This window comes from Cellvibrio polysaccharolyticus (assembly GCF_015182315.1).
Lineage (GTDB): Bacteria > Pseudomonadota > Gammaproteobacteria > Pseudomonadales > Cellvibrionaceae > Cellvibrio > Cellvibrio polysaccharolyticus.
Genome location: NZ_PRDL01000001.1, coordinates 1035474 through 1093144 on the forward strand (window position 1 = coordinate 1035474; position 57671 = coordinate 1093144).

General features: G+C 52.5%; 47 protein-coding genes (2 of these 47 cut by a window edge). 19 read left to right on the forward strand and 28 right to left on the reverse strand.

What is annotated here, in order from left to right; all coding sequences use genetic code 11:
• Together C4F51_RS04415 and C4F51_RS04420 are read left to right on the forward strand one after the other, a co-directional pair.
• Positions 1-1025, forward strand: the 3' portion of a protein-coding gene (locus tag C4F51_RS04415) for a lipase family protein (protein ID WP_193907526.1). The gene continues 274 nt to the left of window position 1, outside the view; 1025 of the gene's 1299 nt are visible here — the last part of the coding sequence; its start codon lies beyond the left edge, outside the window; it ends in the stop codon at positions 1023-1025.
• Between the two features lie 32 nt (positions 1026-1057).
• The gene (locus C4F51_RS04420; RefSeq protein WP_193907528.1) at positions 1058-2386 is read left to right on the forward strand and encodes an LLM class flavin-dependent oxidoreductase; all 1329 of its coding nucleotides are present in this window, start codon (positions 1058-1060) and stop codon (positions 2384-2386) included.
• A gap of 225 nt (positions 2387-2611) precedes the next feature.
• Here C4F51_RS04420 and C4F51_RS04425 read toward each other — a convergent pair whose 3' ends face one another.
• The 7 genes from C4F51_RS04425 to C4F51_RS04455 all read right to left on the reverse strand — a co-directional run bounded on the left by C4F51_RS04425 (position 2612) and on the right by C4F51_RS04455 (position 13575).
• The gene (locus tag C4F51_RS04425; RefSeq protein WP_193907530.1) at positions 2612-5116 is read right to left on the reverse strand and encodes a TonB-dependent receptor plug domain-containing protein; all 2505 of its coding nucleotides are present in this window, start codon (positions 5114-5116) and stop codon (positions 2612-2614) included.
• A 451-nt stretch (positions 5117-5567) separates the two neighbouring features.
• On the reverse strand, positions 5568-6701 hold the full coding sequence (locus C4F51_RS04430; RefSeq protein ID WP_193907532.1) for an LLM class flavin-dependent oxidoreductase: 1134 nt from the start codon (positions 6699-6701) through the stop codon (positions 5568-5570).
• Between the two features lie 26 nt (positions 6702-6727).
• Positions 6728-7804 (reverse strand): LLM class flavin-dependent oxidoreductase, encoded by a 1077-nt coding sequence (locus C4F51_RS04435; protein WP_193907534.1) that lies wholly within the window; start codon positions 7802-7804, stop codon positions 6728-6730.
• Positions 7805-7861: 57 nt separating this feature from the next.
• Positions 7862-9727: an extracellular solute-binding protein gene (locus C4F51_RS04440; RefSeq protein WP_193907536.1), complete on the reverse strand. Its 1866-nt coding sequence runs from the start codon at positions 9725-9727 to the stop codon at positions 7862-7864.
• Between the two features lie 35 nt (positions 9728-9762).
• Entirely contained in the window at positions 9763-11343 is a 1581-nt protein-coding gene (locus C4F51_RS04445) for an ABC transporter ATP-binding protein (protein ID WP_193907538.1), read from the reverse strand.
• Positions 11340-12509 (reverse strand): ABC transporter permease, encoded by a 1170-nt coding sequence (locus C4F51_RS04450; RefSeq protein ID WP_328701310.1) that lies wholly within the window; start codon positions 12507-12509, stop codon positions 11340-11342. The genes C4F51_RS04445 and C4F51_RS04450 overlap by 4 nt, the downstream gene beginning before the upstream one ends.
• A gap of 1 nt (position 12510) precedes the next feature.
• Positions 12511-13575 (reverse strand): microcin C ABC transporter permease YejB, encoded by a 1065-nt coding sequence (locus C4F51_RS04455; RefSeq protein WP_193907540.1) that lies wholly within the window; start codon positions 13573-13575, stop codon positions 12511-12513.
• Between the two features lie 469 nt (positions 13576-14044).
• On the opposite strand from C4F51_RS04455, the gene C4F51_RS04460 reads away from it, so the two are divergent.
• Positions 14045-16402 carry a TonB-dependent receptor gene (locus tag C4F51_RS04460; RefSeq protein WP_193907542.1) on the forward strand — a complete coding sequence of 786 codons (2358 nt, stop codon included), beginning with the start codon at positions 14045-14047 and terminating at the stop codon, positions 16400-16402.
• 64 nt (positions 16403-16466) lie between these two features.
• On the opposite strand, the gene C4F51_RS04465 is transcribed toward C4F51_RS04460, so the two are convergent.
• Entirely contained in the window at positions 16467-17006 is a 540-nt protein-coding gene (locus C4F51_RS04465; protein WP_193907544.1) for a sigma-70 family RNA polymerase sigma factor, read from the reverse strand.
• A 324-nt stretch (positions 17007-17330) separates the two neighbouring features.
• On the opposite strand from C4F51_RS04465, the gene C4F51_RS04470 reads away from it, so the two are divergent.
• Entirely contained in the window at positions 17331-18017 is a 687-nt protein-coding gene (locus C4F51_RS04470) for a superoxide dismutase (RefSeq protein WP_193907546.1), read from the forward strand.
• A gap of 200 nt (positions 18018-18217) precedes the next feature.
• Positions 18218-18544, forward strand: a complete 327-nt coding sequence (locus C4F51_RS04475; RefSeq protein ID WP_193907548.1) for a DUF6172 family protein — start codon at positions 18218-18220, stop codon at positions 18542-18544.
• Between the two features lie 135 nt (positions 18545-18679).
• On the opposite strand, the gene C4F51_RS04480 is transcribed toward C4F51_RS04475, so the two are convergent.
• The 14 genes from C4F51_RS04480 to C4F51_RS04545 form a co-directional block, all read right to left on the reverse strand.
• Positions 18680-20044 (reverse strand): DEAD/DEAH box helicase, encoded by a 1365-nt coding sequence (locus C4F51_RS04480; protein ID WP_193907550.1) that lies wholly within the window; start codon positions 20042-20044, stop codon positions 18680-18682.
• A gap of 153 nt (positions 20045-20197) precedes the next feature.
• Complete coding sequence (locus C4F51_RS04485; protein ID WP_193907552.1) at positions 20198-20611, reverse strand: ExbD/TolR family protein; 414 nt, start codon at positions 20609-20611, stop codon at positions 20198-20200.
• Between the two features lies 1 nt (position 20612).
• Complete coding sequence (locus tag C4F51_RS04490) at positions 20613-21350, reverse strand: MotA/TolQ/ExbB proton channel family protein (protein ID WP_193907554.1); 738 nt, start codon at positions 21348-21350, stop codon at positions 20613-20615.
• A gap of 65 nt (positions 21351-21415) precedes the next feature.
• Positions 21416-22117 (reverse strand): energy transducer TonB, encoded by a 702-nt coding sequence (locus C4F51_RS18250; protein ID WP_193907556.1) that lies wholly within the window; start codon positions 22115-22117, stop codon positions 21416-21418.
• 549 nt (positions 22118-22666) lie between these two features.
• Positions 22667-23752, reverse strand: a complete 1086-nt coding sequence (locus C4F51_RS04500; RefSeq protein WP_193907558.1) for an ABC transporter ATP-binding protein — start codon at positions 23750-23752, stop codon at positions 22667-22669.
• A 30-nt stretch (positions 23753-23782) separates the two neighbouring features.
• A complete protein-coding gene (locus tag C4F51_RS04505) occupies positions 23783-25492 on the reverse strand; it encodes an ABC transporter permease (RefSeq protein ID WP_235992278.1) in 1710 nt (569 codons plus the stop codon).
• Entirely contained in the window at positions 25482-26510 is a 1029-nt protein-coding gene (locus C4F51_RS04510; RefSeq protein ID WP_193907560.1) for a Fe(3+) ABC transporter substrate-binding protein, read from the reverse strand. Before C4F51_RS04510 ends, C4F51_RS04505 begins: the two co-directional genes overlap by 11 nt.
• Before the next feature lie 224 nt (positions 26511-26734).
• A complete protein-coding gene (locus C4F51_RS04515; RefSeq protein WP_193907562.1) occupies positions 26735-27742 on the reverse strand; it encodes a cytochrome d ubiquinol oxidase subunit II in 1008 nt (335 codons plus the stop codon).
• A gap of 40 nt (positions 27743-27782) precedes the next feature.
• On the reverse strand, positions 27783-29153 hold the full coding sequence (locus tag C4F51_RS04520) for a cytochrome ubiquinol oxidase subunit I (RefSeq protein ID WP_235992279.1): 1371 nt from the start codon (positions 29151-29153) through the stop codon (positions 27783-27785).
• Positions 29154-29237: 84 nt separating this feature from the next.
• Positions 29238-29786: a GbsR/MarR family transcriptional regulator gene (locus C4F51_RS04525; protein ID WP_202987612.1), complete on the reverse strand. Its 549-nt coding sequence runs from the start codon at positions 29784-29786 to the stop codon at positions 29238-29240.
• Positions 29787-30054: 268 nt separating this feature from the next.
• Positions 30055-31077, reverse strand: coding sequence for an NADP-dependent oxidoreductase (locus tag C4F51_RS04530; RefSeq protein WP_202987613.1), 1023 nt, complete (start codon positions 31075-31077; stop codon positions 30055-30057).
• A gap of 22 nt (positions 31078-31099) precedes the next feature.
• The gene (locus C4F51_RS04535; protein ID WP_193907566.1) at positions 31100-31915 is read right to left on the reverse strand and encodes an oxidoreductase; all 816 of its coding nucleotides are present in this window, start codon (positions 31913-31915) and stop codon (positions 31100-31102) included.
• A gap of 96 nt (positions 31916-32011) precedes the next feature.
• Entirely contained in the window at positions 32012-32800 is a 789-nt protein-coding gene (locus C4F51_RS04540) for an SDR family NAD(P)-dependent oxidoreductase (protein WP_193907568.1), read from the reverse strand.
• Positions 32801-32888: 88 nt separating this feature from the next.
• Positions 32889-33980 carry an alkene reductase gene (locus C4F51_RS04545; RefSeq protein WP_193907570.1) on the reverse strand — a complete coding sequence of 364 codons (1092 nt, stop codon included), beginning with the start codon at positions 33978-33980 and terminating at the stop codon, positions 32889-32891.
• Positions 33981-34118: 138 nt separating this feature from the next.
• On the opposite strand from C4F51_RS04545, the gene C4F51_RS04550 reads away from it, so the two are divergent.
• Positions 34119-34694, forward strand: coding sequence for a TetR/AcrR family transcriptional regulator (locus tag C4F51_RS04550; RefSeq protein WP_193907572.1), 576 nt, complete (start codon positions 34119-34121; stop codon positions 34692-34694).
• 83 nt (positions 34695-34777) lie between these two features.
• On the opposite strand, the gene C4F51_RS04555 is transcribed toward C4F51_RS04550, so the two are convergent.
• Both C4F51_RS04555 and C4F51_RS04560 read right to left on the reverse strand, forming a co-directional pair.
• Positions 34778-35479: an epoxyqueuosine reductase QueH gene (locus C4F51_RS04555; RefSeq protein WP_193907575.1), complete on the reverse strand. Its 702-nt coding sequence runs from the start codon at positions 35477-35479 to the stop codon at positions 34778-34780.
• Between the two features lie 151 nt (positions 35480-35630).
• Entirely contained in the window at positions 35631-35945 is a 315-nt protein-coding gene (locus tag C4F51_RS04560) for a YebG family protein (protein WP_193907577.1), read from the reverse strand.
• Positions 35946-36229: 284 nt separating this feature from the next.
• Here C4F51_RS04560 and murJ point away from each other — a divergent pair, with 284 nt between their 5' ends.
• The 6 genes from murJ to ispH all read left to right on the forward strand — a co-directional run bounded on the left by murJ (position 36230) and on the right by ispH (position 43630).
• Positions 36230-37771, forward strand: coding sequence for a murein biosynthesis integral membrane protein MurJ (gene murJ, locus C4F51_RS04565; protein ID WP_193912355.1), 1542 nt, complete (start codon positions 36230-36232; stop codon positions 37769-37771).
• A 77-nt stretch (positions 37772-37848) separates the two neighbouring features.
• Positions 37849-38808 carry a bifunctional riboflavin kinase/FAD synthetase gene (ribF, locus tag C4F51_RS04570; RefSeq protein ID WP_193907579.1) on the forward strand — a complete coding sequence of 320 codons (960 nt, stop codon included), beginning with the start codon at positions 37849-37851 and terminating at the stop codon, positions 38806-38808.
• A 25-nt stretch (positions 38809-38833) separates the two neighbouring features.
• A complete protein-coding gene (gene ileS / locus C4F51_RS04575) occupies positions 38834-41632 on the forward strand; it encodes an isoleucine--tRNA ligase (protein WP_193907580.1) in 2799 nt (932 codons plus the stop codon).
• Between the two features lie 102 nt (positions 41633-41734).
• Positions 41735-42229, forward strand: coding sequence for a signal peptidase II (gene lspA, locus C4F51_RS04580; protein ID WP_193907582.1), 495 nt, complete (start codon positions 41735-41737; stop codon positions 42227-42229).
• Complete coding sequence (locus tag C4F51_RS04585) at positions 42222-42671, forward strand: FKBP-type peptidyl-prolyl cis-trans isomerase (RefSeq protein ID WP_193907584.1); 450 nt, start codon at positions 42222-42224, stop codon at positions 42669-42671. The genes lspA and C4F51_RS04585 overlap by 8 nt, the downstream gene beginning before the upstream one ends.
• A gap of 23 nt (positions 42672-42694) precedes the next feature.
• The gene (gene ispH / locus C4F51_RS04590) at positions 42695-43630 is read left to right on the forward strand and encodes a 4-hydroxy-3-methylbut-2-enyl diphosphate reductase (protein ID WP_193907586.1); all 936 of its coding nucleotides are present in this window, start codon (positions 42695-42697) and stop codon (positions 43628-43630) included.
• Here ispH and C4F51_RS04595 read toward each other — a convergent pair.
• The gene (locus tag C4F51_RS04595) at positions 43627-44157 is read right to left on the reverse strand and encodes a GspH/FimT family pseudopilin (RefSeq protein ID WP_193907588.1); all 531 of its coding nucleotides are present in this window, start codon (positions 44155-44157) and stop codon (positions 43627-43629) included. The genes ispH and C4F51_RS04595 overlap by 4 nt on opposite strands.
• Before the next feature lie 245 nt (positions 44158-44402).
• Here C4F51_RS04595 and C4F51_RS04600 point away from each other — a divergent pair, with 245 nt between their 5' ends.
• Genes C4F51_RS04600 through C4F51_RS04625 form a run of 6 tightly spaced genes read left to right on the forward strand, consistent with a single transcriptional unit; the run spans position 44403 to position 51904 of the window.
• Entirely contained in the window at positions 44403-44939 is a 537-nt protein-coding gene (locus C4F51_RS04600) for a GspH/FimT family pseudopilin (RefSeq protein WP_193907591.1), read from the forward strand.
• A 9-nt stretch (positions 44940-44948) separates the two neighbouring features.
• A complete protein-coding gene (gene pilV, locus C4F51_RS04605; RefSeq protein WP_193907593.1) occupies positions 44949-45413 on the forward strand; it encodes a type IV pilus modification protein PilV in 465 nt (154 codons plus the stop codon).
• A 10-nt stretch (positions 45414-45423) separates the two neighbouring features.
• Positions 45424-46419, forward strand: coding sequence for a PilW family protein (locus C4F51_RS04610; RefSeq protein WP_193907595.1), 996 nt, complete (start codon positions 45424-45426; stop codon positions 46417-46419).
• Positions 46420-47013, forward strand: a complete 594-nt coding sequence (locus C4F51_RS04615; RefSeq protein WP_193907597.1) for a pilus assembly PilX family protein — start codon at positions 46420-46422, stop codon at positions 47011-47013.
• Between the two features lie 12 nt (positions 47014-47025).
• Entirely contained in the window at positions 47026-51399 is a 4374-nt protein-coding gene (locus tag C4F51_RS04620) for a pilus assembly protein (protein WP_193907599.1), read from the forward strand.
• Positions 51400-51454: 55 nt separating this feature from the next.
• Positions 51455-51904 carry a type IV pilin protein gene (locus tag C4F51_RS04625; RefSeq protein ID WP_193907601.1) on the forward strand — a complete coding sequence of 150 codons (450 nt, stop codon included), beginning with the start codon at positions 51455-51457 and terminating at the stop codon, positions 51902-51904.
• Positions 51905-51938: 34 nt separating this feature from the next.
• Here the strand turns inward: C4F51_RS04625 and C4F51_RS04630 are convergent, their stop codons facing one another.
• On the reverse strand, positions 51939-53336 hold the full coding sequence (locus C4F51_RS04630) for a sigma-54-dependent transcriptional regulator (protein WP_193907603.1): 1398 nt from the start codon (positions 53334-53336) through the stop codon (positions 51939-51941).
• A gap of 29 nt (positions 53337-53365) precedes the next feature.
• On the reverse strand, positions 53366-54982 hold the full coding sequence (locus tag C4F51_RS04635; protein WP_193907605.1) for a sensor histidine kinase: 1617 nt from the start codon (positions 54980-54982) through the stop codon (positions 53366-53368).
• 209 nt (positions 54983-55191) lie between these two features.
• On the opposite strand from C4F51_RS04635, the gene C4F51_RS04640 reads away from it, so the two are divergent.
• Positions 55192-56820, forward strand: a complete 1629-nt coding sequence (locus C4F51_RS04640) for an NAD+ synthase (protein WP_193907607.1) — start codon at positions 55192-55194, stop codon at positions 56818-56820.
• A 61-nt stretch (positions 56821-56881) separates the two neighbouring features.
• On the opposite strand, the gene C4F51_RS04645 is transcribed toward C4F51_RS04640, so the two are convergent.
• On the reverse strand, positions 56882-57671 hold the 3' portion of the coding sequence (locus C4F51_RS04645; protein WP_193907609.1) for an outer membrane protein assembly factor BamD. It continues 116 nt past the right edge of the window; only the last 790 of its 906 coding nucleotides appear in the window; the start codon falls outside the window, past its right edge; it ends in the stop codon at positions 56882-56884.

The window sequence follows — 57671 nt, forward strand, 5'->3', positions numbered from 1 at the left end:
TTACCTCAACCGACGGCGTTTCCGGTAGCGATCCGATAGCGGTTTCCGGCGCGGTATTTATTCCGCCGGGCAAAGCACCGGATGGCGGCTGGCCGGTGGTGGCCTGGGGGCATGGCACACTCGGTGTGGCCGATATTTGCGCGCCCTCCTGGCAGGGGCGCTCCCTGCGCGATGTGCGCTATCTCAATAGCTGGCTTGAGCAGGGCTTTGCTGTGGTTGCATCCGACTACCAGGGCATTGGTGTGCCGGGCTTCAACCCGCAATTTAATAACCGCTCCAATGCCTGGACAATTCTCGACAGCGTGCGGGCGGCGCGTCATCAACACAAAAATCTCAGTAATAAAATATTGCTGGTAGGCCAATCGCAAGGTGGTTCTGCGGTGGTAGTGGCTGCCGGTTATGCCAAAGATTATGCGCCGGATTTGCAGTTATTGGGCACTATTGGCACCGGCATTGTTTACACCTCACTGGCTGATGCGGGCAAAGTGCGCCCGCTAGACCCGGCACGTCAGCAGCGTTTTGATCCGTCTATTGCCTACGGCTTTTACCATGTGATTGCTGCGGAAGCGCTGAACCCGGCGCTGGATATAAAACAAATCTATACCGATGAAGGCCTGCTGTTACTTCATCAGGCGCGTAGCAGTTGTCTTGCGGCATTAACGTCCGATGTGAGTGGTTTGCAACTGACACCCGCGAGAACCTTCCGCTCCGGCGATAGCCGGCGCGCTTACGATGCCCCCGCCGACGATGTGGGGCGGCCATTCCCCACCGTTGCCCTGGCGCAGCCGCTGTTTATTGGTGTAGGAGAAAAAGACGGCCTGGTCAGTACCGGTAACAAGTTGGCAGCAGATGCCTGTAGCGCAGGCACGTCGGTGCATTTTTATGTGTACCCGGATCATGACCACAGCAGCACGGTAAATACATCGCTAAAGGATTCGCTGCCTTTTGCCAAAGCCTTGCTGCGTGGAGAAATTCCGCCGTCCAGCTGCGATACAACAAGCCGGGTTGCCAATTCCTTACGTTAAATCAACCGCATTAAATCAATAAGAGGTGATTTATGAGTCGAAGAAAACGGCAGCTGGTGCTGTCCATGTTTGTACAACAATATGGTACCCATGCCAATGCGTGGCGGCGGCCGGATCAGGCCGCCGGTGGCAAACCGGATTTTGAACGTTGGGCACGGCTGGTAAAATTGCTGGAGAAAGGAAAATTTGACCTGGCTTTCTTCGCTGACTTTGTGGGTATTGATGGTGATAACCTCGCCAACCTGGGGCGCCGTCCACGAGGCGAAGGTTTTGAACCGCTGTCTTTAATTGCGGCGCTTGCCGGCGTAACAGAAAATATCGGTCTGGTCGCAACGGTTAACACCAATCTTAACCAGCCCTACAATGTTGCCCGGCAATTGGCCTCGTTGGATCATCTCAGTGGCGGGCGCACCGGTTGGAATATTGTGTCGTCTTTATCGGAAGGGGCGATAAAAAGTTTCAGTGTTCGCGACCCGCTGGACCATGCCGGGCGCTACGAGCGGGCAGGGGAATTTGTCGACCTTGCCAAAGCCTTGTGGAACTCGTGGGATGATGACGCCTTTGATCATCCGGATAAAAGCACCGGGCAGTTCCATGCGGCCAGTGCGGCGCATCCGGTGCATTTTCACGGCAAACATTTTGATGTGGATGCCCTGCTGGATATCGCCAGGCCACTGCAAGGCTATCCGGTATTTTTTCAGGCGGGAAACTCCGATCGCGGCCGTGAATTTGCAGCCCGCTATGCCGAGTTAATTTACGCCGCAGCGCAAAATATTGAAGAAGCCAAAAGCTTCTACAGCGATGTGAAAGGGCGCATGGCGAAATATAACCGCGACCCGGATCATCTGATCGTTTCTCCCGGTTTGTTTTATCATATCGGACGCTCTCGTGATGAAGCGCAGGAAAAGCTGGAGTCTTTTCAAAATGCCGTGGATGTTTCCGGCATGACGCAATTCTTCGGTGTTGACCTGACAAAATACTCCATTGACTCTCCCTTGCCGGAACATCTTGACGTGCCTGCCAATGGCCAGGGCCGTTGGCAACAGGCGGTTGAACTGGCCCGCCGCGAAAATCTTACCATTCGGCAACTAATTGTTCGTTTCAGTGCGGTGCAGGGGCACCGTACCGTCATTGGCACACCGGTTGATATCGCCGATCAAATTGAAGACTGGTTTGTAAAAGGTGCGGCAGACGGGTTTAACTTAAAGCCGTCATTGCTGGATGATGATCTGGAAGATTTTATCAATCTGGTTATTCCCGAGCTGCAAAAGCGCGGCATCTTCAGAAAAGAATACACCGGTAAAACCCTGCGCGAAAATCTCGGCTTGCCACGCCCGGCTAATCCTTACAGCCGGTTCTAAAAACTTCAGGATGGCACAATGTAAATTGGGCCTCAGACCTGTCTTTCAAAACCGTCGAGTCAGGGATAACTCGAGGGAGCTGGAGCTACATGGATGTATTTATGCGCTTTTGGAAGATAGACCTGAGAACCAACGGACAGATTGGCACTTTTTTATTCTCCACCGGAAAAATTAATGGCCTGAGTCGGAGTATTGTCTCGACTCAGGCCATCTCTTTGCCCGCGATTAAAAATCGTAACTCACTTTTGCATGGTACTGGGTTCCCAAACTGCCTTCCGGGCTGTTGAAACTGTACTTGGTAACCGAGGTTCCCCTGGTGTTCACATAATCCGGATAGCTTTCGAAAATATTATGCGCGCCTATATTGATACGCACACCTTCCAGTGAACCGGAAAAGCGGTAGCCCAGGTCAAGGTCAACAATGGTTTGCTCACTGAAGGTTTGATCCGGCGTAGCACTGGTTGCCAGGTTGTTAACCCGCGCCACCCATTCGCCGTAATGGCGGGCATTAACATTCACGCTCCATTGTTCAATGTTCCATCCGGCACTTAACACCAGTTTGTACTTGGGAATTCCTTCTTCAATACTCGATATATTCGAACGTCCTACAATCGCACTGGCCGGAATAACATCGCCATTGGCATTGACGCTGTCGCGCGCGCCAGTAACTTCGGTGTCGTTACGTACAAAGCCCAATTTGAAATTAACATCTCCGTATTGATCCAGTTCCAACTGATAGTCAGCGGTCAGTTCAATGCCTCGCGTGCGGGTATCCAGAATATTGGTAAAAAATGCCGCGTTCTGAATATTCTCGTAAGGCGTCCCGGAAAAAATGGGCGCCAGCCTGTCCCAGGTAATATTCTCGGAGAGTTGTATGCGGTCTTTAATTTCAATGTGGTAAGCGTCCAGCGTTACACTGAAATTATCCAGCGGCGTCCATACCAGGCCTACTGACAGGTTGTCAGATTTTTCCGGTTTTAACGAAGAGCCGCCCAGCAACCTTGCCGCTTCGCTGGTAGGTAACAAGGTACGTTGAATAACATCGGTAGGTACGCCGTTAATCAATGGCGTTGTTTTGCTGTAGGCCGAATAGCCAAGCTGTACCACCGACGGTGCGCGGTACCCGTTACCAAACGTTGAACGTAGCGAAAGTGTATCGGTAAATTTGAAGCGCAAGGATGCTTTGGCGGTATTGGCTGAACCAAAGTCCGAATAATCTTCTGCTCTTAGAGCAAGCCCCAAATCCAGCCGCTCATTGGGGCTGCCTTCAAAAGAAAGATAAACACTTTTTACATTACGCGATACCGCCCGCTCGTCCTGGTCGGTAATCCCATAATAAATAGCGGGAACGCCCACACCAATAACCGGGCTCGGGTTAAAAAACGGGCCTTCGGTATGCGCAATCGGATCGCCGGCGGTTAACTCATATTCATCCCAACGCCAGGCAACACCGGCCAGAATCGTTAAGGGGCTGGAAAGAAAATTGACCGGTAAATCGAGGGTATAATCCAGCGCTGAGTTAGCTTGCGCATTTTCGCGATTGCCTGAATAAAAATACGCCGGGCTATCCGGGCCAAAGCTGGGATTGAGCTGGTTGTCTTCAAACGACTTTAACTGATCAATACCGTAATTGACGTAAAAATCAAATTTTCCTCTCTCACCATTATCCTGCTGTAAACCCACGGTGGCGGCGTAGTCCGTGGTTTTGTAGATGTTGATGGGTGTGCGGCCGTCCGGAAAGCGCTGCTGAAAAAAGGGAGATTGGATTAATAAGGAGTTGGTCAGCGGCCGGTCATAAAAATTCAAACCCACCGTGGTCTTATGGCCGTAGGTTGCAAAGCCATAAAGCGAAAGGGTATCGCTGAGCGGTAAGTTAAGGTTCGCCAAAAAGTTGTAGTGGTCTTTGGTTTCCGGTGAGCCAAAAGGCCAATTGCGGTAGGCCGTTTCTTCTCGCGGATCGGGTTGGCCATTGACCGGTTTGTAAAAGGGGCGCGGATCGGAGTCGGTATTGTTTGCCAGCTTTCTGTCAGAGGCGAAGGCCGACACGGTTAATGATCCGCCATCACCTATTTCAAAACCTTTCCAACCGTTTATCTGGTTATGCTCACCATCGCCGCGAATCCATTCCGAATAACGGTAGCTGATGCCGCCACCTTCTTTGGCATCTTTCAATACGATATTAATAACCCCGGCAATCGCATCCGAGCCGTATTGCGCCGCCGCACCATCACGCAGTACTTCAACACGCGCAATAGCCGCTACCGGAATCAAACTCAGGTCAACCGGGTTGGCACCGCGCCCGCCGTTATAATTTTGCCGGGTAAAGTTTGCGCCCTGATGACGGCGTTTGCCGTTAATTAAAACCAGCGTCTGATCCGCCGATAAACCGCGCAATGCTGCGCCCACCGGAATGGAGGATGAAAAACCGCCGGTGGGTGTGCTGGGTAATGAAAAAGACGGGGTCAGTTTTAGCAGTGCCGATGAAAGGTCATGAGCACCGGTGCTATCGAGTTTTTCAAAGCCGATAATGTCAACAGGCGAGGACGCTTCGAGATGGCTTAAATCTTTTCGTTGTGTACCGGTTACGACAATCGTTTCTGTGTCTTCCCGTGCTTTACGAACTTCATTGTTTGTCGGGGTTGTTGCAGCGTAAGCGGTTTGCGCGAGCGTTGCAGAAATGGCGGCAATAGCCAGAGTTAACTTATCGGGTTTCGATAAAAGTCTGAGCACAATCAATTCTCCTTGTGGGATAAGGTTAGGATTTATATTCGCGTAAATGTGATACACAAACTGGAAGAGCAAATCCTGTGCCACAGAAAAAATAAAATGCAGGCCTTTGTTGATGCAGGTTAAGGCGATGAGGAAAATTGTTATGTTTGTTATTCAGCGTATAAATTAAACAGTTGGTTTAATTTGCGCATTTCGCAGCGAGGAGTTATTAATAAAATTTCTAAATAAATTTTAAAGGGAGATTAAGGAAGGATGTTTTTTATTGGAAGGGTAGTTTTCATTCCGACCGTTCATCATTAGGCTGTTTGTTCCAAAAACGCATGAACACATCCCTGTGGCTCCGACGAGTCATCCCTGACTCGACGGTTTTGGAACAAACAGCCTAATGATGAACTCGCTTTGTGCCGGTATGAGGCTCTTCAAAAACCTGTTTGAAGCCGAAGCTCTTTTTCTAGCGGTGACCCCGCACCAAAGGCAAAACCTCTTCGCCAACCCGATAAGCCTCTTCAAGGTGAGGTGTGCTGGCGAGAATAAAAGCATCAGCCCCCAACTGCACCAACTCATCCAGCCGCTCTGCCACCTGCTCATAACTACCCACAATACCTTGCCCCTGACCGCCACGTAGCAAATTGAAACCGGACCACACATTGGGTTCAATAATCAAATCTTTGTAGCTGTTGATCGCACCCGGTCGGAATTTACTCTGGCGATTTGCACCCACAGAATCACCACCACCGCGATTACCCAGTGCATCCAGGGTTTCACGGCTTACTCTATCAAAGCCTTTTTTCACTTCTGCCCAGGCCTCTTCTTCGGTAGGGCGGGCAATGATATCAACGCGCACCGCGCATTTGATTTTACGACCCAGGGTATCGGTGCGGGTTTTTACCCGATCAAACTTGTCTTTCAACTGGGCGAAAGGCTCCAGCCAGGAAAGGTAATAATCAGCATGTTTTGACGCGGATACCAGTGCGGCATCTGATGAACCGGAAAAATAAATTTCCGGAAATTCTTCTTCGCTGAGCGGGTAGGGTAGTGCGGCATCTTCTACCTGATAAAAGCGACCCTTGTAGGAGAAGTTCTCGCCGCGCCACACGCCGCGCAAAATATCGAGAAATTCCGTGGTGCGGGTATAGCGGCTGTCGTGATCCACCGAGTCGCCCCACCATAATTGGGACGGGCCGCCACCGCCGGTAATGATATTAAACAGCGCCCGGCCATTGGTGGCGCGTTGCAGACTGGCGGTCATTCTTGCTGCGGTAACCGGGTTTAAAAAACCAGGCTGGAAGGCCAGCATAAAACGGAAGGTGCTGGTTTCTCTGGCCAGAAAAGAAGAGATTGCCCAAGGTTCATCGGTCATGGGAAATGAAGGAATCAAACCGCCCTGAAAACCGGAAATTTCAGCGGCGCGAGCAATTTCGGCGAGATAATCAATGTAAGCGAAGCCATCGTCTTTGCGACCACTCAAGCCGGCTTTGCGAATGCTGTTGTTATTCGGCAGCCAGTCGCCGCGAAAGGGTTCATGCGCACGGAGTGAGCTGGGTTCACCGTGAGTGGGTATGCGCCAGTGAAAATCAATTGTCATAAAAAATCCTCATCGAAAAGGGCATGTCAGGCGGTGGCTTTTTGCTGCCCCGATAAAATGTCACGTAATGCGGGAAGCACATGCTCACCAATCCGGTAAGCTTCCTCGAGATGAGGGCTGGCACCGAGAATAAGATGTTGAAACCCTGCCTCTACCCAGCTTTGCAGCTGTGCAATAACTTGTTCATAGCTGCCCACCAGTTGAGCCGCCGCTCCGCTTGAGTGGTTTTCAGGAAGGCGGTAGAGAGAGCCGGAGATGCGTGCAGCCTGCAAAGAGCCATCATGCTGTTGTTGGCTGTGAATACGCTCGGCATCAAACAGGGCTTCCTGTTCGGTTTCCCGGGCGATCACATTAACGCGCAACGCGTACTGCAAGGTGCGGGATTGCTGCCGGGCATATTCTTCCAACCTTTCGCGCTGTGCATGAAGCGCCGTTGCTGCTTGTGCAGAAAAAATATGTACGTCTGCTTGAGTGGCTGAAAGTTTTAGTGAAGCATCATCATTGCCGGAAAGAAAAACCTGTGGTGCCGGGTGTCCGGCCAGCGGGCCTTTGAAACCCCCGGCAAGCACCTCAAAATAATCACCTTTAAAAGTGACATCGGCGCCGTTAATAACGCCCTGCGCGACGGTGATAAATTCGCCAATGCGGTCATTAACTTTTTCGTCGGGTAAAAAGTCTGCCTGTTTTTTTCGTGCCTGCTGGTCATCGCCACGGGTGATATGCCAGGCAAAGCGGCCATGGGTATATCGCTGGAAACTGACCGCATTTTTGGCTGCGTAAACAGCGGAGCCACGAGAGGCTTCAAATTCGGTAAGTAACACCAGATGCCGCACGCTGCGCGCGAGGTAGCCGGCAATAATCCAGGATTCGTCACCGTCGGTATCGTGTTGAATATGAAGGCCATTGAAACCACTCAGGTCAGCGGCGCGAGCGATTTGGTGGAGGTAATCAAAATAGTTAAACGCTTTTCCGCGCGGATCGCTTACCCCGTCGGTGAACGGAGGCGGGTCATCTTTCAAGCGCTCTGCGCGTTTGCGCAAGCGGGCGTCGCCGTAGCGCGCATCGGTGTTGGACGGTAGTTGCCAATACACAGTGGCTGTCATTGCGAATCTCCATAAAATCTTTATTGGCCGAATGCGGGAGTAAAAAGGTCAGTTGTTCTAGTTACTGCTTTGCACGCCGGTGCTGTCCCACCAGGTAGAAATTACCCATTCATAAGCGTTGTAATACAGCGGCAGGATTTCCGGCCGCTTCAAACGCTGGTGATGGATGATGTGGTGATTGGTGAGGTAGCGCCATGGCTGTATGTAATGGCTATGCATCAATACGCGATCCAGTGCGCGCCCGGTGTATTTCAACTCGTCGTAGGAGTCGGCATCCAGCAGGCGGGTAATCAGCGCATCTACCACGGGCGATTTCACCCCGAGCAAATTCTCCGAGCCGGGTTTGTCGGCATCGGCGCTGTTAAATTTTCGCCATAACTCGGCGCCTGGCATGCGCGATTCCCGCAAGCCGATGGGTGCAAAATCAAAATCAAAGGTAGACAGCAGCGCGCGCGAGGTGGCCGCATCGGAATTGCGGTGTCTCACATCAATACCGATTTTGGTCAGGTTAAGGTAGTAAGGGTCGAGCAACATATTGCCGCCACGGCTGCCGCTGACTTCAATAACGAAAGGCTCCCCGGCGGCATTGCGCAAGGCGCCATCGCGATAGGTCCAACCGGCTTCTTCAAACAAATCCAGCGCCCGCATCAAATTTTTTCTCAGGCTTGACGGTGGTTTGGTTGAGGGCAATTGCACGCTGGGGCCAAAAACAGCCGGGTCCAGCTGGTCGCGATAAGGCTCGAGGATGGCAAGTTCTTCCGGGCCTGGCAGGCCGGTTGCTTCCAGCTCTGTGGTGGCAAAGTAGCTATAAACCCGGCTGAACTGGTTATCAAATATTTTTTGATTCACCCATTCAAAATCCAGGGCATGATTCAGCGCTTCACGCACTTTCGGGTCCTGAAAACGTTCGTGTCGTAAATTAAAGCCGTGGCCAACCATGGCGGGTGGGTTTTTGTGGGGGACTTTTTCCTTGATCAGTTCACCGCTTTTAAAACGGTGGCCAATGTACTGGCAGCACCAGTAACGCATTTGATGCTCCATAAAAAAATCGTATTGCCCGGCGCGCAGTGCTGACACCTGGGTATCGCGGTCTTTATAAAGTTTGTATACCACTGTGTCGAAGTTGAGTGTGCCGCGGCGTACCGGAATATTGCTTCCCCAATAATCCGGATTGCGGCGATAGGTAATCCCGCGGGATTCAACCGCGCGCTCAATCAGGTAGGGGCCGCTGGTTACCGGGTGCTCATGGCGTAACTTGTCAAAGTCGGTACGCTCCCCGTCGGCGCCAACACCCCACTTGGGCGAGAAAACCGGCAGGCTGCCTGCAACAAAAGGCAAGTCGCGACCTTTACGGGTAAAGGCAAAATAAACGGTTTTGTTATCAAGAATTTGCAGTGCGGCTATTTCTGCAAAATAGGAGCGGAAAATCGGGCTGGCGTTAGTGGCGGTAAGGGTGTCGTAAGAATATTTTACATCGTAGGCGGTAACCGGATCGCCGTTGGAAAAACGCGCTTGCGGATGCAGGCGAAAGGTCACGCCGCTGAAATCTTCATCGACAATAATATCTTTTGCCAATAGTCCGTACTGGGTGTTGCGTTCATCCAGGCTGTATACCGTAAGCGTTTCAAACATCAGCTCCAGCAGGCCGGGTGCCGGGCGTCCTTTCAGGCTGAAAGGGTTGAACTTGTCGAAGCTGCTGTTAGCACCGGTATTGGACAGGTTCAATACGCCGCCTTTAGGCGCATCGGGGTTTACATAATCAAAATGAGTAAAATCTTCCGGGTATTTGGGATCGCCGAACTGCGCAAAAGCATGTTGATAAGACTGGGTGGCACTACTGACCAGCAGCATCAATGCCAGCAGAAATAAAGATTGCCTCGGGTGCGGAAGTTTTAAACCTGATGTGCGAAAAAAATGAAACATAGTCTTATATGGATAACCCGTAAATGGCGAAAGATTCAGAGCGTGGCTTGAACCAGTGTTCTGGTGTATTCATGATGCGGTTCGTTGATCAGCCGGGTCGTTTCGCCCTCTTCGACGATAACGCCGTCTTTCATCACGTATAAACGGTGAGCCAGCGCGTTAACCACGCCAAGGTCATGGCTGATTAACAGGTAGCTCAATTGATATTTTTGTTGCAGGTGCACCAGTAGTTCCAGCACCTGCTTTTGAATGGAAACATCCAGTGCCGACGTGGGTTCATCAAGGATAAGGATTTTGGGTTCCAGCACCAAAGCGCGGGCAATGGCAATGCGCTGGCGTTGCCCACCGGAAAACTCGTGGGGATAACGGTGCAAAATCGAGGTAGGCAAGCCCACTTCTTTTAACACCTGGATAATCCGTTGCAAGCGTTGTTCTTCATCCAGCTCCGGAAAATGCAGGGCGATACCTTCGCCAATAATTTTGCGGATAGTTTGTCGGGGTGACAGCGAGCCAAACGGATCCTGGAATACCACCTGAACACTGGACCGGAAGCTCAGTTCATTTTTTCTTTTTCCGGCAGACAGAAAGTCTTCGTGATAATAAATATCCCCGGAGTGAGGTTTGATCAGTTTGAGTATGGTTTGCGCCAGGGTGGATTTTCCCGAGCCGGACTCGCCGACAATGCCGATGGTTTCGCCAGCTCTCAAATACAAATTGGCACCGGCTACCGCGACAAAAGAGTCTTTTTTGAAAAGCGATTGCCAACCTTTGCCCTGAATCGGATATTCCACACGCAAGCTGGTGGTTTCCAGCAGTACCGGGCTGCTCTCTTCCACCGGGGTTATGTGGCGCTCCGGCAGGCTGTTGAGCAGTTTGATGGTGTAAGGATGTTGCGGTGCCTTGAACAGCTGGTCGGTTTCTCCGGTTTCAACCAGATTGCCTTTTTCCATAACCGCGACCCGTTGCGCGAAGCGCTTGACCAGGTTGAGGTCGTGGGTGATCAGTAATATTGCCATGCCTTCTTCACGCTGCAAATCCAGCAGCAAATTGATAATGCGCGCGCGAATTGTCCAGTCCAATGCGGTAGTCGGCTCGTCGGCAATCAGCAATTTGGGGCGGCAGGCGAGCGCCATGGCGATCATCGCCCGCTGGCGTTGCCCGCCGGATAATTCATGCGGGTAACTGTCAATGCGCCTTTCCGGCTCGCGTATGCCGGTGCGAATCAACAGTTGCAAGGTTTTTTTTCTGGCTTCAACCGGCGTCAGGCTTTCATGCAGTACCAGGGTTTCAACAATCTGGTTGCCTATGGTATGCAGTGGATTAAGCGCAGTCATTGGCTCCTGAAAAATCATGGCGATATCGCGGCCGCGAATGCTGCGCAATTCATCTTCCGGAATTTCCAGCAGATTTTTGTTATCAAAAATAATTCGGCCCCGGTGTTGCGTGCCGCTCGCCAGGCGCAGAATAGACAGCGCGGTAACGGTTTTCCCCGAACCTGATTCGCCCACCAGCGCGATACGCTCGCCGGCTTTAATGCTCAGGTTAAGGTTGTTTACCGCCAGCCGTGAACCGAATGCCACCGAGAAATTTTCTATGGAAAGTAAGGTGTTACTCATACCGCTGTCACCCTTGTATTGGGTGACAGCGGTATGTCAAAAGGGTTTTCTTCGGCAAGTTCGTCTTCGGCACTTTTATCTTTGATGCGGGTATCCAGCGCATCGCGCAGTGCTTCCCCCATAAACGTCAGCATCAATAAAGTGAGCATCAATACGCTGAAAGTCGCCAGTGAAATCCACCAGGCATCGAGGTTATTTTTACCTTGCGCCAGCAAGTTGCCAAGGCTTGGTGCGGGGGCATTAACGCCCAGCCCGAGAAAGTCGAGGCTGGCCAGCGCCATAATGCCTGCGCTCATGCGAAACGGCAGGAAGGTGATAACCGGGGTGAGGCTATTGGGTAAAATATGTCGCCAGATAATTTGACCATCAGAAAGACCAATAGCCCGTGCTGATTTGACGTACTCCAGTTGGCGATTGCGTAAAAATTCTACGCGTACATAATCGGCGAGGTGTATCCAGCCAAATAGCGACAACAAAATAAAAAGAAAAATAAAGGTTGGTTCAAAAATAGAGGCAAAGATAATTAATAAATACAGCTCTGGCATGGAGCTCCAGATTTCAATCAATCGCTGCCCGACCAGATCAACTTTTCCGGCAAAGTAACCTTGAATGGCACCAATCAAAATTCCCAGCACAGTACCGGCAATAGTCAAACCCAGTGCAAACGTCACTGATACCCGGAATCCGTACAGCAACCTCGCCGTCATGTCATAACCCGCTGCGTCAGTCCCCAACCAGTTTTCTGAGGAGGGCGGCCCGGGATAATGTTCAGCGGTAGAAAAGTAATTCAGGGTGTTGTAGTAATATTGATTGAGCGGGTAAATGGAAAAATTACCCTCGGAAGATAACTGTTCTTTAATAAACGGATCAAGATAGTCCGTCAGGGTGGGCAGCTCGCCACCAAAAGTCGCTTCGGGATAATCCTGCCAAAGAGGAAAAAACCAGGCATTTTCGTAATGAACTATCAGCGGCCGATCATTGGAAATGACTTCGCCAATAAGACTCAGTCCGTAGAGGATGGAAAACACAATCAGACTGTAATAACCCAGCTTATGCCGTTTAAAACGCTGCCAGATACGTTTGCCGGGCGAGACTGATCGCGCTTCTTCTTCCGGCGCCAGACGAATTTCCTGCGAGTCTTTCAGAAAAATATGCGGTGCGTTCACCTTAGCTCTCCTGCGCGGTAAATTTGATGCGGGGGTCTACAAATAAGTAAGCGATATCGCTTAATAATTTGATCAACAGCCCGATCAGCGTAAATAAATAGAGGGTTCCCAGCACAACCGGGTAGTCGCGGTTATTAATGGCTTCGTAAGAGAGCAGGCCAAGCCCGTCGAGGGAGAAGAGTGTTTCTATTAATAAACTGCCGGTAAAAAATGCACCGATAAAGGTGGCAGGGAAGCCGGTGATCAGTGGCAGCAAGGTGTTTCTGAAAACGTGCTTCCATAACACCTGACGCTCTGATAAGCCTTTGGCGCGTGCGGTGAGCACATACTGGCGGCTGATTTCTTCGAGAAACATATTTTTGGTCAGCAAGGTTTTCATGGCGAATAAACTGACTACCGAGGCAACCACCGGCAAGGTGATATGCCACAAGTAATCGAGAATTTTTCCGCCCCAACCCAGTTCGTGCCAATGGTCGGAGGTTAGCCCTCGCAACGGGAAAATATCCCAGAAAGAACCGCCACCGAATAACACAATCAGCAAAATGCCGAGCACAAAACCGGGTGTGGCATAACCGACCAATACAATCAGTGTGGTGACGGTGTCAAAGCGCGAGCCGGCTCGTACCGCTTTGGCGACACCCAGCGGAACAGAAACCAGGTAGGTTAAAAAGAATATCCATACGCCCAGCGAAACCGTTACGCCGAGTTTTTCCTGAATTAATGACGCCACGCTTTGGTGATGGTAATAGCTGTCACCCAATTCAAAGCGCACATAATTTTTCAACATTTCCCAATAGCGGGTTAATGGCGGTTTGTCGAAACCGTAGAGCGCAGTGATTTGCTCAATTTGCGCCGCATCAATGCCTTGCCGCCCGCTGTAACTCCAGCCACCTGTGGCACTTTCACCGGTGTCAGCACCGGAGCGCGCACCGTGCCCGTCCAGCTGCGCCAGCATGTGATCAACCGGGCCGCCCGGAATAAATTGGGTAACCAGAAATGTAATGGTGAGCACGCCGAGCAGCGTCGGTACCATCACCAGTAATCTTTTAATAATGTACTGCAGCATAAAAACACGATCCGTGGAGGCACATCTCTTTTTGATGTTATTAACACCGGCGTAACTGTGCTTAATGCATGTGGCGTGCCATTTGTTTTTAATGCCGCAATCCCTTGCTCTGGCGCTTTATTAAAATAATGAAAGATTTTTTTGACGACAAAGCCTGTTCCTATTTAAACAGCGGGATAAACTGGTGTTGCTTTATCGTCACAATATGGATGGGGAAGTCCAGGCAAGGACGTTGCTGTTGTTTATCCAACTCTGCTGTTGAAGCCTTAACCGGTAGCGTGCCGTAATGCGCTGTTGCTGTTGCCTGGCAGCTATTTTATAGCCTGTATATTTTGTTGTTTTTTATACGGATTTATTTTCATTTTTAAAAATTATCCAAAGTTGGTCTGCATCCTGCTATTACCCACTCATGTTGTCGCTTGTTGTTTTATAGCGGGATAAGAATTTACATCAGTGGGATAATTTTATTATGGTTTTGAAACGACGTGCGATGTATCAGGCAGTCACCGCTGCCTGCCTGACGGGATTAATTCCACTGGTAGCGCAGGGGCAAACCGGCGATGAATCCAAAAAAAGTGCGCAGGGTTTGGAAGTTATTGTTGTTACTGCTCAAAAACGTGAACAATCTATTCAAACCGTACCACTGGCGTTAGCGGTGATTGACGGCGATGAAATATTGGATCGCGGTATTTTCAGCTCCAATGATATTCAGCGGCTTGCGCCGGGCCTGTCCGGGCAGCAAAGCGGATTTTCACGGCCGCGCTGGTTTATTCGCGGCATCGGCTCCAATGACCCAAACCTCACTACTGAAAGCCCGCTGGGTGTTTATAACGATGAAGTCTTTACCGCACTGACCTCGTTACAATCCTTCCCGATTTTCGATCTGGAGCGGGTTGAAGTATTGCGTGGCCCGCAGGGAACCTTGTGGGGAAAAAACACCACCGCCGGTGCGGTTAACTATATTTCCCGCAAACCGGATTTTGAAACCAGCGGTTATGTGCGTGCCAGCGCCGGTGATTGGGGTTCAAAAGGTTTGCAGGGTGGTTTGGGTGGAGCAATCAATGAAAGCACTGCCGGCCGAATTTCTTTTTTCCATCAAAGCTATGATGGCTACGCAAAGAATTTGTTAACTGGAAAAGATGGCCCCGCCTTTGAAGAGAACGCCTTGCGGGTGCAGTTGCTGACCAATGTCACCGACAATTTTACTGCGCTGTTCAACGTGCATTTCTTAAAAAGCGAGCCGGGTGCCAATTATGCGTATCAGGTGCACAGCGAAGCGGGCGGCGCCGACCGCTATGGTTTTACGCCGGACTACGGCACCAACCCCAAGGCCGGAGATGCGTATTACGCGGGTGAAAGTGACAACGTCACTGACACCGAAGGTGCGCTGGTTAAACTGGACTGGTCGTTGGGCGACTACACTCTGACTTCTATCAGTGCTTACGATGAAAGCGTTAATACCAGTAAATCTTTTTCCGGTAATCAGCCAACTTTTGTCGGCGAAAGAGACAACACCTCCACCTGGGGAGAAACCGACTCGAAACAAATTTCCCAGGAAATTCGCCTCGTTTCACCCCAAACCAGCGCCTTGAGCTGGATTGCCGGTTTGCATTATTTTCGTTATACCTTCGCCCAGGATGCGGCGAGCGCCACCTTTTCTCCGTCATCGCGCAGTAATTACACCCGCACCTGGCGTGATCAGGATTCAGAAAGTTTTGCGGCATTCGGCAGCATCAAATATGAGTTTACAGAAAAATTCCGTTTGAATGCAGGCTTGCGTTGGACCGAGGAAGAAAAGGATATCAACATCCATACGGTGCGCACACCCACCGGAAGCACCACCTTTAATAATGTTTCCAGCTGGTGGCAGCTGAGCGCGCTGGATACGCCGTTTAATTACAATCAGAATGTTTTTGAAAATAGAAGCTGGCGCGAACTGACCGGCGACATCACCCCGGAATATCAAATTACCGATGAAACCCTGTTGTATTTTCGTTACGCGCGGGGCTACCGTTCCGGCGGTTTTGGTTCCACCATTCCTACGCTGAATGCGCAGCAAATTGCGGCGGGTGTTGCGCCTTACATCCCGGTGGTAGAGCCGGAGTTTCTCGATTCCTGGGAGTTGGGTAGCAAAAGCACCTTTCTCGATGGTGCGTTAAATGTTAACGCAACGGTTTTTTACTACGATCATAAAGATATTCAGCTCAATGTGCAGGCGCCGAACCCGTTGAATTTGATCAACCCGCCGAGCGGTTCTTTTGCGCAGAATGCATCGCAGGGTGAAGTCACCGGATTTGAATTGGAAACGCAGTGGCAAATTACTGACAATTTGCGCCTGAATGCGGCCTGGAGCCTGGTCGATGCCGAATACGTGGATTTTTATCCAATCCTGTCGGTAAGTGGCGTAACCGGAGTGGTGGATCGCAGCGGTAATAAATATTTCCGTACCCCCAAACATCAGGTAACGCTGGATCTGGAATACCGCATTCCTCTGGACGGTGGCAGTAATATTATTCTGTCTACCGATTGGGTGTATCGCAGCCATCAATATTACGATGCGGCGCGTCAGGGGTTGGCACAGGGTGAAGTCGCCCGCGATGTGAATGGCGTGGTTCATCAATACGGGTGGCAGGAGCAGGGTGGTTACTGGCTGGGTAACACGCGCGCCGCCTGGCAAACCGCCGATGAAAAAATTGAATATTTTGTTGAGGTAAAAAACCTGGCGGATGAAAACTATGTGGTTAACGCCACGGCGGCGTCACCCAGTTATCCGGTGTCGTTAGGGCAACCGCGCTTTGTTCAGGCGGGTGTCACGGTGAAGTTCTAAACAGCGTTTAACCGGAGGGCGTCAGCGTGTTGTGGCGCTCTCCGGCTGCGTAACATTATTTCCGTTAATGTATTCCCGCCAACACGGGCTGACAGCGATCTGCCGTCTGGTGAAGATATTTACCGAGTGTGCGCGGCGAAATTCCCAATTGTACCGCCACGGTTTTGCGCGGTTGCTTGTCAACGTAATACATCAAAAACGCCAGCCGCTGTTTTTCGCTGCTGCGATCCAATGTGCTTACCAGTGTTTCCAGCGACTCGCGGGCAATAAACGCTTGCTCCAGCGATGGTTCGCCATTGCCTTCACTGGCAACGGCCAGATAATCCATGCAAGCCGCTTCGCGCTCCTGCCGGCGAAGCTGGTCAATCAACAACCGGCGTGCGGTGGTGGTTAACCAGGCGCGAGGTTCGCGTAACGCGTCGCTGGCAGCGGCGGTAATAACCCGACAAAAAGTATCGTGAGCAAGGTCGGCGGCATGTTCCGGGCAGCGGGTGTGTTTGCTCAACCAGCTGCACAGCCAGGAGAAATGATCGCGGTAGAGTTGCTGAAGCTGATGCCGCTCGTGCTGTTGCAGGTTGTTTTGTAACGAGGTGCTGGCGCTCATGCCCTGACTCAACAGTGGACGCAGATGCGATATTGGATCACAATTGCAGGTGATAATTGTTCGCAATTATCCGTGTGCCGGCCAGAAAGTCAATGCGTATTTGCAGGGATACTCCTTATGGGCACCGGGTGCAGAAATGCCCGTCGCCAGGATTCTGCCCGGCAAACCTGCAATGGCTATCACAAGTGTGAAAGCACCGGCGTATTCGCTCCGGGGCGGTTTTGTCTATACCGCTTTTAGGGTCTATGCTCTGGCATACTGTCCCCATCTTCCGCTTGACCGGAAGGTATTGGCTTCTCATGTACTTTTTACAGGAATGTGTTTATGAAACTTCGCCACCTGGTAACGGCTGTCGTGTTGTCAGTCACTGCTTTTTCCGTATCCGCGCAAACCGCGCCTTTCAAACTGGACCCGCTGCCCTACGCGGCCAATGCGTTGGAGCCGGTGATTGATGAAGCAACCATGAAATTGCACCACGGCAAGCACCATCAGGCTTACGTTGATGGTTTGAACAAGGCGCTGGAAGGCAACAGCAGCTTGCAGCAGGCAACGCTGGAGACCTTGGTAGCCAAAGCAGGCACCCATCCGGCGGCGATCCGCAATAATGCCGGTGGTCACTGGAACCATACCTTTTTCTGGAAGAGCATGGCCGCTACCGACAAGGTAGGAAAAATCTCCCCGGAGCTGTCTTCTGCCATTAACAGCAGCTTCGGTTCTCTGGACGATTTTAAAGCCCAATTCAAACAAGCCGGTTTGAGCCGTTTTGGTTCCGGTTGGGTTTGGCTGGTGGTGGATGGCCAGGGCAAGCTGGTAATCAGCTCTACGCCTAACCAGGACAACCCGTTGATGGATGTTGCCGACGTAAAGGGCACGCCGATTTTGGGTAATGACGTGTGGGAGCATGCTTACTACCTGAAGTACAACAACCGCCGTGCTGATTACCTGGAAGGCTGGTGGCAAGTTGTAGACTGGAAAGTAATTTCTGACCGCTACGCTGCTGCGCGCAAGTAATCGGGTTAATTGTGCCGATCTGTGTTACCGGAAGCCGCCGCAAAGGCGGCTTTTTTGTGTCCGCAGTGGTGGATTGTTGCGCCGCTCGCTAAAAGAAGCCGGCAGAGTTTGGCGTGATCAATGATGCGGCTCGTCTCCCGGCGCGGGTCCGTGCTACCATGTTGGAGTAACCAGATTGCCCCATTCCTGAAAGGTAACCCATGAAAAAAACGTTCAAACTGCACATTGAAGGCAAAAACCCCGACCGCGTGCTGGAAGCCATCAAGCATGAGGTGCGCAAATACGTTAAGCGCGAGCGCAACAAAGCTTTGCCGCAGGGTGTTGATTACTGGACCTTTGATTGCAAGTTCGGCCTGACTGAAGCAGATGCTGAAGTGGTCGCTCTGTCTGACATTACGCGCCGTATGGACGCTGTTGCCGCCGCCGGTGGCGATGTTTTTTATGTGGAAATTCTTGCCGCTTACGGCTTCAGAAAGCCGCGCGAAGACTTCGGCTCCGAAGCCGATAACGAATTGATCGAAGATTAAGGCGGGCTATTGGCGGCGTTGCCGCTGCGGATACTCAATTCCGTAAAAGATCTGCCCCTGAAAACACAAAAAGTCGGCTGTGATTGCAGCCGACTTTTTTATTTTCAGAACCCCGATTTGTCCGTAATGCTGCTATCAGCTGCGTTTGCCAGGCTTGGTCGAGGTGCGTGTCGGGCGTTTGGCCGGTGGTTTGCCGGTATTGCTTGCGGCAACGCCCCGTCGAGGTGTTCGGGCTGCTTTGCTGGCATTGCCTGTTTTGGCATTGGTGGTTCCGGCTTTGCTACGCGTGCCTGGTTTCGCCTTGCCGGAGGTGGCAGCGGCTTTGGCCAGCGCGCTTTTTGGCTTGCTGATTTTTATATATTCTTCGGTCACGTCGAAGCCGGCAATCTTCTGGCGCTTGATGCGGGTGCCAATCGCCTCTTCAATCAGTTCGATGCGGTGATCTTCGGCCGGTGTGACCAGAGAAATCGCCTTGCCCTTTTGTCCGGCGCGGCCGGTACGGCCCACACGGTGCACGTAATCTTCGGTGAAGAAGGGCAGGTCGAGGTTGACCACGAAGTCCAGTCCCTGAATATCCAGCCCGCGCGCCGCCACTTCGGTGGCTACCAATACCTGCAGTTTGCCGTCTTTAAAGTCCTGTAATGCGCGGCGGCGTGAGCCCTGGGTTTTCTCGCTGTGGATAACAGCCGCTTCTATTTTGTCGTTTTTCAGCGCTTTGTAGAGCTTTTCTGCTTCTTCGCGGGTGCTGCTGAACACCATCACCTGATACCAGTTTTCGGTGCGCAGCAAATGTGTAAACAACTCGTATTTGCGCAGACTGTCGACCGGGTAGAGTACGTGGTCAATGCTGTCGGCAACCGAGTTGCGGCGCGATACGGTAACCAGGGTGGGGCGGTTCATTGCCTGGTGCGCCAGGTTAGTTACCAGCGGTGAGCCGGTCGCGGAGAAAAACAGCGTTTGATGCTTGCGGCTAACACTGGTGAGGATGGTATGAATGTCGGTGACGAAACCCATGTCGAGCATACGGTCGGCTTCATCCAGCACCACAAATTCGGTTTTGGCGAGGTTGATGTTTTCCAGTTGTACGTGTTCCAGCAGTCGGCCCGGCGTGGCGACGATGATGTCTGCACCGGCGCGCAGTTTGGCGGTTTGGCCGGTAAGTTTTACGCCACCGTAAATGCTGACCACGCGGAAGTCAGTGAATTTTGCCATCGCGGCAGCGGCTTCAGCAATTTGCTGCACCAGCTCACGGGTCGGTGCCAGAATCAGCGCGCGGGTAAAACCGGCTTGCGCATGGCCGGATTTTTCCAGCATCTGTTGCAATACCGGCAGCACGTAGGCGGCGGTTTTGCCGGTACCGGTTTGCGCGGTAGCGAGCACATCCTGACCGCGACGGGCGATGGGAATTGCCTGCTGCTGTACGGGCGTCAGGGTTTTAAAGCCGATCGTTTTGATGGCGTGAAGCAGCTCCGGCGCGAGGCCGAGTGAGGCAAAATTCATAACAAAGTAACCGCAGGGAAAGTAATTGGCCGATAGTATACCGGCTTATGCATAAGGATGCTGCGCGAGGCAAGCGATACTGCGGGCGTTGCGGGGTAAATGACAGACAAAAAAATACCCGGCTGTAAGGCCGGGTATCGGTGTTGCATCCGCTTATTGACCCGGGTCGGTGACAAAGCCGAGTTTCAATATGCCGGCTTTTTGTACCGCCGCCATGGCTTTGATTACATGCTCGTAACTCACTGTGCGGTCGCCGCGCAAATGAATTTCCGGCTGTGGTTCCTGCCTGGCTGCCGTTGCCAGACGCTGTTCCAGCTCTTCGATGGTTACGGCGTCTTCATTCCAGTGCAGCTGGCCGCCGTCGGTTACCGCAATGTTTACGGTTTCCGGTTTGATCTCATTGATGGTGTTGTCTGCGCGCGGCAGATCTACCTTCACCGAATGGGTCAGCACCGGTACGGTGATAATAAAGATAATCAGCAATACCAGCATGACGTCGACCAGCGGTGTCATGTTGATCTCGCTCATTACCTCATCGTTGTCGTCGAGTCCGCCACCGAATGCCATGTTATTGCGCCTCTTTATGCGGAACTTTGCTGCTCAGGCGGGTAACCGGAACAATCACTTTGCTGCTTGCCGGTGGTGCACCGGTGATCAGGTAGGCATGCAACTGGTGAGCAAAACGGTTCAGCTTGCTGAGAATGCCTTTGTTGCCGCGGTTAAGGGCGTTGTAACCGAGTACCGCAGGGATCGCTACCGCCAGGCCGAAAGCGGTCATGATCAGCGCTTCACCTACCGGGCCGGCTACTTTGTCGATACTGGCAGAACCGGAAGCGCCGATGCCGACCAGCGCGTGATAAATACCCCATACAGTACCGAACAAACCGATAAACGGTGCGGTGGAGCCTACCGACGCCAGCACCGCCAGGCCGCGTTGCAGACGCTCGGAGGTTTCATCGATGGAGCCGCGCAGGCAGGCGGTTAACCAGTCTGCCAGCGGCAGATGGCCGTGCAAATCGCTTTTGTGGTTGGTGTGGTGATCCAGCGCGGCCTGGCCTTCTTCTGCCAGATGGCGGTAAGGATTGCCTTCACGCTCGCCGAGAATATGCAAGCCTTCGCTGAAACTTTTGGCATGCCAGAAATCAGTCTGGGCGATGCTTGGCTTGCGCAGGCGATACAGGCCCCAGCTTCTGACTGCAATCACGTACCAGGAGGCGATGGACATAACAAGGAGCATCACGGCGACCCCTTTGATCACCATATCGCTCTGTGCCCAGAGGCTTTCAATTCCGTAGGGGTTGCTCATATCGTTTATTCCTCATTATCAAACATCGGATTACAAGTTTCGGTGTTGTTGGCAATTCACCCGGCCTAGTTCAGGGTGAATTCAATCGGTTGTACGTACCAGTATTCAATCGGCTCATTACCGCGTTTTGCCGGTGAATAACGCCATTGTTTAACGGCTTTCATGGCGGTGTCATCAAGACGTTTAAAGCCGCTGGATTCTTTCAGCTTGATCTCACCCACACTGCCGTCAACCAGAATCAATACATCCAGAATCACCGTACCGGTTTCCCGCAAGCGCCGGGACAAGCTCGGATAAGCCGGCTTGGGGTTGTTCAAGCTGTGTGCATCTTCCCGTGGCGGCGTTACCGGTGCACCCATGGTGTCGTTTTTCTCAGCCATCGGCGTAGACGGTGCCGGTGGTGGAGGGGGCGGTGGTGGCTCGTCAACCGCTTCCTGTTCCTGGGTAATCGCGCGCTCCGAGGGTGGTGCTTCCGGCGGTGGAGGCAACGGCTTGGGCTTCGGTTTCGGCAGCGGTTTTGGCTCTGGCGGCTTCGGTTTTGGTTTGGGCGGCTCTGGCGGTGGCGGTTCTACCGGCGGCGGAGTTTCCTGCGCGCTGGGCAGCTGCACGGTTTCTGCCGGTGGTGCTGGCAGAATAATACCTTGTACGGTGGGCAGTACCAGATCATTAATTTTTGGCGAAGGTGACCAGATGGTGAAACCAATCGCGCCGGCATGCAGCGCAATAACGCCCACCAGCGACAACAGGGATGCCTTTTCATATTTCATACTGAAAACCCTGTGAAAATCATTGCCCCGGTCGATGCTAAAGGCGTCACAGCGGTATCGGTGTTACCACCATCCATAGTAAGGCAGCGCGCTGTACAACCGGTGTACCCCAGTGCAAATGCCAGTAACATCATGCGTCGATTCCTGTTGAGTTGGCTGTAACCGGACTGGACACAGCGGCCAATGTGTTTAGCTGATCGTTGCGACACGACGATCGACGCGGGGCTTGCTTCGCTTACTTACGGGGTTGCCCATCGGACACATCGCTGCCCGATATCCACCGTAGAGGCCATTGTCGAGCAGCCGTTATCCAGCGCGGCGGCTGAAAAAATCAGACGCGATTAAAGCGAGGCGTAATGATAGTGCTGCGTAATATGACGAAATGGCTATAAGAATATTACAAATGATAAATATTCGTATTTGCATTGAAGGCGCGCACTTTAACAAAATACGTCCTGCAGGTGAAGCTTTTTTCGGCAAATTCTTAACAGAAGTTAGCAAAGGCGCAGTAATTGTGAAAAATAAATGCAACCGCGTCTTTGATATACATCATCCGGCGAGGTTGGTGGGGCGATCAAATACAAAGGCGCCACTGGCATCCAGCACAAGGGCGATGCTTTCACCGGCTTGTAAATGCACGGTATTGGCAACTTGCATTTGCAAGGGCGAGGGGACGTTATCCGGTTGTACGCTAACGCTGGTTGTGGCGCCCAGCATATGGGTGTCGATGACTTTGGCCTGGCAGGTCAATGGCGACTGCTCGGCAACTTCTGCCGGTTTGATCGCCTCGGGGCGAATCAGAATATCGGCATAACCGCCTTCTTTTAGATGTTTTGCATCCAGCGGGCCGAAGGGGGTTTGCACCTGACGGTTTACCACCTGGCTTTGAAGCGCGTTGATATCACCAAAAAATTCGGCAGCAAAGGCGTTGGCCGGCCGGCGATAGAGGGTTTCCGGCGTGCCGGTTTGCAGAATATGGCCGTCAGACATCAGCGCAATACGATCCGCCATAAACATGGCTTCATCGGGGTCGTGGGTTACCAGAATACTGGTGGTGCCGGTGGCTTTCAGCAAGCCGAGGGTTTCCTGGCGAATGCGGTGGCGCAGCCGTACATCAAGGTTGGAGAAGGGTTCATCCAGCAACAAAATGCCGGGTTCCGGTGCCAGTGCCCGTGCCAGCGCAATGCGTTGCTGTTGGCCGCCGGACAATACGTGGGGGTAATCCTTCGCCCGGTTGGCGAGGTGTACCCGTTCCAGCATGGCCATAGCGCGCTGCTGACGATCGGCACGAGGTAAGTGACCCAGCCCGAAGGCGACGTTTTCAAGAATACTGATATGAGGAAAGAGCGCAAAATCCTGAAACACCATGCCGATACCGCGTGCCTCTGGTGGCAGGTGGGTTTGGCCGGTAGCGATGAGCTGCTGCTGAATTTGCAGCTCGCCTGCCTGTACCCGCTCCAGTCCGGCAATCAAACGCAGCAGGGTGCTCTTGCCGCAACCTGATGGCCCTGCCAGGCAAATCACTTCGCCGGCCTGAATGTCCAGGTCGATATTTTTCAGCACCAGGTGATCGCCAAACTGATGACGAATACCGCGAATGCTGAGGTTTTGCGAGCGTGATGCTGTCTGGTTCATGCAGGTTTTTCCGAAGCGCAATCAATAACGTCAGTGCGAGTTTTTAGGCGTGCCGTAACGCGATAACAGCACAATAGGTATCAGGCCTGACAAGACAATCAGCAGTGCGGCAACAGCACCGCTTTCGTAGCTGCCGCGCGCCGCCTCACCGTAAAGGTGGGTGGCGAGTGTTTCAAAATTGAGCGGCCGCAACAACAGCGTGGCTGGCAGCTCTTTCATGCAGTCTACAAAAATCAGCAGCATCGCCGCCGCCATCGCCGGGCGTGATAGCGGCAAGTGAATACGCCAGGCACGTTTGCCGGCGGGTACGTTCAATGAGCGTGCGGCGTCATCCAGCGATAGCGGAATCTTGTTAAAACCGGCTTCAATGCTGCCGTTGCCAATCGCCAGAAAGCGGGCGGCGTAGGCGTAAACCAGCGCCGCGCCCGAGCCGGAAATCAACAGGCCGGTAGATACGCCGAACAACCAGCTGCTGCTGTTATCAATAGCCGCGTCCATCCACGCCAACGGCCCCAATAAGCCGATGGCCAGTACCGTACCTGGAATGGCGTAGCCCAGGCTGGCAACGCGAACCAGGGTGCGCAGCAAAGCACTTTCGCGGGCCAGCCGCAGGCTGTAAATCAGAATAAACGCCAGGCCGGTGGCTACCAGCGTGGCTACCGCAGAAATCAGCAGCGTATTGCGCGCCTCAACAATAATCGCCGGGTCGATACCGGCAAAAGCGATACGTTTGGCGGCCTCTACCACCAGATAACCGGTAGGAAGAATAAAACCGAAGATAACCGGCAAGCAGGCGAGGCTGACCATTAATACACCGCGCCAGCCGTGCAACGAGCGGGTAGTCATCGGGCGCGATTGGCGGGCACCGGCGTGATAGCGCTGCCGACGGCGCGCCCAGCGTTCAAGCAGAATCAGCGATACCACGATAACCAGCATAAACAGGGCGATTTGCGCGGCACCAGGCAGGCTGGAGCGGTTAACCCAGGTGGAATAAATAGATACCGTCATGGTGCGCACACCGAGAAATTCCGAGGCGCCAATATCATTCAAGGCCTCCATCAAGGCGAGGCTGGCACCTACCGCAATGGCGGGCCGGGCCAGCGGCAGGGCAATACGGAAAAAGGTACGGCGCGAGGAGGCGCCCAGGGTGCGAGAGGCATCCAGCAGACCGGCGGCCTGCATCATAAACATGGCCCGTACCGGCAAATACACGTAGGGGTAAAGCACCAGACTCAGCAATAAAATGCAGCCGCCCATAGAGCGGATATCCGGCAGGCGGAAATCCCGCGGGCTGCTGTAGCCGAGCAAGTCCCGCAGTAAGGTTTGAATAGGGCCAACCGGATGCAATAAATCCAGATAGGCAAAAGCGACAATGTAGGTGGGTACCGCCAGTGGTAACAGCAGCGCCCAGGCCAGGATGCGGCGGCCGGGAAAATTATAGGCTGTAACCAGCCACGCGCAGCCGGTGCCGATGGTAATGACCAGCACGCCAACGCCGCTTAGCAGCAGAACCGTGTCTCTGAGGGCTTGAGGTAAAACATAGGTGCGCAGATGCTGCCAGAGCTCGCCGGAGCCTTCGGCCGCATGACCAGCCAGCGAGAGTACTGGCAGCAGTACCAGAAGCGCTACTACCAGTGAAACCAGGAACCAGCCAGCGCCGATTCCGGAGGAGACGCGCTGCCACAGCGAAAGCGATGATGCTGTGGCAACGTTGGAGGGGTTTACACTATCAGTTGTCAAAACCAACCTTATCAACCAGCAAGCTGGCGGCCTTACGATGTTTGGAGATTTCGCTGACCGATACGCTATCAACTGTCAGCGTGCCCAGTGCAGCAATAATCGGGTCAACAGTGGCACCGGCTTTAACCGGGTATTCGAAGTTGGCTTTGGCGTAAATGCCCTGGGCTTCGTCGGATACCAGGAACTCCAGTAATTTAACGGCATTATCGCGGTTTGGCGCGTGTTTGGCGATGGCTGCGCCGGAAACGTTGACGTGAGTACCGCCATCTTTAAAGGTTGGCAGCAATACCTGAATGCCGTCGCCCCATTGTTTTTGGTCAGCGCCGCCAGCACCGCTACGCATCAGACCCACGTAGTAAGAGTTGGCGATGCCGACATCACACAGGCCACCGAGAATATCGCGTGCGACTTCGCGGTCACCGCCACCGGCTTTACGGGCCAGGTTGGCTTTAACGCCGCGCAACCAGGTTTCGGTATAGGCTTCGCCGTGTTTGGCAATCATGTGCGCAATCAGCGCGGTATTGTAAGGGTGCTGGCCGGAGCGAACACACACTTTACCTTTCCATTTTGCGTCAGCCAGTTCTTCGTAGGTGAAGTTCTTCAGGTCTTTCAAATCCTTGGCGGCGTACAGGGTGCGAGCGCGCATGGACAGGGCAAACCAGTTGCCGTCGCTATCGCGCAATTGCGCCGGTACAGCGGCTTCCAGCACCTTGGATTTTACCGACTGGGTAACGCCTTTATCGACCAGATCCGTCAGATTGCCGAAGTCTACCGCCATCAACACATCAGCCGGTGAGCGAGCACCTTCGCTGGCCACACGTTCGGCCAGACCATCTTTCAAAAACACGGTGTTTACCTTGATACCGGTATTGGCGGTGTAGGCATCCAGCAGCGGTTGTACCAGCGCCGGTTCGCGGGTGGTGTAAAGGTTAACCTCAGTCGGTGCTGCAGACACGGCAAAAGGTGCCATGCTGGCCGCGACCAGAGTAATACGACGAATCCAGGAAGTTAATGTCATGGTTTTTTCTCGCATGCGTGGGGAAGAGGTATTGATGGATGTTTAACGATTCCACGGGTAATGGAACGAAAAGTGGCGAGAGTTTAGCACTCCCGGAAATGGGAGTAAATGATAACAATTCTTAATATTGTGTGCTTTTGCAATATCTTTTTGCTAGCCGGTTTTACAGGGAATTACGCGGGTGGCTTTATCCGTCTGCTTCAGGATAAAGCCACCGGTTTGACTCAATAATAATTCAGGTGAGTGGCCTTGCCCCAGAAAACCCGGTAAGCAAACACGGTGTAAAACAGAATCGTGGGCAGTACGATCACGGTGCCATACAGAATGAACCACAAGGCTTCGGGGGCGCTGGCTGCTTGCCAGATATCAATTTGACCTGGCACCACATCGGGGAAGAAGCTGTAACCCAAACCGATAAAACACAGCAGAAAAATCAGCGCCACCGACGCCAGCGGAATCCAGCTGCCAAAGTCATGTTGATAGGGGAACTTGGCCAGGTAGCGATCTACCAGTACGAAGGCCAGCAAGCACACCACCGGAATCACCATCAGCAACAGGGCTACCGGTGAGCCAAACCATTTTTCAAAGATGCCGGGGCTGATCAAGGGGTTAACAATAGACACCGCGACAATACCCACCGCTGTCAGAATGCCGCAACGGCGAGTCCAGCGCGCCGCTTTAAGCTGCAATTCGCCTTCGGTTTTCAGCACCAGCCAGGCGCCACCAATAAAGGAGAACCCGGCAGTAACACACACCGCACTGAGGCCGGAGAATAACCAGGCTTGCCAGCTATTATCAAAACCCATCACGTACATGCCGAGCATAAACCCCTGGGATGAAGCGGCCATCAGCGAGCCGGCCTTGAAGCATTTGTCCCACAGGTCTTTGTGATCAGCCGGTGCCTTGGCGCGGAAGTCAAAGGCAACGCCGCGCAGGATCAGGCCGATAATCATCACGGTAACCGGCACATACAGGTGATACAAAATCAGGCTATGTGCAGACGGAAAGGCAATCAATAACAAGCCGACCCCGAGCACCAGCCAGGTTTCATTGGCGTCCCAAAAGGGGCCAATGGAGGCAATCATAATATCCCGTTCTTTTTCAGCATCGGCCGGTAGCAAAATGCCAACGCCCAGATCATAGCCGTCGAGAACGGCGTAAATCAGAAACGATAACCCCATCAAGCTGATAAATATAATCGGTAACCAATAGGCTTCGCCGGTAAGTTCCATAACAACCTCGGTGACAAAAAGAAATCGATAATTGGCCGCGTTAGTGTTGCGTCAATGGGTTTAATTTATCCTGCAAGGTTTCCACTTCTTCCGGACGATCAACCAGTACCGATTTTCTCGCCATCAGGAACAGGGTGCGCATGTAGGCAAACATCAATACGACATACAGAACAATGTAGAAAGTCAGCGACATGGCAACGTAAGGCGCACCAATACTGGTGACTGCATCGGCGGTTTTAAGAACGCCGGACACCAGCCACGGCTGACGGCCAATTTCGGTAACGTACCAACCGGCAATACTGGCGGCCCAGCCGGAAAAAGTCATACCGAGCAGCACTTTCAGCATCCAGCGCGGCAGTTCCTTGTTGCGGTAAAGTTGCCAGCAGGCAACCCACGACACCAGCAGCATCAAGGCACCAATGCCGACCATGATGCGGAAGCCGTAAAACACCGGTTTAACGGGCGGATGTAAACCTTCAAACTCATTCAGGCCACGAATTTCACCGTCCATATCGTGGGTCAAAATCAGGCTCGCCAGTTTGGGAATTTCGATAGCGAAATGGTTGGTTTGGGTTTTTTCATCCGGAATGGCAAACAGCACCAGCGGCGCGCCTTTTTCGGTATGCCACACGGCTTCCATGGCGGCCACTTTGGCCGGTTGGTGTTTCAGGGTGTTGAGGCCGTGCAAGTCGCCCAATACAAACTGGATCGGAATGAACAGCGCCGCCGCAGTAATACCCACTTTCAGTGCTAAACGCGGTGCCGGTTTGTGGTCACCTTTTAACAAGCGGTAAGCGGAGATGCCGGCGATCAAAAAGGCAACGGTCAGTCCGGAGGCCGCCAGCATATGGGCAAGGCGGTAGGGGAATGACGGATTAAAGATCACTTCTACCCAGCTGGTGGGAATGGCAACGCCATCGCGCATTTCAAAGCCGGCTGGCGTTTGCATCCATGAGTTCAGTGCCAGAATCCAGAAAGCTGACAAGCTGGTACCCACGGTAACCAGACCAGTGGCAAAGGTATGCACCCGCGCAGAAACCCGGTTGACCCCAAACAGCATCACGCCCAGAAAGGTGGCTTCAAGAAAAAACGCGGTAAGAATTTCGTAGCCGAGTAGCGGGCCGGCAATGGTGCCCACCGTTTCCATGTAGCCTGGCCAGTTGGTGCCAAACTGAAACGACATGGTGATACCGCCCACCACGCCCAGCGCAAATGACAAGGCAAAAATTTTGATCCAGAAACGGTAACAGCGCATCCAGATTTCGTCCTGGGTGCGGTTGTATTGAATGCGGAAGAAAAAGAGGAACCAGCAGAGGGCGATATTGATCGCGGGGAACAGAATATGAAACGAGATGTTGGCGGCAAATTGGATGCGCGACAACATCAAGGTGTCCAGTGATTCAAACAGCATAGTGCTTACCTCGGATGCCGTATAAGAGGCAGTTATTGGATCTGCCTTGTTTAATCATCACTCATTACGGGTGGCGTTTTGCGCTTAATGCTTGGCTGAGCCGGGCAGCCATTTTTCCTTCAGATCCAGCACCTTGCCGAGGCTGCTGCCCAGCTTGAGGAGCTTGTGCAAACTGCCGGTATCGAGCCGTTGTATTTCAGTCGTCCACAAGGTGATCATCTCGATCAGATCGTGCATTTCCTGCATGCGTTTTTGCGCGTATTCCTCTTCCTCACTCACCGGTTTATTCAAGAGTAGGCCACGAAGTGTAGAGAGGGTAGGGTCAATTTCCCGTTTGCGACGTTGTTCTATGAGGGTTTTGGCGATCTCCCATACGTCGGCTGGCGCCGAGTAATACTCTTTGCGATCTCCGGGGATATGTTGCAGTCGCACCAACTCCCAGGATTGCAATTCTTTCAATCCCATACTGACGTTGGAGCGGGAAAAGCCGAGGGTTTCGGTGATGTCTTCAGCGGTAAGCGGAGAGGAAGAGAGCACCAGCAGCGCATACATCTGGCCAACGGTGCGGTTAATTCCCCAGCGACTGCCCATCTCACCAAAATGAAGAATGCAGGCTTGCATCATGGGTGTCATTGTCACAGATTCCTGTAATTTCAGTAATTACTGAAATTACAGGAATCTGTGACATTTCGTCAAGCGGAAAAGTCAACAAACAGCCTGTTCGGTTAAAAATAGCGCGAATAGCATGTTGGTTGAAAGAATTGAATAGGCCGGGTCAATGCCAAGTAGGGGGGGGATTCTCTATTGCTATAACTTGCCTGATATTACTATTGGGCAATCGCTATTGGAGATCCCTATTTAATGGGGCGCGTGTTAATGGCGCGCGTAGCGATCAAACTGCCTATGGCTTCATGGTGATAACCACCTTTCCTTTTGCACGCCCTTTGGCCAGGTATTCAAGCGCATCTTTTGCTTTATCAAAGGGAAATACTTTGTCGATCACCGGTTTGATGCGCTCGGCCTCAATGAGCTTACTGATTTCGGCAAGTTGGGCACCATCAGGACGAACAAAAAGAAATGAGTAAGAGACATCCCGCTTTTTCGCGAGACGCATAATTTTGCGACTCATCAGCCCGAACACAAATCGCAGCACGAAGTTCAATCGCTTGGTGCGCGCAAAAGCGACATCCAACGGCCCCACAATAGAAATTATCTTGCTGCCCGGTTTAAGGATGCCAATCGATTTTTCTATCGCATCGCCTCTGACGGTACCCAGTACGGCATCGTAATCGCGCAACACTTTCTCAAATTCTTGTTGCTTGTAATCGATCACCTCATCGGCACCCAGGCTGCTCACTAAAGGAATATTGCCGGTGCTGGTGGTAGTTCCCACCCTGGCGCCCAAGTGTTTTGCCAGCTGGATGGCAAATGAACCAATCCCTCCCGATCCCGCCGGGATAAACACTTTTTGTCCGGGGCGAAGATTCAGCCGCTCCTTCAATGCCTGCCAGGCGGTGAGCCCGACCATAGGAATCGAAGCTGCCTGCACAAAATCCAGATTGGCGGGTTTCAGCGCAGCAGCGCTCTCGGGCACCACCGCAAATTCGGCGATTGAGCCGGTGCCCAGGTCGAAAATACTGGCGAATACAGCATCGCCCGGCTTGAAGCGCGTGACACGGTCACCAACCGCTGTAACCACGCCAGCCAAATCGCTGCCCAGGGTTGCGGGAAGTTTGAAATGCAAAACCGGTTTAAACGCCCCGGTGGGAATCATATTGTCGATGGGGTTTACCGCTGCGGCATAAACCTGAACCATAAGTTCATCAGGTTTTAGCGCTGGGCGAGGAATATCGGTTAACCCGATTTCCGGTGCTTTGCCATAACGTTTGAAGGTCAGTGCTTTCATTGTTAACGACCTATCCATAAGAATCTCCTTGGTACCGGGTTCAGCTATCGAGCTGAAAGTTCTTGCGAATGACTTTATCAAAAACCCCCGCAGGTGCGAATCGCCGCAAAAACTGTAACTGAGCGGCCGCTTTACCGGCGGTGTAACGGCGCTTCGGCCGCTCGGCGCGAATGGCTTGCAACACCACGTCGGCTACCACGTCCGGTTCGTCCGCATTCGCCATGGCCTGATTAACGAATTTGGTAACCTTCGTCCGAATCTGCTGGTACTCGTCGAGCGTTGTATCGGGCTGGATATTGTTCGCCTCGAACTGCGTTTTGGTATAGGCCGGTTCGATGACGGACACTCTGATTCCGTAGCCGCGCAGTTCGTGATCCAGCGCCTCGGAATAACCTTCAACGGCATGCTTGCTGGCACTGTAAAGCGCGGCATAAGGCACCGGAACCAGGCCGAGAATGGAGCCAATGTTGATGATTCTGCCGCTGTGCTGCCGGCGCATCTGAGGGGCGACTGCCTGGGTCATCCGCACAAGGCCGAGAAAGTTGGTATCGAGGATGGCTTTGGCCTGCGCGATTGAACTTTCCTCGGCCGCGGCGGGTGCAACGCCGAAACCGGCGTTGTTGACTAACACATCGATACGACCCTCCAGTTCCAGCAGTTGCTTGATAGCCGCTTTGACGGAAAGGTCGTCGGTGACATCGAGCGCCAACATCGGGAAGGGATATTGGCCTGCTGTGGCGCCGCGCCTGCTGGTGCCGTAGACCTTGTAGCCCGCAGCTAACAGTGTAAGGGCCGTGGCTTCACCGATACCCGATGAAGCGCCGGTTACGAGAACTACAGACTGTTGTGTTGTCATTTGAGGCATTCCGGTCATTGTCATTGTGGATCAGCAGCGCCTGGTTCCGGCAGCGGATAACATCAAACGCTGCTGCTGTATTCGCTAAATGCGTGATCAAACGGTTGCTTGATAGCGTTCAGCAACCTGCGCTTGATTAAGGTCGGCAAGCAGCGTTTGTCGTGCGGCATCAAGCGCATCCCAATGTTTGGCGTCTTGCAGTGGCGGAATAGTCACTAATTCACGGCGATCAAAGCCAACCAGCGCTGCATCAACCAAGGCGTCCACTTTCATCAGTTCGGGATAGGCGCTGATGTCGATGCCCGCGCGATCCCACAGTTCGGTGTAGGTGCCAGCAGGAAGCACGGCCTGGACATAAATACCTTTGGGCGATAGCTCCTGATGCAGCCCCTGTGACAGGAACAGCACGAAGGCTTTGGTTGCGCCGTAGACCGACATTTGGTATTCCGGTGCCAGGCCAACCACTGAACCAAGGTTGATGATTGCGCCTTTGCCTGCTTGCACAAAGCGTGGGGCAACTGCATGTGCGAGTCGTGCCAAAGCGGTGACATTTAACGCGATAAGCTGAGCTACCTGAGCGGAGGATTGCTCGATAAAGCTGCCCGACTGCGCGATCCCGGCATTATTGATCAGGGTTCCGATGCGCTCGTCATCACGCAAACGTGCTTCGACAGTGGCCAGATCATCGGATTTGGTGAGGTCGGCTGGCAAGACATCGACGTTAACGCCGTATTCCTGATGCAGGCGGGTCGCGAGCGCATCCAGCCGCACTTTGTCGCGCGCTACCAGCACCAGGTCATGGCCGCGGCGAGCGAAGCGCTCGGCGTAGATGGCACCAATGCCGGTGGAAGCGCCGGTAATAAGAACAGAAGTTGAAGTAGTCATGTATTTGCTCTCTGAATGAAGAAGGGCACAGCCCTATCGGTTTGATATTTAGTGTGAGGTCACATCAGGTGCGACCCTACTGACCTTGTCAGGCGCTGGCGTCTGCAAGAGTCGGGTAGTCGATATAGCCTTCCGCGCCACCGCCAAAAAGCGTTGCCGGGTTGGGGCTCGCCAAAGGCGCATCCGCTTTGAGCCGCTCCACCAGATCCGGGTTGGCGATGTACAGGCGGCCGAAAGCGAATAGATCTGCCTTACCTTCGGCAAGCCGGGTAGCGGCCAGTGTTTGGTCGTAACCGTTGTTGGCGAGGTAGGTTTGCTTGAAGCGCTGGCGCAATGCGTCATAGTCAAACGGCGCCACATCACGCGGCCCACCGGTGGCGCCCTCCACCACATGCAAGTAGGCGATGCCGAGTGTGCTGAGCTGTTCGGTAATGTAGTTGTACTGCGGTTGCGGATTGGTAGAGGATATTCCAGAGGCGGGAGACACGGGTGAAATACGCACACCGGTACGCTCGGCGCCAATCTCACCCACTATCGCGGCGGTCACTTCCAGCAGCAGTCGCGCGCGATTTTCGATAGAGCCGCCATAGGCATCGGTACGCTGGTTGGCGCCGTCCTTGATGAACTGCTCCAGCAAATAACCATTGGCACCATGAATTTCCACACCGTCGAAACCAGCGGTAATCGCGTTAGCGGCTGCCTGACGGAAGTCATTCACGATCGCTGGCAGCTCGCCAAGGTTCAGGGCGCGTGGTTCAGATGCATCGGCAAAACCGTTGTTGATAAAAATCTTCGTCTCAGCACGAATAGCAGAAGGCGCTACCGGTGCAGCGCCATCGGGTTGCAGATCCACATGAGACACGCGACCCACATGCCACAACTGAATGAAGATCCGCCCACCTTTGGCATGCACGGCATCGGTAACCTTACGCCAGCCCGCAATTTGCTCAGGTGTGTATAAACCGGGTGTGTCCTGAAAACCCTGTGCTTGCGCTGACACTTGGGTCGCTTCTGCAATGATCAAACCGGCTGACGCGCGCTGGGCGTAGTAGGTTGCTGCCAACTCGCTGGGCACCAGGCCCGCTGTGGCGCGGCTGCGGGTTAACGGCGCCATCACGATTCGGTTAGCGAGCGTCAGGCCGCCAAGGGTGAAGGGTTGGAACAAAGTCGTGTCTGTCATATCTGCTTCCGCGTGGGTTGATGGATACTTGTTGTTTTTAATGATGATGATCATAATCAAAACTGTCAAGTGGTTTGATTATGATCATCATCAATGTATTATGAAGGCCATGATTTTCAGGGTTGGGGGTGTAGAGCGATGAAAGTTACCAAGGCACAAGTACAGGAAAATCGGGCGCGCATCGTCGAGATGGCCTCGGTTCTGTTTCGTGAGCGCGGGTACGACGGTGTGGGCGTAGCGGAGTTAATGGCGGCGGCCGGTTTGACCCACGGCGGGTTTTACAAGCATTTCAAATCCAAGGCCGACCTGATGGCAGAGGCCGCGGCTGAAGGTTTCTCGCAATCCGCCGCCAATACCGCAGAACTCAATGTCGCCGCGTTTGTGAATCAATATGTATCGCGCCAGCACCGCGATGCACCGGGCGCTGGCTGCACCATGGCCGCCCTGTGTGGCGATGCAGCGCGCCAGCCGGAGTCCATCAAGGCGGTATTTGCCGCGGGAATCCAGCGCCAACTCGCCACTCTGGAGAGTGACGATGCTGCTGTGGGAGAAGATGCAAAACGTGAAGCGCGCGCCATAACGATTGACACTATTGCCCATGCCGTAGGCGCGATCATATTGTCCCGCGCCTGCCCGGATGACTCACCGCTAGCGGATGAGATTCTGGAGGTTTGCCGGGAGCGGATTCTCAGTCAATTTGAGCAAAAACCTTAAGTGATGGATCGGTTGCCGGAATCAACCGGCAGCGGCGGGGCGCAAATAGACCGCGCGCCGTCGATCTCGTCAGGGCGAGCAGCTTATTGAGGAACCGGCAGATTTTGTAGGGGAATCCGGTTTTCGTCTGCGTCGGGTTGTTCGTCGCCGTAGTAAAGCACGCCGATTTTGATGCGTTTGCGGCCCTGGGCTATACGGTGTTTGTTGGTGTCTCGCAACGAATACACACAGCCGCAATATTCCTGCTGATAAAAGTTTTCGCGTTTGCTGATTTCCACCATCCGCACGGCGCCGCCCTGTTTGCGCCAGTTGTAATCCCAGTAGCTTATATTCGGATAATGTGCCGCAGCCCGTTGCCCGCAGTCATTAATTTGCTGCATGTTTTTCCAACGGGAAATGCCCAGTGAACTGCTAATTACATGAAAGCCATTTTCGTGGGCGTAGAGTGCCGTGCGTTCAAAGCGCATATCAAAACACATGGTGCAGCGCACACCCCGTTCGGGTTCCTGTTCCATGCCTTTGGCGCGCTCAAACCAGTTGTCGGTATCGTAGTCGGCATCGATAAAAGGAACATTGTGCTGTTGCGCGAAGCGAATGTTCTCTTCCTTGCGCAGCTCGTATTCGCGAATGGGGTGGATATTGGGGTTATAAAAGAAGATGCTGTATTCAATACCGGAGGCGTGAATGGCTTCCATCACCTCGCCGGAGCAGGGTGCACAGCAGGAATGGAGCAGTAATTTATTGTGGCCGTCTGGCAGTGTCAGTTTGTTGCGAACCAGTGACATAACCCGGGTTTCCGTAGCGCAAAGAAGGCGATACTAGCACCGGCAATGCCCTGCAGATTGAACATAAAATAATTTCATAAAAGTCCGCCCCGTTTTCAGGGGCGGCAAGCAGTTCCATATGGCTGCATGGATGACTGTTCCGGTGCGCCGATCAGTCTTGTAGGTCGGCTTTTGCAGGGCGGGGTGCCAAATGACCGATAGCGGCAGCGCCGGTGTCCGGTTCACTAATGCTCTGCAGTAATTCTTCGGGCTTGCCTTTGCAGGCTTTGGCCAGTTGTTCGCGGCGGCGCGCCAGCAGCAGGCCAATCGCTTCGCTATGCTGTTCGTTAATATCGGGAATTTCAGATTCGATCAGGCTGGTAATAGTAGCCGCCAGTTCAAGATACCGATCATGTTCTTCAGCCTGTTTCTTGTCTTCAAACATACTTCCGTCCCGATCACATTGCCAAATGGCGATGACTGCCATGGTCCAATCCTCGTTAAAGTGCGTTACTGTTTTTATATACAGTATTGGCCTGGCAGGGGAATGTCAATCGGATTGTGCAGTTTTCTGTGTCAGGGGTGTTGATCGGGCATATCAAGGGGTTGGTTACTACCTTTAATAGGTGAGGAGGTTTGCGCCTTGGGGTGCTCCCGCTTGAAACCTGGGGAGGCTCGCACAGATAATGCGCCACGCCAGCTTACTCATGGAACTCTATAGTGTCTTCTACCGCCAATGCTCCTGTTAATCCGCCGCCCCGCAAAGGGCTGATGCGCTCAAGCCTGATAACCGGCTCGATGACCATGTTGTCGCGGGTGCTCGGGCTGGCGCGGGATCAGGTGCTGGCGCACGTGCTGGGCGCCGGCGGTGCGGCAGATGCCTTTTTTCTGGCCTTCAAAATCCCCAATTTTTTCCGTCGGCTGTTTTCCGAGGGAGCATTTTCCCAGGCGTTTGTGCCGGTATTGTCCGAGTATCGTGAAAAGGGCACTCACGCCGCGGTACAAACCCTGGTTAACCGTGTTGCTGCTTGTCTGGGCACGGTGCTGTTGTTGGTGGTTACCTTGGGGGTGGTGGGTGCGCCGGTGGTGGCGACTTTGTTTGCTTCAGGTTTTATGCAGGATGCTGAAAAGTTTTCCCTGCTGGTCGATCTGATTCGAATTACCTTTCCTTATTTATTACTGATTTCGCTAACCGGCTTTGCCGGGGCGGTGCTTAACAGCTATGACCGCTTCGCCATACCGGCCTTTACGCCGGTGCTGCTGAATATCTGCATGATCCTCGCGGCGGTGTTCGCCGCGCCCTGGTTTTCCCATCCGGCTTATGCGCTGGCATGGGGTGTTTTGACCGCCGGCGTGCTGTCTTTTATGTTCCAGTTGCCATTCCTTGCCCGCATTCATTTACTGCCCCGGCCGCAATTGACCTGGCAGGACCCGGGCGTGAAGCGCATTTTGACCCTGATGGTGCCAGCGCTGTTCGGGGTTTCCATCAGCCAGATCAACCTGATGCTGGACTCGGTCATCGCCTCCTGGTTGCCGGACGGCAGCGTCGGCTGGCTGTTCTACTCGGACCGTCTGGTGGAGTTGCCGCTGGGGGTTTTTGCGGTGGCAATTGCTACGGTGATTATGCCAAGCCTGTCGCGGCACCACGCCGCCAGCTCGCCGGAGCACTTCAGCAAAATTCTCGACTGGGCCATTCGCCTGATTCTGTTAATCGCGCTGCCCTCAACGGTAGCATTGGTCATCCTCGCCGAGCCGATTATTTTGACCTTGTTTCAACACGGTGCCTTGACGGTGCATGACGCGATTATGTCGGCGCGCAGTCTGCAAGCTTACGCGCTCGGTTTGCTGGGCTTTATGTTGATCAAAGTCCTGGCGCCCGGCTACTTTGCCCGGCAGGATATGAAAACCCCGGTGCGTATCGGCATCATTTCGATTCTTGCCAATATCGGCTTCAAGATCATTCTGGTGGCGCCCTTGCTGATCTGGTTTGGCCTGGGGCACGTAGGGTTGGCGCTGGCAACGGCGATGGCCGCCTACGTTAACGCCGGTTTGCTGTATCGCGGCTTGCGCCGTTCCTCGGTGTACTTGCCAGCCGCCGGCTGGCCCACATTGTGGTTCCGCTACGGCATGGTGAACCTGGCGATGGCGCTGACGCTGATTGGCTTGCTGGTGCTCTGGAGCGACTGGCAAATCTGGTTATGGTGGCAGCGGATTGGCTATCTGGCGATGACCTGCGCTGCTGGCGGAGCGGTTTACCTGGCAGGTCTGTGGCTGGTGGGCGTGCGCCCGCGGGAGTTCCGCAGCCCGGTGTAAGCGGCGGGGTAGGCTGTCAGTGGAGGCTGCTGTATACTCCTGCGTTCTTTTGTTCTATCGAGGCGGTTTGCTGTAACGTGAATCCGGAATCCACAGAGTTTATTCGCGGCCTGCATAATTTACGCCCTCGGCACCGTGGTTGTGTAGCAACCATCGGCTCGTTTGATGGCGTTCATCTCGGGCATCAGGCGATTCTGCGTCAATTGCGGCAAGCGGCAGACCATTATGAGTTGCCGGCACTGGTTATTCTGTTTGAACCTCAACCGCACGAATTTTTTTCTGGCGAAAAAGCACCGGCCAGGCTGATGCGCTTGCGCGAAAAAGTTATGGCGCTGCGTGAGCAGGGCATTGAGCGGGTGCTGTGCGTACAGTTCAACGAGCGTTTGCGCAGCTTATCGGCACAACAGTTTATTGAAGAAGTACTGGTCGAGCGGCTGGGTATCCGGCACCTGGTTGTGGGTGATGATTTCCGCTTTGGCTGTGATCGTCGCGGTGATTTTACCCTGTTGCAGCAGGCGGGCGAGCAGCTCGACTTTACCGTTAGTGACACCTGTACGCTGTTATTGCATGGCGAACGTGTCAGCAGTACGCGCATTCGCAGCTTGCTTGAAGCGGGTGATTTTGCCGCAGCAGCCGAGCTGTTGGGGCGTCCTTATTCGCTGGGTGGCCGCATCGCTTATGGCCAACAGCTGGGGCGTCAACTGGGCGTGCCCACCGCCAATATTCATCTGCGCCGCTACCGCTCACCGCTGCAAGGTGTGTTTGCGGTGGTAGCCCGCTTTCAGGATGGAAGCCAATACACCGGTGTTGCCAACGTGGGTGTTCGCCCGACTGTCAGTGGCGATAAAAAGCCGCTGCTCGAAGTGCATTTATTTGATTTCTCGCGCTCGGTATATGGCGCGGCTATTGATGTGGAATTTTGTACCCGTTTGCGTAGCGAGAAAAAGTTTGAATCGCTGGATGCATTGCGCGCGCAGCTGCAGCAGGACATTCTCGACGCCCGGCAGTGGTTTGTTAACCATCCTTCTTTACATTGAATCATCAACAAGTTGACCGTGGATCATGACTGATTACAAAGCGACCCTGAATTTGCCCAACACCGCCTTCGCCATGAAGGCCAATCTGGCGCAACGCGAGCCGGAAACCCTGAAACGCTGGCAGGCTGATGGCTTGTACCAACGTATCCGTGACGCACGTCAGGGGCGCGAGCAGTTTATTCTTCACGATGGCCCACCCTACGCCAACGGCGATATTCACATCGGCCATGCGCTCAACAAAATTCTTAAAGACATCATTGTCAAAAGCAAAACCCTGAGCGGTTTTGATGCGCCTTATGTTCCTGGCTGGGACTGTCACGGTCTGCCTATTGAGCACAAGGTAGAAAAAGATATCGGCAAAGCCGGTACCAAAGTGGATTTTAAAACCTTCCGCCAAAAGTGCCGCGAATATGCTGCGAAACAGGTTGCCGGTCAGAAGCGCGACTTTATTCGTCTCGGTGTTCAGGGTGATTGGGACAATCCTTACCTCACCATGGACTTCAAATTTGAAGCCGACATTATTCGCGCGCTTGGCAAAATCACTGAAAACGGTCACCTGCACAAAGGCTTCAAGCCGGTTTACTGGAGCGTGGTCGGTGGTTCTGCATTGGCGGAAGCTGAAGTGGAATACCAGGATAAAACCTCTTTCTCCATTGATGTGAAATTTGCCTTCGTTGATCAAAACGAAGTGGTCAGCCGTATTGGTGAATTAAGCGGTCGCGGCCCCGTGTCACTGGTTATCTGGACCACTACGCCCTGGACGCTGCCGGCGAACCAGGCAGTCAGTGCGCACGCCGATATTGCTTACGTGGTTGTGCAGGTTGGCGAAGAGCGTTTGCTGGTGGCTGAAGACTTGCTGGCCAGTGTCATGGCGCGGGCTAACCAGGCTGATTTCAGCGTGGTCGGGCATATTGGCGGCGCAGCGCTGGAAGGGCTGAAATTGCAGCATCCTTTCTATAATCGCCAGGTGCCGGTCATTCTCGGTAGCCACGTGACGACCGATGCCGGTACCGGTTTTGTACACACCGCACCGGATCACGGCGCAGACGACTTCGTAGTGAGCAATCAGTACGGTATCGAGACGCTGAATTACATCGACGACAACGGCTATTACCGCCCGAATGTAGAAATTTTCGCTGGCGATCACGTCTACAAAGTGGACGAAAAAGTTGTCGCCTTGCTGAGCGAAAAAAATGCCTTGTTGGCGCAAGGTAAAATTACTCACAGTTTCCCGCACTGCTGGCGTACCAAAACGCCGCTGATCTTCCGTGCCACGCCGCAGTGGTTTGTCAGCATGAGCAAAAACAACCTGCGCGATCAGGTGGCCAGTGCGGTTGAAGGGGTTCGCTGGATTCCGGATTGGGGCAAAGCGCGTATTGATGCGATGCTGGCCACTTCACCGGATTGGTGTATCTCCCGTCAGCGCACATGGGGCGTACCGATTGCCTTGTTTGTGCATAAAGAAACCCAGCAGCTGCACCCGGATACACCGGCGTTAATCGAATCGGTTGCGCAATTGGTTGAAAAACAGGGGATGGATGCCTGGTTTGATCTTGACGCGGCAACGCTGTTGGGCGATGACGCTGCCAACTACGATAAAGTGACCGATACCCTGGATGTGTGGTTTGACTCGGGCGTTTCCCATTTTGCCGTACTAAGTCAGCGCCCCAACTTGCGCTTCCCGGCTGATTTGTACCTTGAAGGCTCCGATCAGCACCGTGGCTGGTTCCAGTCTTCACTGAAAACCTCCATGGCCATTCATGGTGTAGCACCTTACAAACAAGTACTGACCCACGGTTTTACCATCGACGCCAAAGGCATGAAAATGTCCAAGTCGTTGGGCAACACCATTGATCCGCAGGTGGTCATGAAAGATCTCGGCGCCGACGTATTACGCTTGTGGGTAGCCTCTACCGATTTCAGTACCGAAATGAGTGTGTCTGATGAAATTCTCAAACGCACCTCGGATTCCTACCGTCGTATTCGTAACACCGCCCGGTTTATCCTCTCCAACCTGAACGGTTTTGATCCGGCGCAACATGCCTTGCCGGTTGAGCAGCTGGTGCAGCTGGATCGCTGGATTATCGGGCGCACCGCGCAATTGCAGCAGGAAATTATCAAAGCTTACGATAATTATCAGTTCCATCTGATTTATCAAAAGCTGCACAACTTCTGCGTGGTTGAGTTGGGCGGTTTCTATCTCGACATCATTAAAGATCGCCAATACACCATCAAAGCCGATGCGGTTGCCCGCCGTTCTGCGCAAACCGCGCTGTATCATATTGTCGAAGCGCTGGTGCGCTGGATTGCGCCAATTTTGAGTTTCACTGCCGACGAAATGTGGCCGTTTATCCCCGGTGTTCATGAAGGTTCGGTATTCGCTGCCGAGTGGTATCAATTACCGGCATTGCCAACTGACACACTCGACGATGCCTGGTGGCAGCAAGTGGTTGATGTAAAAGATGCGGTAAACAAAGTGCTCGAAGCCAAGCGCGCCAACGGTGAAGTGGGCGGCTCACTGAGTGCGGAAGTGACGCTTTACTGCGATGCTGCCTTGCAGGAAAAACTCAATGCGCTGGGTGATGAGCTGCGTTTTGTACTGATTACCTCTACTGCCCATGTTCGCCCGCTTGCGGAAGCCGCCGATGCAGAAAGCACTGAGCTTGAAGGCCTGAAAGTTGTGGTTGGCAAATCTGCCGAAGCAAAATGTGCCCGTTGTTGGCATCACCGCGCTGACGTTGGTCACAACCACGCTCATCCGGAAATTTGTTTGCGCTGTGTCGACAACGTAAACGGCCAGGGCGAATCCCGCCAGTTTGCCTGACAGTTAGCCCCCCGGCCATTTTCATGGTGTTCGGGGGGCTTTTCTTCTGCTGCCAGCCTGTTGTTTTGCAGCAATTTTCTGTTTTGTGATAATGGATCGCTTATGTCGAATGTTTTTTCTGTAAAAGTATGGCGTTGGTATCTGTTGGCGCTGGCGGTCATTGCCCTGGATCTGGGTACCAAATACTGGGCGTCTTCGGTATTGGAATATGGCCGTCCGGTGGTGTTTACATCCTTCTTTAATTTTACCTTGTTGCATAATCACGGCGCCGCCTTCAGCTTTTTAAGTGATGCCGGTGGTTGGCAACGCTGGTTCTTCACCGCCATTGCGGTTGCGGTGAGCATCACTCTGGTGTTCTGGCTGACGCGCTGCGCTGACAAGCGTCGTGAAGCTTTTGGTTTTTCCATGATTCTCGGCGGTGCCATCGGCAATTTATATGACCGTTTGCAGCATGGTTACGTGGTCGATTTTATTGTGGTGCACTATCAGGATTATTACTGGCCTGCTTTCAATCTGGCCGACTCTGCGATTACGCTGGGCGCCATTATGTTATTACTTGATTTATTCCTGACTCGGGAGAATACCGGAAATGCGTGATTTAACGCTGGGGCCTGGCACCAGGGTCACCCTCCATTTTTCCCTCAAACTGGAAAATGGCGACGTAATTGATTCCAATTTTGAAAAAGACCCGGCCACCTTTACGGTGGGTGATGGCAACCTGTTAGCCGGTTTTGAAAAAGCCTTGTTCGGTTTGCAGGAGGGCGCTCGCCAAACCTTTATCATTAAACCGGAAGATGGTTTCGGGCAGCCCAACCCCAACAATGTTCAGGAAATTCCGCGCGCGCAATTTGGTGCCGATATCGAATTGACAGAAGGTTTGATGCTGTCATTTGCCGATGCCCAAAAAGCAGAGCTTGCCGGTGTGGTGAAAGGCTTTAACGAAGACGTGGTGTTTATCGATTTCAATCACCCGCTGGCCGGTCGTGAAATTATTTTTGATGTAGCCATTCTTCGCATTGAACCGGCACAGGTTCATTAACCGATATTTTCAGGTAGACGTACATGCATATTAAATTAGCCAATCCTCGCGGTTTTTGCGCCGGTGTTGATCGGGCCATTGATATCGTTAATCGGGCGCTGGATGTATTCGGCGCTCCCATTTATGTGCGTCACGAAGTTGTCCACAACAAATTTGTGGTGGACTCACTGCGCGACCGCGGCGCTATATTTGTTGATGAGCTGGATCAGGTGCCTGACGATGTTATCGTCATCTTCAGCGCCCACGGTGTTTCCCGCGAAGTGCAAATGACCGCCAAAAACCGCGGCTTGCAAGTCTTTGATGCCACCTGTCCGTTGGTGACCAAGGTGCATATTGAAGTGCTTCGATACAGTCGTGAAGGCCGTGAATGTATTTTGATTGGCCACGAAGGTCACCCGGAAGTAGAAGGTACCATGGGGCAATATGACCGCGAGAATGGCGGTGATATTTACCTGGTGGAAGATGAAGAAGATGTCCTCAATCTCAAGGTGCGCAATCCTGAAAAACTGGCCTATGTAACCCAGACCACCTTGTCAATGGATGATACGGCTGTGGTGATTGATGCCCTGCGTAGGCATTTCCCTTCAATTCAGGGGCCGCGAAAAGATGATATCTGTTACGCCACTACCAACCGTCAGGACGCAGTGCGGCAGCTGGCGCTGGAGTGTGATCTGGTGTTAGTGGTCGGTTCAGTGAACAGCTCAAATTCCAACCGCTTGCGCGAATTGGCCGAGCGCTGCGGAACGACGGCCTACCTTATCGACGGCCCGGATGATATCCGTTGCGAATGGCTAAGTGGCAAGGAAAGTGTTGGCATTACCGCTGGTGCCTCCGCACCCGAAGTCCTGGTGCGGCAGGTTATTGACCGGCTGTGTGAGCACGGCGCTGAAGCGCCGGTGGAGTTGGACGGCCGCCCTGAAAATATCAGCTTTTCCTTGCCCAAAGCGTTGCGTCTTTAAACTTCATTGCTGATACAAGGATTTTCATCAACTCTTGTCATACTCAGCCGTCCGCCCCTGGATAGCTTTAACTCGAAAACAGGTTGAGGCTGTTCCGGATGGCAAATATGAAAAGTGCCTGCCTGGACAGCGCCCTGGCTGCTTTGCGAACGCTGGTGGCTCCGTCCTGATCCTAAAAAAGATATATAACTGCTGACAAATCTGTTGGAGATAATTTGTACCTTATTGGTGCCTTGGCCCGTCAGTAGAACCTCTTCATCCTCATCGCGTATGCCATTGTTGTTGGTATCGGCAAATATCTCCCAGCCATTTTCCCAGCCTCCGATATTGGCAATTGTCACCCGGGTGTTTCTGCTCACAGCATGGCTGCGGGTCAGTTGAACTGCCTGATAGAAATCCAGTGTGGTTGTGCGGACCTGATCCCGTTGGCGTAAGTCTTTATAGCCGGGGATGGCGATGTTAATCAGAATGGCAAAAATCAGTAGGGTGATTAAGAGTTCGAGCAGGGTAAATCCATGAGATTTCATTGATATCATCCTTGATAGTGGTGCCCCTGTAATGACTGACAGGTTGGCACCTGATGGCGAGCCGTTTATCCGTCCATGTAAACCGCGTATCGCAACAGGGGTAACCCTGCCGTCGAGCCATGCTAGGCTTCGGAAAATATAGCCTTGCCCGCCTTTTCAATCCAGTTTTCTTTCGCAAAAGTATAAATAACGTCAGGCTCGGCACTCCCTATTAGCTGAAATAACCATCGATGGATGAACGATGTATGACACGGAGAAAACAAGCCGCTGGTTTCACCCTGATGGAACTGTTGATCACCATGGTAATACTGGCGATTGTGCTGGCTATAGCAGCACCTTCTTTTTCTGTTCTCCTGAAAAATAATCGCGCTGCTACCCTGGGCGAAGAACTATCCGGAGCCATACAGTATGCCCGGGCAGAAGCAGTAAAGCGTGCCCGTTATGTATCGGTTTGTGCCAGCAGCGATGGCTCCAGCTGCAGTAATGACTGGTCGCAAGGGTTCATTGTGGTTGCCGATACCGCCGCCAATGAAACTGAAAATTCGGTCACTGTGGGCGAAGTGCTGCGGGTATGGCAGAACCTCGGAAGCGATGTCGTCATTACGCCTCCTGCGAATGTTTCATTTTTACGTTTTATGCCCGGGGGGCGTTTGGCCCAGGTTGGCGCACCTCCTTTTTCGTTTCAAACCCGTATTGATGGATGTCAGGGGAGTGACAGAGCCAGGACGGTGACTGTCGGCCTTGCCGGTGCATCTTCGGTCACAAGGGCCGATTGTTCATAGGAGTGGATGATGGTTTTTAATAACAAGCAAGCGGGTGTCGGTTTGCTCGAAGTGCTGATTGCGGTGCTCATTCTTTCGGTGTCTTTGCTGGCAATTGCCAGCCTGCAATCCCGCTCGCTGCAATACAACCAGAGCGCCTATGTACGCTCGCAGGTCAACATTCTTGCTTACGATATCTTTGATCGTATTCGTAGCAATCGCCCCGACATTGCCAGCTATGCCCTTTCGTTTGGTGACGAAGCGCCATCCGGTGGTGGCATTGCCAATACCGATATGAAAACCTGGATGGAAAGCATGCAGCGGGTATTGCCTGAGGCAGAAGCTGAGCTTGCTTGTACGCCCGTTGAATCTGACAAGCTCCATAAATGTAAAGTCTCCATTCGCTGGACAGAAAATAATATTTTCGATGAGCAGGATGAAGATGCTCTTGATGCAGAAGCACGCTCGACTTTGACTTATACAACCAGCATTTGATGGAGCGGTTATGAAAAAGAATCAACAGGGCTTATCACTGGTTGAACTGCTCATTGCCATGGCGTTAGGGCTGGTACTGATGGGGGGGGTAATACACGTCTTCCTCTCAAGCCGTATGGTATTCAGCACCCAGCAAGCAATATCCCGGGTTCAGGAGAGTGGGCGGCTGGCGATGGAGTTTATCGCTGAAGACACGCGCATGGCCGGTTATATGGGGTGTCTTGATCGCACGATCCAGCCTGAGATTGCTATCACTACACCGGATGCATTTTGGGAGAACTTTGAAGAACCCGTTCGGGGTTATCCATCGGGCGATTTGCCCGTTGGCCTCAATTTGAATCCTGCACCTGTAGATGGTAGTGACACTCTGGTTATTCGCAGTGCCCGAGGCGCAATGCACTATCTTTCTGAAAAAAATATTACCAACTCTCTGAAAATTTTCCCGGGGACCAATCAGGGAATAACGATAAAAGCAGAGGAGCCGGTAGTGGTATCCAATTGCGTCAGTGCAAGAATATTCAAACCGGCTACTGTGTCAGCCGGTGGTGCCGGCAGCGCATCGACCATCACCCACGGTGGCGGGTGGGGCGAAGGTAATTCACCTTCAGAAAATTTTGATGTCGGGGCTGAAATGATTCCGGTTAGCACCACTATTTATTACATCGCTAATAATCCTGCGAATCGTCCTGCGCTCTATCAAAAAATTGGAACGTCTCCTGCTGTTGAGATTATTGAGGGCGTTGAGAGTATGGCGTTGACATTTGGGCTGGATACCACGGGTGATAATGTTGTAGACAGTTATAAAACAACCGCTTCCATGGCAGCGGTGGATTGGCCGAAAGCCAGTAGCGTGCGCGTCGAACTGCTGGTGCAAAGCAACGAAGCCAATGTATTGGAGGATGCCCAATCCTACCACTTCAGAGATGCGATGCAGGATGCCCCGGAGGATCGTCGTCTTCGGCAGGTGTTCTCCAGTTTGATTGCTGTGCGAGGAAGGGTGAATTAAATGAGAAATAACTCTGTATATGATTTTCGTTTTTCCATGCACCGGGCTCTGAAAAATTCCCAGGGTGGTGTGGTTCTACTTGTCGCCATGATTATGGTGCTGGTTATTGCTGTTGTCGGCCTTGCTGCAATTCGTGGCAGTGGCTTGCAAGAGATGATGGCCGGTAATTTGCGAGATCGCAACCTGGCGTTTCAGGCCGCAGAAGCCGGGTTGCGCAGTGCGGAAAATACTATTCGTTCCGATATCGCATTATCCGAATTACCATCATTTGATGGTAATGGACACTTTGATGACTTGAATAAAACAGGTGGTGATCGAGAGCCACCGTCGTTATGGAGTGATGATGTCTGGAAAGCCAATGGCAGTACAGTTTTGACCGCGATGAGTCTGGAGCTGGCAAGTGGCGAACAACCTCGCTACGTCATGGAAAAACTGGTCGTTCCGGTAACCCTGGCAGCCGCAGCAGATGGCAGTGCAATTGATATTGCCAGCCTGGATACCTTTGAGGAGCCGGAGTTTTACCGAATCAGCAGTCGTGGTACCGGCGGCACTGTTAATGCCAATGTCACGTTGCAATCTGTTTATAAACGCTAGGAGCAAAGCACAATGATCCGGTCACTCACGTTGCGAGTCAAAAAATATCTGCAATCTGACATGGCGTTGCTGTTGCTGGCTTCTGCTGTATCTTTTTCATCTTCGTCAACGTATGCCGAGCCCGCTCAGGAGCCCTTGTTTCTGACCACGGCGGCAACGCCGGTAGTGATGTTCGCCATGTCGCGCGATCATGAACTATTTAAAAAAGCCTACAACGATTACACCAATTTGGAAGGCGGTGTAATGACGATGCGTGATACCACCTACAACAATAATTTTTCCTATTACGGTTATTTTGATTCTGGTTGGTGTTACACCTATGCCAATAAGAAGTTCTCTCCATCCCGCCCGACTGCTAATCATCAGTGTACTGGTGAGTGGAGTGGAAATTTTCTTAACTGGGCAACCATGACCCGTATTGATGTTCTTCGCCAGGTTTTGTACGGAGGGAAGCGTCAGACGGATACCGCCTCTTCAACGGTTCTTGAGCGCAGCTATCTTCCAAAAGATAACCACGCCTTTGCTAAAGTCTATGACCCTCGCACCAAAGATAATACCTCTGGCCCCGTTAGTCATTACGTACCTGCCTCATTTGCTTACGACTCCATTACTTTGTGTAATGTATCGTCAGGGAATGGCGGTGAGCCTGAAATACGTGTAGCAAAAGGCCAGTGGTATAACTGGGCGAACACAGAAGTTCAGCAGTGCCAGTGGGATGTGGAAGCCACAAATCCGAACTATGACAGCTCAAACAGAAGCGAATTGGGGACACTGGTTGCCCGCGTTGAGGTTTGTGTTACTGACAAGGATGCCAATGCAAGCCGTTGTAAAACTTACGATAGTGGTGCTGTGAAACCGATAGGGGTGTTGCAGGAGTATGAGGGTACGGTCAAGTTTGGCCTGGTGACCGGGACGTGGGGGAAAAACCGTAGCGGCGGCGTGCTTCGCAAAAAAGCGATGCCTTTGGTGGGTAACGCTTACACCGGCAATACGGACAATGTAAACGAATATGATACTAATACCGGTATATTTAACGGAAATGTTACCGGAATTATTGGCAATATTGATCGTTTTGAGATCGTAGGGTACAAGTTTTCTAATAATAGCTATAGTGGTGATCACAGCGATTGGGGTAATCCACTTGGTGAAATTTATGCTGAGACGTTGCGATACCTGAGTGGGAGTCGCCCGGCTACTGATGGCCTTTCTTCTGCAGGGCCAACATGGAATTTCAGTGATGGTGATAGCGGTGGTGGCCCTGCGGGTATCACCAATGTTGCTACGTGGGATGACCCTTTAGCGGATGCCGAAGAATGTACTCGTTGTTCCGTTATTGTAATTTCCAGTGGTCCCAACTCATGGGACTCGGATGATGTTACCAGTGCGATGATTGGTAGTATTGTGAGCGGCGTTACTCTGGACACTTTGAATACCGATTATACCAATAAAATCGGTACGCTCGAATTTGGAAGTGATCCATCCTTTTTTAATGGGGGAACAGACAGAGCAACACAATGTTCATCTGGAAACATGTCTTTATCCGAAGTACGAGGACTGTGTCCGGAAGAGCCAATGGCTCAGGGATCTTATGTAGTTGCCGGGCTTGCCTATATGGCAAAGACAAACAGTATCCGTACAGGAGAAACGAATAGAACGGTTGATACCTTTGCTATCGAACTTTCACAGGGGCTACCGAGTCTCGACATTCCGGTTGGTAGCGGAACCATGTCTATTGTGCCTATTTGTACATCGCAGGACCATGGTCAAACCTGCTCTCTGGTTTCTGTAAGAGTGGAAGATATTCAATCGGACAACAATGGTAATCCGGTTAGAGGCAGCTATCTCTTTTACTGGGAAGATCAGGATCAGGGCTCGGATCATGATATGGACTCGGTTCAACGCATTGAATTTTGCATAGGAAAATCCTGTCAGGATTTCGGTACGGGTACCGGCGAGGATGCAGATAGTACGCATCGTGGTAGCGATAAGACTTATCGTATGCATGATCAAAAAATTACACACAACGCCGTTCCAGATAATCACCTTCGTATTATCAACTCTATTCCCTACTGGGCCACCGGCGCCCAGATGGGTCTCACCTATATTATCAGTGGTACCAGTACTGATGGTTTGCAAGCCACAGAGTGGGTAAAGCGTGGTGGTAACGACGCACACAATCTCGTAAATAGTTCCGGTGAAAAGGTTGTGTCATCATTGGGTGACTGGAATTGGTACAACACCATGCCTCCTGAAGGATCTGATTATTTACCGCCAGATGACGGAGATGCCCGAATTTACTTGAAAACAAAAACCTTCGCTCCGGGTAGTAGTACTACCAATCGTTTACGTAGCCCGCTTTTCTATGCGGCCAAGTATGGCAACTTTGAGAGTCTGGGCGCCGGCGGTGCTCCAATAGGCTGGGATAAAATAAATAACAACACCAACGTTGATGTGCCTGATGGTATTCCAGACGCCTACTTCAGTGTAAATAACCCGGCGCTTCTGGAAGAACGTATAAAATACATGATTGGCGAAGCCGCTAAAGTCAATGCATCGGCTACCGCCGTTGCTACCAACTCTACGCGCTTGACTGAGGGTAGCAAGATTTATCAAGCAATGTTTAATAGCGAACATTGGTATGGCCGACTATCTATTCGTGAGATGGATGATAAAAATAATCTTGCAAAAGCATCGGTCACAACTGAGTCTGCTGAAGCTGACGCAGTCACCACATTTTCGGAACCGGCAAACCGTAAAATATTCACCAGAACCAGAGCAACGGATGGTGGTGCATGGACAAGAACCGAGTTTCTTTGGGCTAATTTAAATGCAACTCAACGAAATTTATTGAATTCTGGATCAGAACTGGGTGAAGCTCGTGTGAATTGGCTGCGTGGCGCCAGCACCAATGAGGGCACCTCGTTGCGATCTCGCGATTTCCAAGTCGAGGGTAAGACACGTCGACACATTATGGGCGATGTCGTTAATTCAAGCCCGGTCATATCCGGCAGGAAAAATGCTCGTTATCAACGTATCCCTGGTGAAGCAGGCACAGATTATAAAAACTACAGTGCCCCCAACTTGTTATTTGTGGGCGCGAATGATGGCAAGTTGCATGCATTCAATCCTGAAACGCTGGAAGAAGTATTTGCCTATGTCCCCAATGCGATTTATCACAAGCTGGCTGCGGTAACACATCCGGAGTATGGTCAGGGTAACAGGGGGCACCAATATCTTGTGGATGGCCCGTTGTATGTTGGTGATGTTTATAAGAACGGTAATTGGAGAACAATCCTTGTCGGGACTTTTGGCGCTGGCGCTCGGGGTTTTTACGCCCTTGATGTTACCGGTGGAACAGAGCCAACAGTACTGTTTGAGTTGACCGAAGAGGATCATCCTCAACTTGGCTATATGCTGGGGCAGCCACAAATTGTGCCTCTTGTGAATGGTGGTTGGGCGATTGTTGCCGGTAACGGTTATCACTATGAAGATTCTACGAATTCTCAACTGGTCGTTGTGAACCTGGCAAATAATGCGGTGAGTTTTATTGATACCGGTTCTGGCAGAGGATTGTCCGAGCCGGCTTTACTGCCCAATTTTTCAGGATTGGTGCAGTACGCCTATGCTGGAGATCGTGAAGGCAATCTGTGGAAATTTGATATCACAGGTAATAATTCGACGAAGTTATTCGAGGCGCGAGACGACAGCAATACTGCCCAGCCTATAACCAGTATGCCAACTCTCGGATTGAATCCGTTAAAAAATGATGCGGTGATGGTCTACTTCGGAACCGGGAAATACTTCGATATCGGTGACAACATCCCTGCGGCCAGTCCTGTGCAGAGTTTCTATGCACTGGTCGATAGCGGCACGTTGATTGGCTATGACGCAGGTAGACGGGATGGTGTGCTTCATAAAAAATCGATTACTCAAAGTGGTGAAAAGCGAACTATTAATGGTGAGAGAGTAACGGAAGATGGAATAGAGTCTTCTGCAGTGGACTGGACCGATATTCGCGGGTGGTATCTCGACTTTGATCAAGGAGATAAAGACACTAGTGAACGGGTTATTACCAAGCCGCAATTGCTCTTTGATCGTTTAATTTTTACCACGTTGATACCCAGTGACGACCCATGCGTGGTTGGCGGGCAGAGCTGGTTAATGGAACTGGTTGCAATTGGTAATAAAAATATCGCCCACCGAATATTGCATGAGTCGGTGATCAACAGTATGAGAGGTGATGCGGTAGTTAATGATTCCGGCGTTGGTATGGGGGCCGATAACGTCTGGGTAATACCATGCGATGTGACGGGTGAATGCGATTTGCTGGATGGGAAATTGCCTGGAGGAGCCAGAGGTCGTATGTCCTGGAAACAGATGGATTAACCGGAAGTAAAGTCTAACAATAGGTTGAACGGATTTTGAAGGGCAGGAAAAATTTATGAGCCGCATTACAAAAAAACAAAAGGCATTTACGCTTGTGGAGCTGATGATTGTGGTGGCGATTATCGGCATTCTTGGTGCTATAGCCTACCCTTCTTATCAGGCACAGGTGCTGAAGAGTGGTCGCGCGGATGCAAAGATAGAGCTGAATGATGTTGCTCAGCGATTGCAGCGCTGTTTTACTTCGGCCAGCACTTACTCGCCAGCAGATGGCGTCTGCAAAGTGGTTGATGATGTTAAGTCCGCTGCCGGTATAACCTCAAAAGAAGGTCACTACGTGGTGACGGTCAGCAACCATCAGGCCACTACCTGGACGCTGACAGCTACGGCAGTCGCTGGCACACGGCAAGCCAAAGATACTCGCTGTGCTACCTTCACTCTGGATCAAACCGGCAAGCGTGCCGCTACAGACAGCAACAGTGCAGATGCCACCGATGAATGCTGGTAACTTTTAAAGGCCAATGAGCGCTTCTCATTGGCCTTTATTCATCATCCAGCCCCAGTTTTTGCAAGCGATAGCGCAATGAGCGAAAAGTAATTCCCAATTGCTTGGCCGCCAGGGTTTTGTTCCATCTGGCTTGTTCCAGCTGGTGGCAGAGAATTTCTTTTTCTACTTCCTGTAAATAATCATCCAGCGAGGGAAATTCGGCGCAACGTGCCGGGTAGTCGGTTTGGGTTGAACTACGTTTGGCCGGGTGAGATTTTTGAATCGTGCCGTTGCCGGGTTGATGCAAGCCGGTGTGGCTTTCCAGTAGCAAATCGTCTTCATCAATAAGATCGTTTTCACAGAGCGTAAACGCCCGTTCGAGAATATTTTCCAGTTCACGCACATTGCCCGGGAAGGTATATTCCCGTAAATGGCGCATGGCTGCTGGCGACAAGCGAGGTTGCGATATGTCCATGTCCGCGGCAATTTTCTTTAACAGGTGTTCTGCCAATATCGCAATATCTTCACCGCGCTCGCGCAAGGGCGGTACGCTCAGCTGGATAACATTCAGGCGGTAAAATAAATCCTGACGGAAGCGGCCTTCGTTCACTTCATGTTCGAGGGATTTATGCGTGGCGCACAATATGCGCACATCGGTAGCAATTTCTTCGGCAGCGCCCACCGGGCGAACGCTTTTTTCCTGAATGGCTCGCAGTAATTTAACTTGCATATCCAGCGGCAGATCAGCGACTTCATCAAAAAACAACGTGCCACTTTCGGCCGCCTGAAACAATCCGGCTTTGTCCTGATGTGCTCCGGTAAAGCTGCCGCGCTTGTGGCCAAAAAATTCGCTTTCCATCAGCTCCCGGGGAATGGCACCGCAGTTGACGGCAATAAAGGGGCCGTTCGCTCTGGGGCCAAGTTCGTGAATGGAGCGCGCCACCAGTTCCTTACCGGTACCGGATTCACCGCTGATGTAAACCGGCGCTTGTGAGCGTGACAGTTTCTGAATGCTGCGAATCAATTGTTGAATAACGTTTGATTGGCCAATGATGCGAAGTTGAGGTGTTTGAGAGACGGGCAGCTGGCTGGATTGCAAGGCGGTACTGACCAGTTTGCGTAATGCTGCCAGATCAACCGGTTTGGAAATAAAATCAAAAGCACCCGCTTTCATGGATTCGATGGCGGTATCAAGACTGCCGTGGGCGGTAATCACCGCAACCGGCAGGCGCGGATGATGCAGTTGAATATATTCCACCAGCTGCAGGCCATTGCCGTCGGGCAGGCGCATATCGGTCAGGCATAAATCATACGTTCTGCTGGCAAGAAACTCGCGTGCCTGGTCTACGCTGGCGGCGCTGTCGGTGGTAATTTGCATCCTGCCAAGGGTAATTTCCAGCAGTTCGCGAATGTCCGGTTCGTCGTCAATTACCAATGCCCGTCGTTGCGTCATGATAGCAATGCTCTGTGAAATACTGTTATTTAAAGGGCTCTTTCTGCGTGAGCCAGTTGGATATGAAAACAGCTGCTGCCGTCCGGTGTTCTGCGAAATTGTATAAACGCCTGGTTGGCTTCGCACAGCTCTTTGCTCAGATATAACCCCAAGCCCGAGCCGGCGTTTTCGGTAGTAAAAAACGGTTCAAAAAGGTGCTTTTCATTTTCTTCGCTGATGCCCGGGCCGTCGTCTACCACATTGATAAACGGGCGTTGTAGTTTTGAGTCAACCCCGGCTACCAGCATTATATGGGGTTTTCCTGTTGCGGAAAGGCTATAACGCAAGCCATTGTCGCAGAGATTGGTTAATACCTGTTGCAATTGACCCGGATCAAATTGGCCGGTAATGCCCGGTGCCAGGCAATGCAGCACAATATCTAGTGGCTCATTTTTACTGCGGCGATAGTCGGCGACAAAGTCTTTCAGCCAGCTGTTTAACATCACCTGTCTGGGTTGTGCGGTGCGGCGGCGGGACAATTGCAAAACGTTTTCGATAATCTGATTCACCCGTTTGCATTGGGCATCAATAATTTCCAGCAACCGCTGATCGCCCGCCGGCAATGCCTCGGATTCGCCGAGTAACTGGCTGGCGTGGCTGATAGCGCCCAACGGGTTGCGAATTTCGTGGGCGATGCTGGCCGTCAAACGCCCCAGCGAGGCCAATTTCAGTTGCTGGGCTTGCTGTGTGATAGAGCGATTGTCTTCTACAAACACCAGTGTTTCGGCTTCATCGCCAGGTTCCAGTGCCGCAAAATTGATCTTCACTTCATCAGACAAGCCGCTATTAATTTTTAAAACGGGCGAGTGCGCTTTGGGCGATTGTTGCCAGAGTTTTACTTTTTCTTCCAGTGCCGGAATATCTTTCAAGTCGCCTTTGCCGCTAGCCGGTTGGCGGAAAGACAGCAGATTCATTGCCGACTGATTGCACAATTCAATTTCATTGTGGCGATTAAATACCAGAATGCCGGTTCTCATGCGCTCAAGAATCAGCCGCGCCAATTTTTGAATATGTGCGGCTTGAATGGCTTGGGATTTTGCCTCTTCTGCAGAGGCCACCAGTTTGCGGGTGAGGTGCTGAAAAACAATGGCAATAATAAAAATCAACACGCCCAGCGATGCGGCAGAAAACAGCGAGTCATGATTGAGCGTGTCATAAAAAAAGCGGTAAAGGCTTTCGGAAATAACCGCGATACATGCCAGGGCTGCGAAAGAAAGTGCAAGCTCGCCGGTTAATAAAATGCCGCCAGCTGCCACCGTAATCAAAGTCAGGTAGCCGAGCCCGTTGGTCACGCCGCCGCTGGCATGCATCATCAAATTAATAGCGATGAGATCAATCAATAAAATGCCAAAGATAAAGGCGGGAGACGGCATGTCCCTGGCGCGCCACAAATACACCATGGAGGCGAAATTGAGCACGGTGTAGGCGCACGCGGTATAGAAAAATAAAGCGGGATCTTCAACGCCTAATACATTAGGGGCCACCTTGTTCTGAAAAAGCAGAATGAGCAGGCTGCCCAGCAAGGTGTGGTAATAGCTATAGGCACGCAACAGCTGATAGGGATTGTGGCCGGGAGCCGGCAGCGGGTTCAGTAAAAGATTGTCCATGTTGTCAGATGTCGGGCCGGGCGTAAGGTTGTAATGGCTGTCATCATAGTGAGTACGCCGGTTTGTTAACAGCCCCTTTGCGAAATGGGGCTGATTAACCGAAAATGGCTGATTGAGTTCAGGCACATGACCTGATAGGGCTGTCTACCGATATCAGGATGGCAGCGCCTTTAGGGCTTTTATTTTGCTGCACAGTAAAGAGACTGCGTATGGTTAACGTGACGATAGGAATGGCACAGATTGATGTGCTGGTAGGCGATATTCCCGGCAATACCTGTAAAGTGCTGGCGGTCGCCGAGCGGGCTTTTCAGGAGCGCCAGGTGGATGTGATGGTTTTTCCCGAGTTGACGCTTACCGGCTATCCGCCAGAAGACCTGTTATTGCGCCCGGCCTTGCAAGGTCGTATTGAAAAGGCGTTGGCCGAGTTGCAAGCGGCGCGTTTGCCGGTGACGCTGGTGGTGGGTTACCCCGTTTTGCGCGGCGGCAAGCTGTTCAATATGGCGGGGGTTATTCAGGACGGTGAATTGATCGCCGAGTATGCCAAGCAGTGCCTGCCCAATTATCAGGTGTTTGACGAGCAGCGTTATTTCAGCAAAGGTCAGGATGCCTGCGTTGTTACCATTAAAGGCATTCCTGTGGCGCTTACCGTGTGTGAAGATATCTGGCATCCGGAGCCCATGTTGCAAGCGCGTGCCGCCGGTGCCCGCCTGATGCTGAACCTGAATGCTTCGCCCTATCATCAGGGCAAGCAACAGGAGCGGGAACAAATTCTGGCGATTCAGGCTAAAGCTGGCGACATGCCCATTGTGTACACCAATTTATGTGGTGGTCAGGACGAACTGGTATTTGATGGCGGTTCGGTATTGGTCGATGCGGCCGGTGATGTGTGCGTGCGTGCGGCAGCTTTTGAAGAGGGCGTTTACACCGCGCGGCTGGAGTGGGATGGCGTCGCGGTTCATTGTCATGACGGCGAGCAGGTGCCTTATCTGTCATCACACGCATCGGTATACCAGGCACTGGTTACCGGCTTGCGTGACTACGTGAATAAAAACCGCTTTAAAGGCGTGTTGCTGGGATTATCCGGTGGTATTGATTCGGCGCTGACGCTGGCAATTGCCGTCGATGCGTTGGGGGCTGATCGGGTAGAGGCGGTAATGATGCCTTTCCTCTACACCTCGGAATTGAGCCGTACCGACGCGGCGGATCAGGCGGCGCGCATGAACGTCAGCTACCGCTCTATCAGCATTGAGCCGATTTACGATGCTTTTATGGCAGGGCTTGAACCCTCGTTCACAGGCAAGCCGCGTGATACCACTGAGGAAAACCTGCAAGCGCGTTGTCGGGGCGTCATCCTCATGGCACTGTCCAATAAAACCGGCTACATGGTGGTAACCACTGGCAACAAAAGTGAGATGGCGGTGGGTTATTCCACGCTCTATGGCGACATGGCCGGTGGCTTTGACGTGTTAAAAGATGTGCCGAAAACGCTGGTGTTTGCGCTGGCGGAATACCGTAATACGCTGGCTGAGGTTATCCCGCCGTCGGTCATTACCCGTCCGCCATCCGCAGAGCTGGCACCGGATCAAAAAGATGAAGACAACCTGCCACCTTACAGCATCCTGGATCAGATTCTGGCGTTGTATGTAGAGCAGGACCAAAGCGCTGAAGACATTATCGGCGCCGGTTTTGACCGCGCTCAGGTGGAGCGGGTGGTGAGATTGGTGGATGTGAACGAATACAAGCGCCGCCAGGCACCGCCGGGAACCCGTATCAGCGAGCGCGCTTTTGGTCGGGATCGTCGTTACCCGATTACCTCAGGTTGGAAAGCGGGTCATTGAGATAAAAAAAGCCCTCGACAGGCGAGGGCTTTTTTACGAACAAAGCAGGGCTTTTTTCAGATTAACTGCGACCCGGGCGCGGCGGACGCTGATACACCGGATCGTACTGCTCACGGGTGTCAAACCCTGGTGGTTCGGACTTTTCAAACAGGCCAAACGTAATACGGTTTACCCACGAGCGTTTGCCATCACCATAGCTGTAACGTTCGTTAAACTCACCGCTGGAATTCAATACCGGGTGGCTCGGGTAGTTGTCGCGTAGAATGGCGAGCGACTGATCTGCAGATTCCTGCAGGCCAAGAATGCGATAACCCTGTACCATAACCGCCAATGCATCCGGAATGGCCGGCGTTTGCGGGTAGTTTTCCAGTACATAACGGCCACGGTTGGTCGCGGCTACGTAAGCGCCACGTTTGAAGTAATAGTTGGCCACGTGAATTTCATAACGTGCCAGCAGGCTGCGCAGATACAGCATACGCTTGCGGGCGTCGGTGGCGTAAGGACTGTCCGGGTAGCGGGTTAATAGCTGCGAAAAATTCGCCAGGGATTCCCGCGCCGGGCCCGGATCGCGCATCGTCAGGTCGGTTGGCAGCACGCGCTCAAACATGCCTTTGTCCTTGTCGTACGCACTCAGGCCCATCATGTAATAGGCGTAGTCAACATTACGGTGTTGCGGGTGCAAACGGATAAACCGGTTGGCGGTAGCGATAGCCGCATCCGGCTGGCCGGACATAAAATAGGCGTAAATCAATTCCAGCTGAGCCTGCTCGGCATAGGTGCCAAAAGGGAAGTTTTCTTCAAGGCTCTGCAGGTTTCTGACGGCGGTTTCCCATTGGCTGCGCTGAAGTTGG

Coding starts and splice junctions, on each gene's coding strand:
- C4F51_RS04420 (WP_193907528.1), top strand. CDS start 1,058: ATGAGTCGAAGAAAACGGCAGCTGGTGCTGTCCATGTTTGTACAACAA.
- C4F51_RS04430 (WP_193907532.1), bottom strand. CDS start 6,701: ATGACAATTGATTTTCACTGGCGCATACCCACTCACGGTGAACCCAGC.
- C4F51_RS04435 (WP_193907534.1), bottom strand. CDS start 7,804: ATGACAGCCACTGTGTATTGGCAACTACCGTCCAACACCGATGCGCGC.
- C4F51_RS04440 (WP_193907536.1), bottom strand. CDS start 9,727: ATGTTTCATTTTTTTCGCACATCAGGTTTAAAACTTCCGCACCCGAGG.
- C4F51_RS04445 (WP_193907538.1), bottom strand. CDS start 11,343: ATGAGTAACACCTTACTTTCCATAGAAAATTTCTCGGTGGCATTCGGT.
- C4F51_RS04455 (WP_193907540.1), bottom strand. CDS start 13,575: ATGCTGCAGTACATTATTAAAAGATTACTGGTGATGGTACCGACGCTG.
- C4F51_RS04460 (WP_193907542.1), top strand. CDS start 14,045: ATGGTTTTGAAACGACGTGCGATGTATCAGGCAGTCACCGCTGCCTGC.
- C4F51_RS04465 (WP_193907544.1), bottom strand. CDS start 17,006: ATGAGCGCCAGCACCTCGTTACAAAACAACCTGCAACAGCACGAGCGG.
- C4F51_RS04470 (WP_193907546.1), top strand. CDS start 17,331: ATGAAACTTCGCCACCTGGTAACGGCTGTCGTGTTGTCAGTCACTGCT.
- C4F51_RS04475 (WP_193907548.1), top strand. CDS start 18,218: ATGAAAAAAACGTTCAAACTGCACATTGAAGGCAAAAACCCCGACCGC.
- C4F51_RS04480 (WP_193907550.1), bottom strand. CDS start 20,044: ATGAATTTTGCCTCACTCGGCCTCGCGCCGGAGCTGCTTCACGCCATC.
- C4F51_RS04485 (WP_193907552.1), bottom strand. CDS start 20,611: ATGGCATTCGGTGGCGGACTCGACGACAACGATGAGGTAATGAGCGAG.
- C4F51_RS04490 (WP_193907554.1), bottom strand. CDS start 21,350: ATGAGCAACCCCTACGGAATTGAAAGCCTCTGGGCACAGAGCGATATG.
- C4F51_RS18250 (WP_193907556.1), bottom strand. CDS start 22,117: ATGAAATATGAAAAGGCATCCCTGTTGTCGCTGGTGGGCGTTATTGCG.
- C4F51_RS04500 (WP_193907558.1), bottom strand. CDS start 23,752: ATGAACCAGACAGCATCACGCTCGCAAAACCTCAGCATTCGCGGTATT.
- C4F51_RS04510 (WP_193907560.1), bottom strand. CDS start 26,510: ATGACATTAACTTCCTGGATTCGTCGTATTACTCTGGTCGCGGCCAGC.
- C4F51_RS04515 (WP_193907562.1), bottom strand. CDS start 27,742: ATGGAACTTACCGGCGAAGCCTATTGGTTACCGATTATATTTATCAGC.
- C4F51_RS04520 (WP_235992279.1), bottom strand. CDS start 29,153: ATGCTGTTTGAATCACTGGACACCTTGATGTTGTCGCGCATCCAATTT.
- C4F51_RS04525 (WP_202987612.1), bottom strand. CDS start 29,786: ATGACACCCATGATGCAAGCCTGCATTCTTCATTTTGGTGAGATGGGC.
- C4F51_RS04530 (WP_202987613.1), bottom strand. CDS start 31,077: ATGGATAGGTCGTTAACAATGAAAGCACTGACCTTCAAACGTTATGGC.
- C4F51_RS04535 (WP_193907566.1), bottom strand. CDS start 31,915: ATGACAACACAACAGTCTGTAGTTCTCGTAACCGGCGCTTCATCGGGT.
- C4F51_RS04540 (WP_193907568.1), bottom strand. CDS start 32,800: ATGACTACTTCAACTTCTGTTCTTATTACCGGCGCTTCCACCGGCATT.
- C4F51_RS04545 (WP_193907570.1), bottom strand. CDS start 33,980: ATGACAGACACGACTTTGTTCCAACCCTTCACCCTTGGCGGCCTGACG.
- C4F51_RS04550 (WP_193907572.1), top strand. CDS start 34,119: ATGAAAGTTACCAAGGCACAAGTACAGGAAAATCGGGCGCGCATCGTC.
- C4F51_RS04555 (WP_193907575.1), bottom strand. CDS start 35,479: ATGTCACTGGTTCGCAACAAACTGACACTGCCAGACGGCCACAATAAA.
- C4F51_RS04560 (WP_193907577.1), bottom strand. CDS start 35,945: ATGGCAGTCATCGCCATTTGGCAATGTGATCGGGACGGAAGTATGTTT.
- murJ (WP_193912355.1), top strand. CDS start 36,230: ATGCGCTCAAGCCTGATAACCGGCTCGATGACCATGTTGTCGCGGGTG.
- ileS (WP_193907580.1), top strand. CDS start 38,834: ATGACTGATTACAAAGCGACCCTGAATTTGCCCAACACCGCCTTCGCC.
- lspA (WP_193907582.1), top strand. CDS start 41,735: ATGTCGAATGTTTTTTCTGTAAAAGTATGGCGTTGGTATCTGTTGGCG.
- C4F51_RS04585 (WP_193907584.1), top strand. CDS start 42,222: ATGCGTGATTTAACGCTGGGGCCTGGCACCAGGGTCACCCTCCATTTT.
- ispH (WP_193907586.1), top strand. CDS start 42,695: ATGCATATTAAATTAGCCAATCCTCGCGGTTTTTGCGCCGGTGTTGAT.
- C4F51_RS04595 (WP_193907588.1), bottom strand. CDS start 44,157: ATGAAATCTCATGGATTTACCCTGCTCGAACTCTTAATCACCCTACTG.
- C4F51_RS04600 (WP_193907591.1), top strand. CDS start 44,403: ATGACACGGAGAAAACAAGCCGCTGGTTTCACCCTGATGGAACTGTTG.
- pilV (WP_193907593.1), top strand. CDS start 44,949: ATGGTTTTTAATAACAAGCAAGCGGGTGTCGGTTTGCTCGAAGTGCTG.
- C4F51_RS04610 (WP_193907595.1), top strand. CDS start 45,424: ATGAAAAAGAATCAACAGGGCTTATCACTGGTTGAACTGCTCATTGCC.
- C4F51_RS04615 (WP_193907597.1), top strand. CDS start 46,420: ATGAGAAATAACTCTGTATATGATTTTCGTTTTTCCATGCACCGGGCT.
- C4F51_RS04620 (WP_193907599.1), top strand. CDS start 47,026: ATGATCCGGTCACTCACGTTGCGAGTCAAAAAATATCTGCAATCTGAC.
- C4F51_RS04625 (WP_193907601.1), top strand. CDS start 51,455: ATGAGCCGCATTACAAAAAAACAAAAGGCATTTACGCTTGTGGAGCTG.
- C4F51_RS04630 (WP_193907603.1), bottom strand. CDS start 53,336: ATGACGCAACGACGGGCATTGGTAATTGACGACGAACCGGACATTCGC.
- C4F51_RS04635 (WP_193907605.1), bottom strand. CDS start 54,982: ATGGACAATCTTTTACTGAACCCGCTGCCGGCTCCCGGCCACAATCCC.
- C4F51_RS04640 (WP_193907607.1), top strand. CDS start 55,192: ATGGTTAACGTGACGATAGGAATGGCACAGATTGATGTGCTGGTAGGC.